General features: G+C 37.8%; 47 protein-coding genes (1 of these 47 running past the window's edge). 10 read left to right on the plus strand and 37 right to left on the minus strand.

Translation table 11 applies throughout. The annotated features are described in order from the left end of the window. The coding region (locus tag P20429_RS19490; protein WP_033026760.1) for a transcriptional regulator at positions 1-638 on the minus strand (638 nt) is incomplete at its 3' end. Positions 639-653: 15 nt separating this feature from the next. After that, entirely contained in the window at positions 654-1892 is a 1239-nt protein-coding gene (locus P20429_RS10205) for an AAA family ATPase (protein WP_007583176.1), read from the minus strand. Between the two features lie 773 nt (positions 1893-2665). Between P20429_RS10205 and P20429_RS10200 the strand changes: the two genes are divergently transcribed. Beyond that, positions 2666-3880, plus strand: a complete 1215-nt coding sequence (locus P20429_RS10200) for a hypothetical protein (protein WP_024591590.1) — start codon at positions 2666-2668, stop codon at positions 3878-3880. Positions 3881-3949: 69 nt separating this feature from the next. Here the strand turns inward: P20429_RS10200 and P20429_RS10195 are convergent, their stop codons facing one another. Then, a complete protein-coding gene (locus P20429_RS10195) occupies positions 3950-4825 on the minus strand; it encodes a DNA replication terminus site-binding protein (RefSeq protein WP_007583180.1) in 876 nt (291 codons plus the stop codon). A 999-nt stretch (positions 4826-5824) separates the two neighbouring features. On the opposite strand from P20429_RS10195, the gene P20429_RS10190 reads away from it, so the two are divergent. Then, positions 5825-7174 (plus strand): class II 3-deoxy-7-phosphoheptulonate synthase, encoded by a 1350-nt coding sequence (locus tag P20429_RS10190; protein WP_007583182.1) that lies wholly within the window; start codon positions 5825-5827, stop codon positions 7172-7174. A 60-nt stretch (positions 7175-7234) separates the two neighbouring features. Here the strand turns inward: P20429_RS10190 and P20429_RS10185 are convergent, their stop codons facing one another. Further along, a complete protein-coding gene (locus P20429_RS10185; RefSeq protein WP_007583184.1) occupies positions 7235-8044 on the minus strand; it encodes a pyruvate, water dikinase regulatory protein in 810 nt (269 codons plus the stop codon). 157 nt (positions 8045-8201) lie between these two features. Between P20429_RS10185 and ppsA the strand changes: the two genes are divergently transcribed. Then, a complete protein-coding gene (gene ppsA, locus P20429_RS10180) occupies positions 8202-10577 on the plus strand; it encodes a phosphoenolpyruvate synthase (RefSeq protein WP_007583187.1) in 2376 nt (791 codons plus the stop codon). Positions 10578-10705: 128 nt separating this feature from the next. On the opposite strand, the gene P20429_RS10175 is transcribed toward ppsA, so the two are convergent. Continuing rightward, positions 10706-10915 carry a PGPGW domain-containing protein gene (locus P20429_RS10175; protein ID WP_007583189.1) on the minus strand — a complete coding sequence of 70 codons (210 nt, stop codon included), beginning with the start codon at positions 10913-10915 and terminating at the stop codon, positions 10706-10708. A gap of 145 nt (positions 10916-11060) precedes the next feature. Between P20429_RS10175 and P20429_RS10170 the strand changes: the two genes are divergently transcribed. After that, entirely contained in the window at positions 11061-14108 is a 3048-nt protein-coding gene (locus P20429_RS10170; protein WP_007583191.1) for an FAD-binding and (Fe-S)-binding domain-containing protein, read from the plus strand. A gap of 185 nt (positions 14109-14293) precedes the next feature. On the opposite strand, the gene P20429_RS10165 is transcribed toward P20429_RS10170, so the two are convergent. Both P20429_RS10165 and P20429_RS10160 read right to left on the minus strand, forming a co-directional pair. Next, positions 14294-15487: a sodium:proton antiporter gene (locus P20429_RS10165; RefSeq protein ID WP_007583193.1), complete on the minus strand. Its 1194-nt coding sequence runs from the start codon at positions 15485-15487 to the stop codon at positions 14294-14296. Then, positions 15487-16698 carry a tyrosine-type recombinase/integrase gene (locus P20429_RS10160; protein ID WP_007583195.1) on the minus strand — a complete coding sequence of 404 codons (1212 nt, stop codon included), beginning with the start codon at positions 16696-16698 and terminating at the stop codon, positions 15487-15489. Before P20429_RS10160 ends, P20429_RS10165 begins: the two co-directional genes overlap by 1 nt. Before the next feature lie 149 nt (positions 16699-16847). Here P20429_RS10160 and P20429_RS10155 point away from each other — a divergent pair, with 149 nt between their 5' ends. Further along, the gene (locus P20429_RS10155) at positions 16848-17411 is read left to right on the plus strand and encodes a YSC84-related protein (RefSeq protein ID WP_007583197.1); all 564 of its coding nucleotides are present in this window, start codon (positions 16848-16850) and stop codon (positions 17409-17411) included. Between the two features lie 318 nt (positions 17412-17729). Here P20429_RS10155 and P20429_RS10150 read toward each other — a convergent pair whose 3' ends face one another. The 6 genes from P20429_RS10150 to P20429_RS10125 form a co-directional block, all read right to left on the minus strand. Continuing rightward, positions 17730-18533, minus strand: coding sequence for a TIR domain-containing protein (locus P20429_RS10150; protein ID WP_007583199.1), 804 nt, complete (start codon positions 18531-18533; stop codon positions 17730-17732). Between the two features lie 52 nt (positions 18534-18585). Beyond that, positions 18586-19617, minus strand: coding sequence for a patatin-like phospholipase family protein (locus P20429_RS10145; RefSeq protein ID WP_007583202.1), 1032 nt, complete (start codon positions 19615-19617; stop codon positions 18586-18588). Positions 19618-19756: 139 nt separating this feature from the next. Beyond that, entirely contained in the window at positions 19757-21163 is a 1407-nt protein-coding gene (locus P20429_RS10140; protein ID WP_007583204.1) for a sodium:alanine symporter family protein, read from the minus strand. A gap of 419 nt (positions 21164-21582) precedes the next feature. Next, complete coding sequence (locus P20429_RS10135) at positions 21583-22596, minus strand: patatin family protein (RefSeq protein ID WP_007583206.1); 1014 nt, start codon at positions 22594-22596, stop codon at positions 21583-21585. Positions 22597-22878: 282 nt separating this feature from the next. Next, the gene (locus P20429_RS10130) at positions 22879-23868 is read right to left on the minus strand and encodes an LLM class flavin-dependent oxidoreductase (protein ID WP_007583209.1); all 990 of its coding nucleotides are present in this window, start codon (positions 23866-23868) and stop codon (positions 22879-22881) included. A gap of 141 nt (positions 23869-24009) precedes the next feature. Beyond that, positions 24010-24753, minus strand: a complete 744-nt coding sequence (locus tag P20429_RS10125; protein WP_007583211.1) for a siderophore-interacting protein — start codon at positions 24751-24753, stop codon at positions 24010-24012. A gap of 296 nt (positions 24754-25049) precedes the next feature. On the opposite strand from P20429_RS10125, the gene P20429_RS10120 reads away from it, so the two are divergent. From P20429_RS10120 to P20429_RS10110, 3 genes are all read left to right on the plus strand, one after another. Then, entirely contained in the window at positions 25050-25469 is a 420-nt protein-coding gene (locus P20429_RS10120) for a MarR family winged helix-turn-helix transcriptional regulator (protein WP_007583213.1), read from the plus strand. An 81-nt stretch (positions 25470-25550) separates the two neighbouring features. Continuing rightward, positions 25551-25964, plus strand: a complete 414-nt coding sequence (locus P20429_RS10115; RefSeq protein ID WP_007583215.1) for a S24 family peptidase — start codon at positions 25551-25553, stop codon at positions 25962-25964. After that, a complete protein-coding gene (locus P20429_RS10110) occupies positions 25952-27211 on the plus strand; it encodes a Y-family DNA polymerase (RefSeq protein ID WP_007583218.1) in 1260 nt (419 codons plus the stop codon). The genes P20429_RS10115 and P20429_RS10110 overlap by 13 nt, the downstream gene beginning before the upstream one ends. A 20-nt stretch (positions 27212-27231) precedes the next feature. Here the strand turns inward: P20429_RS10110 and P20429_RS10105 are convergent, their stop codons facing one another. The 5 genes from P20429_RS10105 to P20429_RS10085 all read right to left on the minus strand — a co-directional run bounded on the left by P20429_RS10105 (position 27232) and on the right by P20429_RS10085 (position 29428). Then, positions 27232-27693, minus strand: coding sequence for a hypothetical protein (locus P20429_RS10105; RefSeq protein ID WP_004334802.1), 462 nt, complete (start codon positions 27691-27693; stop codon positions 27232-27234). 447 nt (positions 27694-28140) lie between these two features. Beyond that, on the minus strand, positions 28141-28659 hold the full coding sequence (locus P20429_RS10100) for a DUF4240 domain-containing protein (protein ID WP_007583221.1): 519 nt from the start codon (positions 28657-28659) through the stop codon (positions 28141-28143). Next, complete coding sequence (locus tag P20429_RS10095; protein WP_007583223.1) at positions 28659-28850, minus strand: YwbE family protein; 192 nt, start codon at positions 28848-28850, stop codon at positions 28659-28661. Before P20429_RS10095 ends, P20429_RS10100 begins: the two co-directional genes overlap by 1 nt. A 68-nt stretch (positions 28851-28918) precedes the next feature. Further along, the gene (locus tag P20429_RS10090; RefSeq protein WP_007583225.1) at positions 28919-29200 is read right to left on the minus strand and encodes a hypothetical protein; all 282 of its coding nucleotides are present in this window, start codon (positions 29198-29200) and stop codon (positions 28919-28921) included. A gap of 15 nt (positions 29201-29215) precedes the next feature. Beyond that, a complete protein-coding gene (locus P20429_RS10085) occupies positions 29216-29428 on the minus strand; it encodes a hypothetical protein (RefSeq protein ID WP_007583226.1) in 213 nt (70 codons plus the stop codon). A 100-nt stretch (positions 29429-29528) separates the two neighbouring features. Between P20429_RS10085 and P20429_RS10080 the strand changes: the two genes are divergently transcribed. Then, the gene (locus P20429_RS10080) at positions 29529-30338 is read left to right on the plus strand and encodes an ion transporter (RefSeq protein ID WP_007583228.1); all 810 of its coding nucleotides are present in this window, start codon (positions 29529-29531) and stop codon (positions 30336-30338) included. 88 nt (positions 30339-30426) lie between these two features. Here P20429_RS10080 and P20429_RS10075 read toward each other — a convergent pair whose 3' ends face one another. The 19 genes from P20429_RS10075 to P20429_RS09985 all read right to left on the minus strand — a co-directional run bounded on the left by P20429_RS10075 (position 30427) and on the right by P20429_RS09985 (position 57158). After that, positions 30427-31551, minus strand: coding sequence for a DUF748 domain-containing protein (locus P20429_RS10075; protein WP_007583229.1), 1125 nt, complete (start codon positions 31549-31551; stop codon positions 30427-30429). Between the two features lie 351 nt (positions 31552-31902). Next, positions 31903-33792, minus strand: coding sequence for a bifunctional diguanylate cyclase/phosphodiesterase (locus tag P20429_RS10070; protein ID WP_139047185.1), 1890 nt, complete (start codon positions 33790-33792; stop codon positions 31903-31905). A 339-nt stretch (positions 33793-34131) separates the two neighbouring features. Further along, positions 34132-35271 carry an aspartate-semialdehyde dehydrogenase gene (asd, locus tag P20429_RS10065; RefSeq protein WP_007583233.1) on the minus strand — a complete coding sequence of 380 codons (1140 nt, stop codon included), beginning with the start codon at positions 35269-35271 and terminating at the stop codon, positions 34132-34134. Between the two features lie 221 nt (positions 35272-35492). Next, positions 35493-38195, minus strand: coding sequence for a TonB-dependent receptor domain-containing protein (locus P20429_RS10060; protein WP_007583235.1), 2703 nt, complete (start codon positions 38193-38195; stop codon positions 35493-35495). Between the two features lie 64 nt (positions 38196-38259). Next, the gene (locus P20429_RS10055) at positions 38260-42348 is read right to left on the minus strand and encodes a hypothetical protein (protein WP_007583237.1); all 4089 of its coding nucleotides are present in this window, start codon (positions 42346-42348) and stop codon (positions 38260-38262) included. 284 nt (positions 42349-42632) lie between these two features. Beyond that, positions 42633-43961 (minus strand): lipopolysaccharide assembly protein LapB, encoded by a 1329-nt coding sequence (locus P20429_RS10050; RefSeq protein WP_033026768.1) that lies wholly within the window; start codon positions 43959-43961, stop codon positions 42633-42635. A 69-nt stretch (positions 43962-44030) separates the two neighbouring features. Further along, positions 44031-44636, minus strand: coding sequence for an energy transducer TonB (locus tag P20429_RS10045; RefSeq protein WP_193371817.1), 606 nt, complete (start codon positions 44634-44636; stop codon positions 44031-44033). A 12-nt stretch (positions 44637-44648) separates the two neighbouring features. Further along, positions 44649-45062: a biopolymer transporter ExbD gene (locus P20429_RS10040; protein ID WP_004334764.1), complete on the minus strand. Its 414-nt coding sequence runs from the start codon at positions 45060-45062 to the stop codon at positions 44649-44651. Positions 45063-45115: 53 nt separating this feature from the next. Beyond that, entirely contained in the window at positions 45116-45643 is a 528-nt protein-coding gene (locus tag P20429_RS10035; protein ID WP_033026765.1) for a MotA/TolQ/ExbB proton channel family protein, read from the minus strand. A gap of 3 nt (positions 45644-45646) precedes the next feature. After that, positions 45647-47014 (minus strand): MotA/TolQ/ExbB proton channel family protein, encoded by a 1368-nt coding sequence (locus tag P20429_RS10030; RefSeq protein ID WP_007583244.1) that lies wholly within the window; start codon positions 47012-47014, stop codon positions 45647-45649. A gap of 10 nt (positions 47015-47024) precedes the next feature. After that, the gene (locus tag P20429_RS10025; RefSeq protein WP_007583247.1) at positions 47025-47777 is read right to left on the minus strand and encodes a DUF3450 domain-containing protein; all 753 of its coding nucleotides are present in this window, start codon (positions 47775-47777) and stop codon (positions 47025-47027) included. Positions 47778-48018: 241 nt separating this feature from the next. Further along, the gene (locus P20429_RS10020) at positions 48019-48633 is read right to left on the minus strand and encodes a DsbA family protein (protein WP_007583248.1); all 615 of its coding nucleotides are present in this window, start codon (positions 48631-48633) and stop codon (positions 48019-48021) included. A 13-nt stretch (positions 48634-48646) separates the two neighbouring features. Next, positions 48647-49729 carry a GGDEF domain-containing protein gene (locus tag P20429_RS10015; RefSeq protein WP_007583250.1) on the minus strand — a complete coding sequence of 361 codons (1083 nt, stop codon included), beginning with the start codon at positions 49727-49729 and terminating at the stop codon, positions 48647-48649. A 5-nt stretch (positions 49730-49734) separates the two neighbouring features. Next, positions 49735-51624 carry a methyl-accepting chemotaxis protein gene (locus tag P20429_RS10010; RefSeq protein WP_007583252.1) on the minus strand — a complete coding sequence of 630 codons (1890 nt, stop codon included), beginning with the start codon at positions 51622-51624 and terminating at the stop codon, positions 49735-49737. A 257-nt stretch (positions 51625-51881) separates the two neighbouring features. Next, positions 51882-53138 carry a sugar MFS transporter gene (locus P20429_RS10005; protein ID WP_007583255.1) on the minus strand — a complete coding sequence of 419 codons (1257 nt, stop codon included), beginning with the start codon at positions 53136-53138 and terminating at the stop codon, positions 51882-51884. A gap of 85 nt (positions 53139-53223) precedes the next feature. Next, positions 53224-54117: an ABC transporter substrate-binding protein gene (locus P20429_RS10000; protein WP_007583257.1), complete on the minus strand. Its 894-nt coding sequence runs from the start codon at positions 54115-54117 to the stop codon at positions 53224-53226. 77 nt (positions 54118-54194) lie between these two features. Further along, entirely contained in the window at positions 54195-54707 is a 513-nt protein-coding gene (locus tag P20429_RS09995; protein WP_007583259.1) for an RNA methyltransferase, read from the minus strand. Continuing rightward, positions 54707-55219, minus strand: a complete 513-nt coding sequence (locus tag P20429_RS09990) for a YcgN family cysteine cluster protein (protein WP_007583262.1) — start codon at positions 55217-55219, stop codon at positions 54707-54709. Before P20429_RS09990 ends, P20429_RS09995 begins: the two co-directional genes overlap by 1 nt. Before the next feature lie 97 nt (positions 55220-55316). After that, positions 55317-57158 carry a DUF885 family protein gene (locus P20429_RS09985; protein WP_007583264.1) on the minus strand — a complete coding sequence of 614 codons (1842 nt, stop codon included), beginning with the start codon at positions 57156-57158 and terminating at the stop codon, positions 55317-55319. A 154-nt stretch (positions 57159-57312) separates the two neighbouring features. Here P20429_RS09985 and P20429_RS09980 point away from each other — a divergent pair, with 154 nt between their 5' ends. Beyond that, positions 57313-57671, plus strand: the start of a protein-coding gene (locus P20429_RS09980) for an amidohydrolase family protein (RefSeq protein WP_007583265.1). The gene runs 919 nt beyond the window's last position; 359 of the gene's 1278 nt are visible here — the first part of the coding sequence; it begins with the start codon at positions 57313-57315; its stop codon lies beyond the right edge, outside the window.

Consider the following 57671-nt stretch of genomic DNA (forward strand, 5'->3'; position numbering starts at 1 on the left):
GCAGTCGGGTAAAGTGCAATGACATCAGCAGGAATTTGCTCATAAGCTTTAATTGCATCTGCAATTGCAGTATGCGATACACCTTCTATCGCGGCAATCTCTCTATAAGATCCTTTTTTACCTTGCTCAATAAGTTCATTTTTAGTTTGTTGGTATGCTTGGCCAAGCTCCCATAAACTCGGAGCAATGTATTGATCTGAAGATACCGCTAAAATTTTTGCATCTTGATCAGTAAAATCGCTTGAACTAAGTACTAAATAATCTGCGTTACCTAAAATACAGGCCATACGACGACGTGAACCTGCCAGAACTAAACTTTTGTCACCTTGATCCCAAAGTAGCGCAGGATGTTGATTTCGGCCATCTTCACGAATTGCAGGAAGAATGTCTGATACTGACTTTTCGTTTAGAAGTGCCTGTACACGACGATTTTTGCCATATACACCAGTGGTAGATTCAATATCAGCATGTGCGATCACTTTACAAACAAGCGTAATTTGACGAGCAGGGTCGCTCGGTGCAGGCATTCTAATTACATCGCCAGCATTCGCTTGTTCTAGTAATGCATCAAGACTACTGCTGCCTACAGCAGTTGCAAATGGATCTAAGCGGGTGTCATTTTTACGTTTTTTAGCCATTTTTATTTAACATCCTTACTTAGGGGTATTGAGTGTTGATTGAGTTGACTGCCAATTTGAACGAATAAGCATTTCTAGCTCATCGACCACATCTTTAATATTTTCTTGAGCACGCATTAATGACTCACGACTTGCTAAGCTGTCTGATGCTTTTTGATCAAAAATAGTGTTGAAAGACGATGAACTAGCGGTAATCGCGGAGCTGTGATTGATTGGGTAGCTCATTACTTGGCGACCAAATGCACTACGAACATCTTTAACGATATCGCGCTGTGAGTGATTACCTTTCACATAGTTGGTCACTAAAAATTGCATAAAGTCCCAGCCCTCATGGCCAAGTGCTGCAACTGTATGGTAAATCTCACCTAGTCGTTTTAAATATTTGTTATTGGCATCAAAATCTACAGCTTCCGGATGAACAGGAATAAGCATCGCAGTAGAGGCCATTAATGCATTATAAAACATAAAGTTAAGGGTAGGTGCTGTGTCAATTAAGATAATATCAAACTCGTCTTTAACGGGGTCAATTACTTTCTCAAGTAACTTGTGGTAATGGCGAGTTTGCTCATAATTTGAGGTATCTTTGAGCAATGTTGCCGTTTCGTGCTCAAAGTAAAAGTCATCCATACCCGATGGTAATACACGAATATTTGGGATATGCGTTGGTAAAAATGAGTTAGACACAAATTCAGGCCATGTTTCACCCTCGTCTAAATCTATGCAATCGCGCATTAAATCACCAACAGTAATCGGGTCGTGCTCACTTGAAGGAAAAAAGCTTGAAGAAGAGCCTTGTGGGTCTAAATCTATAATACCAATGCGATAACGTTTAATATTTGTAGTTGCAAGCGCTGCCGCTATATTAACCATACTGGTAGTTTTACCGCAGCCACCTTTGAGAGAATTAATTACAATAACTTGCAGTTTGTCATCACCAGTACGATGATCTGGTTTAATGTCCATAATATCGGCCATAGCAAAAATATTTACTAATGTGTAAGCATAGTGACCGTTAGCACCGCGTTTTATATTTAAATCATCGAAGTCGCCATTATCATGACGTCTTTTTAAAGTACGATTATTACAACCTAATAAATCAGCTGCTGCTTTTTGTGTATACGTTCTTAATTCTTTTTCTTCTGATTTAAGATGGGCACGGTAGTGCTGAATACGTCCTTCTAATGATTTTTCAGCAACTTCAGCTGTGGCTTTCAAAAGCCGATAGGTACTTAATGCGTTATTGTTGATAGACATACTTTCTTCCTCAAAGTTAGGCAGTTAGTATAATGTCCATTCAAATAGCTGTAAACAACTATTTAAGACGACATGCATTTTAAAAACAAGACATTTAAAAATATTTTTACACCTTTAATATTGCTTAGTATAAATAAAGAAGTTTAAAGGTGGTTAAATATATAAGGTAATAAAGGTTAAGGGTGTAAAAACAGCACATAACATTATGATTTATATGAATAATGTTTAAAAAAGCAGATCAGGTTTATACTTGGTTAAGATCAGATCTTTATCTACCTGCGGATCAGCTTTTTACTAAGGTCTATTTTAAATATAGAGTTATGCACAGGTTACGCATGAAGTTATGAACAAAAAGAGCCCTGCAGATCAGTTTTTTACTAAGTAAATTATAAAGTTATGCACTAGTCGCAACATAAAAATACGCTTTTAATTAGTATAGATCTGATCTGTACTTGGTACAGATCAGATCTATTCTAACTCGGTAAGGCTTTATCCACAGGGGAATATATTTTTTGGTGTATTTGTCGTGCTTAATTTTAAAATTAAGCCATTGTAATGGACAAAATAACAGCTGAGTTAGTAAAAATTAGATTTGTGATAGTCCAGTTAGTATAAATATGATCTGAAATCGTAAGTAATGTACATCACTTAGTATAATAGTGATCCAAACGTTTTATTTAAAGTCAGATCACTTTTATACTAACTTAAACATTTAACTTTTGTTGCTTAATGTGTTGTTATTAGCTGTCGCAATAAAAATGGAAATAAGAACAATGAGCCGAAAGGTCAACATCTCGGTAGATAACTTGCCCGATACACTTAGGGGCCAAATCCACGGGGTGGAAAGTGCAATAGATAACGAAAGTTTAGCACTATTTACAGACAACAAAGACGTGCGAATTTCTATTGAAAATGCAGCACATGGATTACGTGCATATTCAAACACGTTTAATCACTATGATTTGTGGGGACGCTTTGTTCGCTCGGGCTATAAAAAATTGCCACTTGAAGAAGCGCCTAAAAAAACAATTATTACGCGTAAAATATCTGAAAAAGTAGATGGTATTTTGTACGATGGCGAAATAAAAATAACGCCAGCTGTTGTAAGTACACGCAAAGATGGCGAAGATGTTGAATACCTTGTTTGGCCATCAGATAGAGAAGAAAAAGTAGAGCGAGCACTTATTCGTTTAGCTTCTAAAGGCAAAATAGTTAAAATTAATTTTAAATCCGGTATTCAATACGCGGTTGTTTTTTCTATGAACGAATTAGCACAAGAACTCAAAGCGGTAGGGCAGTCAATGCCATATCCTGCAATAAAAGAGTCACTTGAAGCATTGCAAGGTTCTAAACTTTCATTTAAATATTCGGCAACAGATACTAAAAATTCTGATATAGATGATTCGTTTTACGAGTCAAACATGAACTTTTTATCGTCACTGCATTTTAGTGGCAAAAAAGGTCAGGGTGGCAATGTAAAATGCGTCGCCTGTTTAAATGCATTTGTTCATAACATGATTGATAACCTTGAATACAAAGGGTATTACTTTAATAGCGCACAAGAATTAAAACGTGGATTATCGCGTTGGATGATGCTTCGTTTGTATCACCTTTGGCGTTATGCAGCACCAGGTAAAACGTACCATTTTAGATTACTTTCTATTATGGAAAAATACGGATCTATTTATTCAACTGATGATATTACCGAAAATAAATTAAAAGCACTTCGTCGTGATATGACCACCACAATGAAAGATTTGATTGAAAAAGGTGCAATATCAGAATACAGCATTACAAACGTTAAAGATGACAAAACCGGTAACATTATCGATTACACATACGAAATGCACCCGTCTGATCAGTTTTGCGATGAAATACTTACATTGAACAAACACAATAAACGCATTGAAATCCAAGGCGGTAAACGCATTGTTGAAAATGCCGTGCTGATTGATGAAGATAAAATTGAAGAAATAGTAGAAAAATAATAACCGTTATTTTAAATACTGTACGGATAACTAAAAAGGCCACACTATGTGGCCTTTTTAACATAATGACTACCGCTCAACCTGTTCTAAATATAACCTATCAACCAAAAAATCATACTCGCGCTTACGAGGGTGAGTTTCGGGTTTTTGATAATCAGGTAATATACCTAATTTTACGTCTGGTTCTGGATTAATCAGAATAAAGGGTAATGCAGCACTCACATGATAGCGATTTTGCGCTGTGTATCTCACATTAACCTGTGGACTCACTCGAGTAGGGCGGCGAATTCTAAGTTTTTCCTTTTCGCCTAAACTAGCAACTCGTAATTGTTCTTGAGCTACAAGTGATTGCCATTTTTGTTGATCTATCATTCTTGGATTTCGATAACTGGCCGATTTGTCGAGCATTTCGAGAGCCATTTTTTTAGTAAGCGTTTTAGTTGCGTGTTTGTGCATCCAAGTAAACCTAACCGAAAATGGCGATTCGCTTTCACTATGAATTTTACGATATGCAGCAAGCGTTATTAAATTTGGTATAGCATTGTGAACTGCTTCAAATCGAGCATCGTTGCTATCAATAGCTAAAATACATTCTTTAAACGTAGTTTTAGCTTTATTTACTTGAGCTATACGATTATTTAAAGCGTGTTTATCTGCATTTTTAATGACGAGCAAACCAGGGTGTCTTTTTAAAACACGACTGCTTAATCCTGATTTTTTATACATGTCTGAAAAAGAGTTTAGGATTGCTTTTTGAGCAGGTACTCCAGTGATTTTAGAAACAAGTATAGATTCTGGAACTTTACTCTCATCGAGACTACTTACATCTGGTAATTGATAATATTCCGCTTTGGAGAATTCACACTCTTTTAGTTCTTCAATCAACCTCAAAGTTAATTCGTCCATTAAATCAAACTGACTTCTAATTTGTACCTTAGTAACCATTACACACCTCAAAGAACACATCTTACTAGCCTTATATTATTACATGCACTTTGCTTTGTCTAAATAAATAATAAATAGTACTCGGGGCTTATACTTATATAATAAGTAAACTAAGTATGATGTGTTCTTTAGGAGGGATACATAAATGAAGAAAGATTGAAACTCCTTACTAATTCATATGACATTGGAGTATTTACTTTGTCGTATACAAAAAGGCTTAACGCCAAGTGCTAGATTATCTAAGTAGTAGGTGGTAAAACTAAGTTTAGAAAAATGAGTTAAGCGGAGTTATATAATTTCATATATTTATCTAACCGTCTTAGCATTCATTATTATTTATAATTACTGACTCATATTACACCGTGTTGGCAGTATGGTGACAGGCTAAAGGTTACAATGACTACAAATGCTTTTTGATATCAGTTCCTCTTTAAAGATACTTCTAGCAGTGGGGGCTTTAATCATGGTGAACTGTTAAGTAACACTATCACTTTGAAGAGAAAACTTAATGGCCTACCACACCTTTGAGTTGTAGCACTTGTGAATATAGTCCAGCATACGAGTGCTATACAAGACTATGCCTCTAGGTTTTAAAGCGCAGATAAATGATCACCACAAACGCTCATATCATACATTAAGGTCTGCACATAGCATTTGATAGCTTTTAATTAATTACCCGCGTAAAGTTAAGATTACAGAAGCAACCATTTAAGTATGATGTGTTCCTAGCTAAATTATGTATAACATCCCCTTATGTACTATTTATTCTCAATGCGTTAAAATTGTAAATAGTTAGCTCTAAGCTCATGTATTTAAACACTTTAGTTTCTTCGAAATAAAACTAAAGTGTATGTTATATAACCACCTAGGTTAAGTAAGATTACTATTATACTTAACTCATAACTAAATAATTGGAAAATAGTGAATTTAGTCCTTGAACATAGGGGCCTGCATACGTTAATTTCTTCTTATCAGGTAATGTAGGAATGAGGAAAAATTATGCAATCGTGGAACCCAAATAGCTGGAGAGAGCTGCCAATACTGCAGCAGCCACAGTACCCAGATCAAGAAATACTTAAATCAGTAGAAAGCCAATTAAAAACGGCACCACCTTTAGTTTTTGCTGAAGAAACAAGAAGCCTATTCAAACAACTTGAAGATGTGTGCGAAGGGCGTGCTTTTTTACTTCAAGGTGGTGACTGTGCAGAATCATTTAGCGATTTTAATGCCGCTAACATTCGCGATACATTCAAAACAATCTTACAGATGGCTGTTGTATTAACTTACGGCGGTAAATGCCCTGTAGTTAAAATAGCGCGCATGGCTGGTCAATACGCTAAACCTCGTTCAGCAGACTTAGAAACAATTAATGGCGTGTCTTTACCATCTTACCGTGGCGACATTATTAATAATATCGAGTTTACAGAAGAAGCACGTATACCCGATCCACAACGCTTAATGACTGCATACCATCATAGTGCCGCTACGTTAAACTTATTACGTGCTTTTGCACAAGGTGGCCTTGCCGATCTTCACCAGGTAAACCGTTGGAACATGGGCTTTGTTGCTGCAAATCCACTTAAAGAAAAATACCAACAACTTGCTGATAAAATTCAAGACGCACTAGAGTTTATGGAAGTGTGCGGAATTAACTCTACAATTGCGCCAAGCTTAAAAGAAACCGATTTATACACTTCTCACGAAGCGTTACTACTTGGTTACGAAGAGGCGCTTACTCGTCGCGACCACTTATCTGGTGATTGGTACGATTGTTCTGCTCACTTTGTTTGGATTGGTGAACGTACTCGTCAACTAGACCATGCACATATTGAGTTTTTTAAAGGCATTAAAAACCCAATTGGTGTTAAAGTTGGCCCAGGTATGGACCCAGATGACCTAATTCGTTTAATTGATGCATTAAACCCAGATAACATTCCTGGTCGTTTAACGCTAATTACGCGTATGGGTGCAGATATACTTCCTGAAAAACTTCCAGCATTAGTAAGAAGAGTTCAACAAGAAGGCTGCAAAGTAATTTGGAGCTCAGATCCAATGCACGGTAACACTGAAAAAGCGACATCAGGTTACAAAACACGTAACTTCGACAATATTATGCGCGAGATCAGTCAGTTCTTCGCTGTACACAAAGCTGAAGGTTCATACGCAGGTGGTGTTCACCTAGAAATGACAGGCCAGCACGTTACAGAGTGTACAGGCGGTGCTTACGGTTTATCTGACGATGACCTAGCGCAGCGTTACAAAACACAGTGTGATCCACGCCTTAACGCCGACCAAGTATTAGAGTTAGGCTTTTTAGTAGCTGATTTACTAAAAGACGCACGTAAATAATATTTGTTAATACTAAAAAACCGCTTAGTTGCGGTTTTTTTTTTTAATTTTATTAGTAAGTTAGTACTTACGTCGCTCCAAGTCTGTTTCTATCAATATTTTTGCAGATATTTCTTCAACAGAATGATGCGTAGAATTAAAGTAAGCAATTTTATGACGCTTATACAACATTTCCACTTCGCGAACCTCAATACGACACTGTTTAATTGAAGCATACTTAGAGTTCGCCATACGTCGATGCCTAATAGCCGCAAGTCTCTCAGGGTCAATCGTAAGTCCAAATAACTTATGTTTATAAGGGACTAAACATTTAGGCAAACCTTCATTGTCTAAATCTTCTTCTGTAATAGGGTAGTTAGCCGCTTTAATGCCGTACTGCAGTGCCAAGTATAAGCTTGTGGGTGTTTTACCACTTCTACTAACGCCAATTAAAATGATGTCTGCTTCAGAAAAGTTTTTAATATTTCCGCCATCATCATTCATAAGAGCATAATTAACGGCATCAATTCTAAAATCATAACTTTTTTCGTGGATAGAATGCGTACGATGCATTTTAGGAACTGGGGCTACATTGAGTTCTTTTTCTATTTTTTCGCTATATGTAGTTAAAAAGTCATACGTGACTGCATCAGCCGATTTTATAATTTCACTTAAATTGTGATTAACAAAAGTAAAAAAAACAAATGGCTTTTCGCCTGTTTTTGCAGCGGTTGCATTAATTAATGCTTTAATTTCGTGCGCTTTTTCTTCAGTTTCTACAAATGGAATTGTTTTATGATTAAAATCGATAGGAAACAACGACAAAGTCGCATGCCCAAACACCTCTGAAGTAATAGCTGTTCCATCTGATATATAAAAAGCAGTTCTCATAATTAACCTTTTTATTGCGTTTAAATCCCTAAAATGGGTTTCTCACGGTTTACGTGAGGACTATTGCCAGTGTAGAATGATGATGACCTTTATAAAAGGTTTTCTTTCTTAACTCTCACAGTTAGACCTACAATTTGTTTTTTTTGGAGAAAGATCCGTGCAAGAATACGTTCTCTGGTATCAAGAGCTTGGTATGCAAGATGTTCCTCGAGTTGGCGGTAAAAACGCTTCACTTGGCGAAATGATTTCAAACCTAGCAAACGCTGGTGTACAAGTACCGGGTGGTTTCGCAACTACCGCAGATGCTTTTAATGAGTTTTTAGATCAATCAGGACTCACAGCAAAGATTCACAACATCCTAGATACACTTGATGTTGATGATGTAAATACACTCGCTAAAGTCGGTGCCGATATCCGCCAATGGATAATCGACACACCATTCCAACCAAACCTAGATCAAGCCATTCGCGACGCATATAGCCAACTTCATGGCGATACTGCAGCAGATGTATCATTCGCAGTACGTTCATCAGCTACCGCTGAAGATATGCCAGATGCATCATTCGCAGGCCAGCAAGAAACTTTCCTTAACGTTGTTGGTATCGATTCAGTCATGGTCGCTATTAAACACGTATTTGCTTCATTATTTAACGACCGTGCAATCTCGTATCGTGTTCACCAAGGTTACGATCACCGTGGTGTGGCCCTATCAGCAGGTATTCAGCGCATGGTACGTTCAGATAAATCAGCATCTGGCGTAATGTTTAGCATTGATACAGAGTCTGGTTTTGAAGACGTTGTATTTATTACATCAAGCTACGGCTTAGGTGAAATGGTTGTACAGGGCGCAGTTAACCCTGATGAGTTTTATGTTCATAAACCAACACTCCTTAAAAATAAACCTTCAGTAGTACGTCGTAACATTGGTTCTAAAGCCATTCAAATGATTTACTCAGAAGATAAAGCACACGGTAAGCAAGTAGACATCGTTGATGTTGCCCCTGAGCTTTCAAATAAATTTTCGATTACAGATGAAGAAGTGCAAGAACTTGCCAAGCAAGCTGTAATCATCGAAAAACATTACGGTCGTCCTATGGACATCGAATGGGCAAAAGACGGTAACGACGGCAAACTATATATAGTTCAAGCACGTCCAGAAACTGTACGCTCAAACGAAGACTCTAACGTAATGGAACGCTTTCAATTAAATGGTACAAGCAACGTTGTTGTTGAAGGCCGTGCAATTGGTCATAAAATTGGTAGCGGTGTTGTTCGTGTTCTTGATTCAATCAAAGAAATGGATCAGGTACAAGTAGGCGACATTTTAGTAACCGATATGACCGACCCTGATTGGGAACCAATCATGAAACGTGCAGCAGCGATTGTTACAAATCGTGGTGGACGTACGTGTCACGCGGCAATCATTGCACGCGAACTTGGTATTCCAGCTGTTGTAGGGTGTGGTAACGCAACTGATTTAATTAAAGCGGGACAAGAAGTAACAGTATCGTGCGCCGAAGGCGATACCGGCTTTATTTACGAAGGTATTTTAGATTTTGAAATACTAACGTCACGCGTTGATAAAATGCCAGAACTACCAATGAAAGTTATGATGAACGTGGGTAACCCCGATCGTGCATTTGACTTTGCACGCTTACCGCATGCAGGTGTTGGCCTTGCGCGAGTTGAATTTATTATCAACCGTATGATTGGCGTTCATCCTAAAGCGTTATTAAATTTTGATGCTCAAACAGATGCATTAAAAGCAGAAATTACTGACATGATTGCCGGTTACGAATCACCAGTAGAATTTTACATAACAAAACTGGTTGAAGGTATTTCTACTCTAGGGTGTGCATTTGCACCAGAGCGTGTAATTGTTCGTATGTCTGATTTTAAATCAAACGAATACGCAAACCTAGTTGGCGGTCAGCAATACGAGCCAGAAGAAGAAAACCCAATGATTGGTTTTCGTGGTGCAGCCCGTTATATCTCTGAAGACTTCCGCGATTGTTTTGCACTAGAATGTGAAGCTATAAAACGCGTAAGAAACGACATGGATATGGCTAACATAGAAATCATGATCCCATTCGTACGTACCCTTGAAGAAGGCAAACGCGTAATTGAATTACTAGAAGAACATGGCCTTAAACGCGGCGATAATGGTCTTAAAGTAATCATGATGTGTGAGCTACCTTCAAATGCATTACTTGCAGATGAATTTTTAGAAATGTTTGATGGTTTTTCTATCGGCTCTAACGATTTAACACAGTTAACGCTTGGTCTTGATCGTGATTCAGGTTTAATCGCACATTTATTTGATGAGCGTGACCCTGCAATTAAAAAGCTACTTTCTATGGCAATTAAAACAGCTAAAGCAAAAGGAAAGTACGTAGGTATTTGTGGCCAAGGTCCTTCAGATCACGAAGATTTTGCTGCATGGTTAGTAGAGCAGGGTATTGACTCTGTTTCACTAAATCCAGATACAGTAATAGAAACATGGTTATACCTAGCTAAAAAATTAGCAAAGTAATAAATATGTAAGCTATAAATAGGTAAGCTATAAATAGGTAAGCTATAAATAGGTAAGCTATAAATAGGTAAGCTATAAAATGCCAGCAATAAATTGCTGGCATTTTTTTATACTCAATTAAAAGTAAATTAACGGGCTAATTTTTTATCTAAATAGGCACATGATTTAGTTAACGCCTTTTGACAAAATGATAAGTAATGTCGCGCCTTAGGATAGTAAAACGAAAAACACAATAAACCCGCCATAAAAAATATAAGCGATGGGCCAGGGACGATCGCAAAAAATAATCCTAGCAAAATAAATAACACGCCACTGATCTGTAATAGTAATTTTTTCATATAAAACACCTCATTACTTGTTAGTATGAGTATAATTTAAGCTGCATTAAAATCGACTAAAAGAGTGTTACAAACTGTAAAATCTTCAATTTCTATTCGCCATCACCATGATATAATTAGTCAAATGCCCTAAAATATCGCCGTCATGATAGCAACAATTACACAGCAAGATGCCGCGACAGAACTTGTCGCAAACTACCTAAATACCATTGCAAACCAAGGTTTTACCGGAGATACCGACGCAAGTTATGCAACGCGTATTACCGCTTCAACCGATAACAGTGTGTATCAGCAAATACCGCAAGGTGTTATTTTTCCAAAAAGTGAAAAAGATATTCAGCTCGCATTGCAAACAGCATCTCGCGACCCGTTTTTATCATTAACTTTTGGTCCTCGTGGCGGTGGAACAGGCACTAACGGACAATCGTTAACACCTGGTATTGTTGTAGATTTGTCTCGCTATATGCGCGAAATCCTCGAAATAAATGTAGAAGAAGGCTGGGTACGCGTTCAAACCGGCGTAATAAAAGATCAACTTAATGACTTCTTAAAACCTTATGGCTTTTTCTTCTCACCCGATTTATCTACCAGTAACAGGGCAACTATTGGTGGCATGATAAGTACTGACGCATCGGGGCAAGGCTCGTTAGTTTACGGTAAAACGAGCGATCATGTTTTAGGGCTAACAACTTATTTAGTTGATGGCACACCTATGTGTACCTCCCCAATAGACATCGACAAAGCACAAATTATAGCTAATCAAGACTCATTAATTGGCAGTTTATATAAAACAGTTTTAGATATTTCAATTAATGAACGCGCTGCTATTTTAGCTAAGTTTCCACGGTTAAATCGTTTTTTAACCGGCTACGACCTAGAGCATGTGCTAAGTGATGACTTACTTACCTTTGACATGAGCCGACTAATAACGGGTTCAGAAGGCTCATTAGGTATAGTAACTGAAGCAAAATTAAACCTAACGCCTATTGCCGAATTCAAAACGCTTATTAATATTAAGTATGATAGTTTTGACTCAGCACTTCGTCATTCACCATTTTTAGTCGATGCACGTGCAACATCGGTAGAAACCGTTGATAGCAAAGTTTTAAACTTAGCGCGTGAAGATATCATTTGGAATTTAGTATCGGACTTAATAACCGACGTACCAAATAAAGATATGCAAGGCCTTAACATGGTCGAGTTTAATGCAGTATCAAACGATGATATAAAAGACAAAGTAGACACGCTTTGTAAGCTTCTAGATGAATGCGTAAAAAATCAAACTAATGGCGTTATTGGTTATCAGTTAACCAGTGATAAAAGCGATATACTAAAAATTTACGCAATGCGTAAAAAGTCAGTGGGTTTATTAGGTAATGTAAAAGGCAGCCAAAAACCTCTCGCCTTTGCAGAAGACACCGCTGTACCGCCTGAAAATTTAGCAGATTATATTGTCGAATTTAGAGCATTACTCGACAGTCATAATTTACAGTATGGTATGTTTGGCCATGTTGATGCGGGCGTTTTACACGTACGCCCAGCACTTGATATGTGCGACCCAGAACAAGAAAAACTACTTAGAACTATTTCAGATCAGGTCGTAAAACTAACCGCTAAGTACGGCGGTTTAATGTGGGGCGAGCACGGTAAAGGTTACCGTAGTGAATATAGCCCTGAGTTTTTTGGTGAGCATTTATATACGCAACTTCGAAAAATAAAAACAGCTTTCGATCCTAACAATCGCATTAACCCCGGTAAAATATGTACTCCTATCGATAGTGAAGACTCACTAGTTAGTGTAGATGGACAAAAGAGATCGCACTTCGATAAGCAAATATCAATAGAAGTTAAAACCAGTTTTAACAATGCAATGACCTGTAATGGTAATGGCATATGCTTTAATTACGATGAAAATTCACCTATGTGTCCATCGTATAAAGTAACTGGCGATCGCCGTAATTCACCAAAAGGACGCGCAAGTTTAATGCGTGAATGGCTTCGTCTGCAAGAGTCAAAAAATGTAGATTTGCTCGAAGTAGAAAAGCAACTTAACAAAGGTGAAGTCATTACCTGGTGGGAACGTTTTGTTCATAGCCGCGAAAAACGAAAAGGTATTTACGACTTTTCTCACGAAGTAAAAGCGTCAATGGATGAATGTTTAGCGTGTAAGGCATGTACAACTGCATGCCCAATTAAAGTAGATGTACCCACTTTTCGTTCGCGCTTTTTAAATTATTATCATAGTTATTATGCACGCCCGCTAAAAGATTACCTTGTTGGTAACATAGAAAATAGCGCGCCATTAATGGCAAAGTTCGCTAAAGTTATAAATCCAATTGTTAAAACATCATTAGTTAGTAATGTTATTAAAAAAACGGTTGGCTATGTTGATACACCACAGTTAAGTATTCCTGCGCTTTCGAAGCGTATTACTAAAGCACAAAAATTTGATTTTGATTTATTAAATAAATTAAATGCAGAGCAACAAAGTGAATATGTATTAATAGTACAAGACCCATTTACGAGCTTTTACGAAGCGGAATTAGTAGAAAGTTTTATTACTTTAATAACCCAACTTGGCAAAAAACCAATGCTATTACCTTTTAAACCAAATGGTAAACCGCAACACGTAAAAGGTTTTTTGCATGAATTTAAAGTTACAGCTAAAAATGCAGCCGAGCTTTTAAATAAATTAAATGATATTAATGCACCGTTAGTCGGTTTAGATGCGTCACTCGTTATGTGTTATCGCGATGAATATAATACAATTTTAGAAAATAACCGTGGCGAATTTAATGTGCAGCTTGCTCATGAATGGCTAGAAACACAATCGTTTAAATCACTAAGCGCAAAGCAAAATACAGATACCGAATTTACATTACTGAGTCATTGTACTGAAACAACTGCGCTGCCAAAAGCAGCAAATGTATGGCAAACAATTTTTAATGATATTGGTTTAACATTAAAAACAACAAATACAGGTTGTTGTGGAATGGCGGGAACTTATGGCCACGAAGCACAAAATCAAGATAACTCACGTGCGCTTTACGAAATGAGCTGGAAACCAATCGTTGATAAAAATAAACCTGAGCAACTTTTATCAACTGGATTTTCATGTCGTAGCCAAGTAAAACGTTATGAACAATTTAAACCAAAACACCCAATTGAATTACTAGCACAGGTTCTTAAATAACTTTATAAAATAAGATCACTTAAATAATAGTACTTAAATAAGAGTACTTAAATAGTTTTATCTAAATACAAATTTAGTAAATTATTTATTAAATACAAAAAGGCGCAACGATTAATTTCATCAGTGATGAAAATAACCGTTACGCCTTTTTTAATACGTATTCTTAATTTACCTAGTTTAAATAATTATTTTTTAACAAAACTATCAGCAATAGGTTTAGTGCTAATACCGTGTATAAATACACTAAACAGAATAGTCGTCATTGCTATTGTCGCTATTTGATATTTGTTTTCTATTTGCGTATCTATCACCATCAATGTAAAAACAATTGATGCCAGTCCTCTTGGTCCAAACCACGCAAATGTAAAACGCTCTTTAATACTCAGTGCCGTAAACTGCAGAGACAGCATAACTGGAATTATTCTAATCAATGTTGTACTTAACAATGCGTAAATTATAATTTCAGTATTTAACTTAGGAATAACTAAGTAAGCACAAACAAACCCGAACAAGCACCAAATCATTAACGATGTGAAATCTGCGATATGCTCTGAGTCTTCAATTAATTCTGTTCTAACTTCTTCGGTCGAAAATTTATCAAATAATAAGCCTGCAATAAACACCGCAATAAAACCACTGCCATGAAAATACTGAGTTATAGAAAACACAGCCATAGCAAAACCAAGTAATAAAAACGGACTGGTATTTTGTGCAAAGTAATGACGTTTCATTGCAAAGTTTAAACTCGGTATAAAAACAGCAATACTTGTAATAGCTATTAATAAAGCCAAGCCAAGCTCTCGTCCAAACACACTTAATGTTTGTGTTGCGGTAATAGCTGAATCAGGATTTTTAGCGAGTAATATAAATATTAAAAATATGGGTACGCATAATCCATCGTTCAAACCACTTTCAGTATTTATTCCTTCGCGTATTTTTTCAGGCACTTGTGTACTTGCTAGTAACCCTTTACTTAATGCCGCATCGGTAGGTGTTAAAATAATAGCGAGCAACGCTGCTTGAATAAGTGAAAGCTCAGCAAAGAAAAATAAAGCAACAGCAATACCAAGTAACAAAGTTAAGGGTAGGGCAACAAACAACAGTAAACTAGGATACTGAAAACTATGCCTTAATACACTCAACTTTGATTTAGCTGCATCAGAAAATAAAAAAATACTTAGCGTAAGCTCTATAAATGGTAATAAAAGATCAACGCCTTCTTTTATTTTATGCCCTTCGTTGGGTAGCATTAAAGCTAAACATATTCCGCCAACAACAAAAAACATAGGGCCTGTTACTTCTGTTTTTTCTAACTGGCGAAGTGTTAAAGAATAAATTAAAAATAATCCGCCTATAAATGCTATTACTAAATACTCCATTAAATTTTCCTTTTAAGTCCTGACTTTGCTCGCTCTTTAATATTTGTTTGAATATAAATTTGATCGGTAGTCGCAATTTTAGAATGACCTAAATCTTCTGACAAATGTTTAAGCGGTCTGGTTTGCGCATCATGTGTGGCACCAGTATGACGAAGCCAATGTGCAGTTGCAGCGCCAAGTTGTTCAGCATCATCTTTAAAACCATCATCAAGTAATGATTGCTGTGCATAATCAAAACTTTGTTGAACTAAACGCCTAATTTGCCTTACGGTCATACCACCTTGCCCGCGAATTTTATGAACCAAAGGATCTGATTCATCAACACGGGGAAGGGCAGGTAAACCTCTGTATAGTCTATAACGTTTTAAATATTCAACAAAATCATCGCTTAAGGTTACATCTCGTAATTTATTACCTTTTCCCATTATACGTAAAAACCAAAAACCATCATTATCTTGCCAAAAATGAGACATCACCGGCGACCATTGTGGGCGCTCAGATAATTCTGAAATTCGTAAATAAAGACCTTTTAAGCAGGCAAGCGTAAATAAGTTTCGCTCTAAATCAGGGTTATGTTCGCATAAATCACGCGTTACACCAAAAACGTATTCCCATTGAATATCGCTTAATGTGTCTGGAATTTGAATTTGTGATTGAACAACTAAGTACGGACTATTTTTTTTAACAACAGGGACAAAGTTAGCAAATGTTTTTTCTTCTAGTAAGGCAAACTTATAAAACACATTTAATGCTGTAAACATAGACGATAAAGTTTGCTGACTAGCAATGGATTCTTTAAGCATAAAAGGGCGCCAATTTTGGTTTAATCGACGAATTCCTTGTTCATCTTTATAACGCCATTGCACTGAAGTTGCAGCCCATGCTTTATCGGGTTCGACCATAAAATCAACGTAAGCTTCAATATCTTCGCGTTTTAAATCGAATACTGATTTTTCTGCGATTAACCACGACCATAAATAAAAGCGTTCAAGCTCATTTCGAAAACGACTATAAGTGGCTTCTGACTTTCGGCCATAAACATATAAAAACTGATACAAGAATGTCAGATCAGCTTTTGATTCAGTTACAGTCAAGCCAATTTCCTGTATAAAGGATGCAAGTTCTGGGTATTCTGAATTGAGAGTACCGTCATCTAGATGGGCAATTTGATATCTTAATTGTTTTAACGTATCAACCAAAGCAACAAGCATAATGTATAAATATTCAATTAAATAATAGACTTACAGAATAACGTTAAAGTCCGATACTGTCTAGTATTGGACATAGTAAAGCTCTAATTATTTTAATACCGTGATTATTCTATGGTTGTTGGTTGCTATATCTTATTAAGGAAAACATTATGAAAAAACTAATTATACTAAGCGTACTTGCTTTAACAGTTGCATTAACTGGGTGTGCTACTACAGGTAGTGCATCACCAAGCGAAAAACGTTCACTTGTACAAAGTATGAAAGCAAACACATTAGATAAATTATACGCTGAAAAACCTGATGTTAAAAAACAAATAGCTAACTCTGCTGGTTATGCTGTATTCGATAACGCAAATGTAAATGTAGTGCTTGCTAGCTTTGGCGGTGGTTACGGTGTTGTTAGAAATAATCTCACAGGTAAATCGACTTACATGAATATGGGCGAAGCCGGTTTAGGACTTGGTTTAGGCGTTAAAGATTTTAACGTTGTAATGGTTTTTCATAACCAAGCTGCACTAAATAGATTTATTGAACATGGTTGGGCATTTGGCGGAAACGCTGATGCAGCAGCAAAATATGAAGATAAAGGCGGTGCACTAGTTGCCGAAGCGATTGCAGATCAAGTTACTGTATATTCTGTAACCGAAAATGGCCTTGCACTACAAGCTGTATTAAAGGGAACTAAGTTTTGGGTTGATTCAGAGCTTAATTAACCACAAAATTACTCTCCTAAAAGCGAGCTGGTTTGTATAATCACGCTCGCTTTATTAAAACCCAACCAATTTAACATAACGTAATTTATGAGTGATCTCTTATACCGCAAATGCGGGGGCACTATTTGACTGGTTAGAACAATGCCCGCAGCGCTAATCTTTTTAAAATATCCGTCCATATTTTACTTTCTTCTTTAGTTTTTGATTTCTCAATTGCTAAATTTAATAAAGCTTTTTTTGATTCGAATAAAAATTAACTATTTCAGAGTGTTCAATACATAGTTAAAGATAAGCTATGTATTTAACATTCAGATAAAATTATTGGTTCTCTGTTGTATTAAATTCATTTGAAATTATGAAAGGAATTTTTGAGTTAAAATACTCAACGTCATTTTCTTCAAAACCAAGTTCACTCAATTTATTTCTAATTTCACTACTTGGTATTCCAATTTTTTTCATATCTGAAATCAGCTTATAAATCGATTTTTGACTTGAACTTACTTCCTTCATGTTCTCATCTTTATATAATTTAGTATTTTTTTCTAAGTTATAAACTCGATTAGATAAATTCCGTGTATGTTTTAATATTTCACTTAAAATATCTTGTTCACTACGTGGAACTATCTCTTCCTCTAATGGGTTTTCTAATAAACATTTATCAAATTCAGAAATGAATTGTGGCCAGTAAGTATCGAACACTTTTTCTAATACATTTAATTCTAACGATTTCTCGTTTAAACAATCATTCACTGTACGAATTAAACTCCACACGCTATCTCTTTCTGGGAGAGTATGATTAAATTGCGCCAAAGGATCTTTAATATCTTGAGGCTGCAGATCTATTAAAAATGTGCAAACGCGACTAGTTTTAAGCCCTTTAGCTAAAGCTCCAGTTTCAAAAAGTATCCATGGATTATTCTTATTTTCACTAGTTAAGCAAATTATTCCAACAGAAATATCTTTTAGTTTTTCTGATATTTCTGTATACCAAAGCGCTCCACGGTCTATATCCCTTGTTGATATCCACGGGTCTGATGCTTGTAAAACACATTTAATCCAGTCGCTTAATATTTCAGCTACTGCTTTACTTCTATGACCAGACCAACTTATAAATATTTTCATATTTAATTCCCTTTAAGTTTTATTTAGATTATTTAATTACATAGATTGTATACTAAATTATTAATTCATTATTTAATTTTTTTTCAAACGCCTCAGCCAACTTTTCAGTTTCACTAAAAACGGTATTCCAATATTTAATACGCGTGTCTGCATCAAGATCGGTAAAGTCATTTCTATCTGGGATTTTTCCGTAAGGTAAGCTTGCTATAAATTCTTTTGATGGAGTGATCATCACCACATTATCGTAATTAAGTGGTGATACTTTACGTTTTAAATTTTTATCGAACCACCCTGCTTTTGGCTCGCTATTAAAATGCGGATATAAAATTAAGCCTGGATTATTAATTTTTAAATCAAAGTGGTAATCAATTATTCCGCCATCGCGATACATGCCTTGTGGCGAACCTGCAATATTTTTTATGCCTTGCATAACAAGTGGTATTGAGCCCGATGCAAGTAAGGCATCCTTTAAATTAGTTTGGCTAAGTGTTATGTTTTGGGTTTTAAAATTATAGCTATCTGTTATTGATAAGTTACTGTTTGGCGCGCCAAAAATAAATCGCTCGTACTGCAAGCCTAATAATTTTCGGTTAATACGGTTTAGCATATAACTTTTTGATAAACCCATTAGCTGTATTAATTTATTTTCGCTAGCAATAAAGCCATTTGATTTAGCCACTATAAAATGCGCTTTAAACACGTGGTTATTTATAATTTCAGTTACGCCGTTATCGCCAAAAACATCTTCAAGTAATGCGCGCGCTTTTATTGTAATTTCATTTGGTGTTGGTTTATTACTTGAGTATCGGGTTTGCGAATACGATTTTGCTAAGCGCTCAATTGCTGCAACGGGATCATTTTGTGCAAAACACGCAGAACGAAATGCCCCAGCAGATGAGCCGATTAAATTAAGTGGTTGGGTACGGTTTTTAAAAAATTCACCAAAAATATATTTATCTAAGCCAAATAATGTAAACCATTTAGGACCGCCGCTTGCACCTAAAAAAGAGGTGAAAAGTTCAGGTTTAAAGCCCTGTTCGTTAATAATTTTAGCCGCTGTTTTCCCTGCGTGAATCTCGATCATCTAAAAAATTGTGCCTTTTATTTTGGTTGCTTCAGTTATTTTCACAACACTGAAAGTGAATAATTATGCAAAATAAAAAGCGGTTTTATGTTGCCATAAAACCGCTTTAAAATTCTAAACTGATATTAAAATACGTGAACTAGTCCCAAATGCCGTCTTCGCATTTACCCTGTACTTTTACATCTTTTACTTTAAATTCGGGCTCTAAACCTTTGTCTCTTTGTGCGTGGTAATCGCTCGTAACAGACAAAATAGTCGGCGTTAACAGTATAATAGCGATAACGTTAACCACTGTCATTAACCCTAAGGCAATATCGGCTAAATCCCAGACTTCTTTTAAGGTCGCCGATGCGCCCCACAACATCATTGATAAATAAAGCAAAGTGTAAATGCCGCGCCCTACTTTGTTGTCGAGCTTAAATAAGTGCAAGTTGCTCTCTGCATAGGCGTAGTTTGCCACTACCGATGTAAAAGCAAATAAGGTAATAGCGGCTGCTACAAAATAAACACCACCTTGTGCTAAATGAGCGGTCATCGCGCTTTGTGTTAAACGAATGCCTTCCATTTCACCGCTTATGTCTATATCGGCTAATAAAATGATCACTGCGGTACAGCTACACAGTACTATTGTATCGAAAAATACGCCTAGCATTTGTATGTAACCTTGCGTTACTGGGTGATTAGGAATTGGGCTGGCACTTGCTGAAGCATGCGGAACACTACCTGCACCGGCCTCATTAGAATATAAACCACGTTGAATACCGTTTTTAATGGCTGCGCCCATTGCACCCGCTCCGGCTTCTTGTAAACCAAACGCCGATAAAAATATATCTTTAAGCATGGCAGGTACTTGCGTGAAATTTATAATCGTAATAATAACGGCGGCAAGTACAAACACAATGCCCATTATTGGCACAACACGCTCTGCAAATCGGGCAATTGCTTTAAAGCCACCGAGTATAATTGAGCCGGCTAGTACGGTAATAACCAGGCCTGAATAAAATGTAGGAATTTCAAACGCGTAATTAAGTGCGTCGGTAATTGTGTTAGTTTGCATTGCGCTAAACGTAAAGCCGTAACCTAAAAACAAACACGCGGCAAACACAATTGCAAACGCCCGACTACCCAAACCTTGTTGAATATAATACGCAGGGCCGCCTCTAAACTCGCCGCCACTATCGCGCACTTTATATACTTGCCCAAGTACGCTTTCAGCAAAGCCTGTAGCCATACCCAATATGGCTATTACCCACATCCAAAATATAGCTCCGCTGCCGCCAAGTGAAATTGCCACTGCCACACCGGCTAAATTACCGGTACCTACTCGTGCGCAAAGCCCTGTACACAACGCTTGGAATGATGAAATGTCGTCTTTTTTACATTTGCTACTGCCTTTTAAAAGGCTAAACATATGTTTAAATTTAAGTATTTGAATTGCTTTTAGTCGTACCGAAAACCATATACCTGTAAACAAAAGTATATAAATAAGTACCTGACCTTCTCCCCATAAAAGATTGTTTACACTTTTGACGACGGTATCGAACATTACTAATCCCTTTTTATTTTATACTTTTACTTTATGTTAGCACCGACTTTAAACTCTTCATGTAGCGCTACTCAACTTTAAAACTCCAGCAGCTCATTATGCGTTAAACATAATAGTGTTTAAGTTTGGCTTTACCCGATAGTGAAGTGTGTATTGGTGTTTAATAATCTGTAAGCAAGCACATCCAACATTGAATTTTATTTCTATAAATATGAATAATAAATCACACCTACACTTTATATTGATTAGTTAAAAAATCAATAATATCTTTTTAAGATTCAGTATTTTATTTTGCGCATAGGTGCGGGATGCAATAGTTTTTATTTTGATGCAGTAAGGTTTATATGAGGCGTAATGAGGATTAAGAATGGCAAAAAAATAGCGCATAAAGTTATGCGCTTTTTTGTAATTATATTTAATTAGTTATAGCTGTATTGTGTAGGTGCACTGTAATGGTTGTTGCTGTTAATCTGTAAATTTTGCATTGCTAAGTATGAGCGACCGGCATCTAAGCCTAATTTATGATCAAAACGTAAATCGTTATTTGAACTACCTAATAATTTGCTATGCAGTTTTTCGTCTGCAAAAATTTGTATTATTTCTACATCACTTGGTGGGTTTGCAATAAACTCAAGCTCATCTAAATACGCTTTCTCGTGCTGTATTAAGTAGTCCAATGTTTTTGGACAATAGCCTGATGCTATAGCAAATGATCTTAGCTTTTGTACCCATGCAGATTGCGCTTGAAAATTAGCGTCAACCGTTCTTATTACAATAATTTTACGAGCGCCTCGGTTGTAAGCTTCACGCACTGGTAATGGAGCGGCTAAACCGCCGTCTAGATAAAAATCGCTCTGTACTTGCTCTTCAGCAAGGTGTATTTCGTTAGCTGCTTTTGCGTTTAACCAAGGTGTTAATTTTACACCTTGTTTGTATAAAAACGGGAGTGCGCTAGAAGCCTTTAACAAATCACGCCATTGACCACTCTCACCTGTTGGCGATAAATAATAAGCTTTTCTGTCTCGTGCGTTTGTTGCTGTTATAAGTAGTTCACGCTCACCTAAACTCGTTTTCGCTGTTTTGAAATCTATAGCTCTGTTTACTTCAGTGGTTTTGTCAAAGTACCAATCTAAATCAACTATATGCTTACCCACTAATCCACGACCAAGCTGAAAAAAACGTTTGTTACGCGAAAGCCCTCTAATTAGGCGTTTGGCATAGCCTTTTTGACGCGCTAAGTAACTAGTTAAGTTTTGCGAACCTGCAGAGGTGCCAATGAATAAATCGAATGGGTCATATTCTTGCTCTAACCACGCATCAAGTACGCCAGCTGTGAAGATCCCTCGCTGCCCGCCACCTTCAGCAATCAGTGCAACTTTTGGTTGCGCTGTTTTGTTAACTGAATTAGCTGTTGCGCTATTTAGAGACTTCACGGTGAACCTACCTTTATTTAATGATGTTTGGTTTAATACATACATTATAAAAAATAAAAGTGATATCTTAAAATTGATTATTTAAATCAGTTCGATTGAAAAAACAGAACGGTATGTAAAGCAAAATATATACTAAAAATAGCAATCAAATTTACTTTGAATATTTAAATAACAAATACAGACATCACTTAAAGTTAATAAAATGAGTTAAAAAAGTTTAACTTTTGATGATGTCTGTATGTTAACAAGCCCAGAGTGTACGCTTGCTTAACTAACTATATTTTAGTGTTTTATTTCCATTAAAATTTCGAGTGCACGGTGGCGTTTTTCACTATCGAATACATCATTGGTAAATATAAACTCATCAACTTCTAGCTGTTTCGCTATCATCTCTAACTTGTGTTTAATACTTACATGTCCGCCTACTACGCTTAGACTTAAAAAGTTCTCTACATGAGCGCGTTCTTGTTCGCTCCACAACCCGTCCATGCTTTCAACAGGTGGTTTTAGCCACAGCTCGTTACCGCGTATGAGTTCGAGCACACGTTGCTTAGAAGTAGTCGACAAGTATTGCGCTTCATCGTCGGTGTCTGCTGCCACTAAAGGTAGTGCAAGCATGACGTATGGCTTATCAAGTACGCTTGATGCTTTAAATTCGCGCTTATACAACGCTATTGCGTCGTGCACGAAGCGCGGTGCAAAATGTCCTGCAAATACATACGGTAACCCTTTTTGCGCCGCTAGTTGCGCGCTAAATAAACTCGAGCCTAATAACCAAATAGGAACGTTTGTGTCCTCACCCGGTATAGCACGTATAGGGTGCGTACCGTTGTAAGGACCTAACAATGTTTGCAGCTCAGTTACTTCACCCGGGAAGTTTTCTGCACGGCTCATATCGTTGTTTAATGCACGACTCGTTACAGGGTCGCTGCCGGGGGCACGCCCTAGTCCTAAATCTATTCGCCCTGGATATAAGCTCTCTAACGTACCAAATTGTTCAGCAACAACTAATGGGGAGTGGTTTGGCAGCATAATACCGCCCGATCCAACGCGTATCTTTTTGGTATTACCTGCAATGTGTCCAACCAAAATAGAAGTGGCAGCACAAATTATTCCTGGCATATTATGATGCTCAGCAAGCCAAAAACGGTTAAAGCCAAGTTCATCTGCACGTTGGGCGTATTTAGTACTTTTATGAAGAGTGTTAGTAACGCTGTCCCCTTTGATCATGGGGGCAAGTTCTAATAACGAAAAAGGAATGGAATTTAACAAAATAGCAGCTCCTAAAAATGCATGCTAATAATGGATTACATCATTAGCATAAAACACTTAAATGGGTCTGCTATTAGGTCAATTCAAGTTACGCAGAGGTATTAAAGCAAAATAGGTATATGTTATTTTGCTCTAAGGTATTCAGGCAAGCTGTGCATCACGTTGGCGCTGCTTTTTATAGCCTTCTGAATCTACGCCTTTTTTCCAATAACCTGAGGAAACAATATTACTGCGCGGTATATTAAATTGCTCTGTTAGCAGTGTTTTTGCCCTACGTACAAGCCCAGCTTCCAATGCCATAAATACAATGGGAGGCTCTGCTGTAATGTGCAAATTTTGAAGCGCGCTAAGTAGCGCTTCGTCAGCGTTGTCGGTAACAAGCCAATTAACATCGCGGCTTGTTTCTAAATCAATAATGTCTTGCTCAGTGGGCGCATGTACAAAAGCATCAATTTTTGAAGTTAAAGGTAATTGCTGCGCATACCCTTTTATTGCATTTACCGATGTTAAATCGCCTAGTAATACATAATGCGAATGCTCATAATTATCTAGCTTTTTAGGGCCTGGTCCTGCAATACCTAGCTCGTCGCCTACTTTTGCAATTTTAGCCCAGTCAGTTGCAGGGCCTTGGTGCATATTTATAACAAAATCAAGCGTTAGCGCGCCTGTTTGTGCATCTACATGCCTTATTGTATATGACCGTATACAGGCTGTTTTTAAGTTAAAATCTACTTCACCATTTTTTGGAAATAGTACTTTTACATAGTTACCAATGTACTGTGAGGTTAAGCCTTTAAAATCATCAGAGCCTACAACAATACGCTGTAGGTGGGGTGTGATTTGCTGTGTACTTAATACGTTGGCTTTGCGAACTTGTTTACTCATGTATTACCTCGTTTTACAAAACTTAGACTTTAATACCAACCTGCATAAATCTTTGATCAATTTAACGAATTAAATTGCACTATAACGTTGTTAAAAATTTTTTATTTAGAACAACTAGATACAAAAATTTTAGCCTAGTTCTAGCGTGATTTTCTTAACGTTAAATAGACCCCATATATAAGCAGATTGGTATAATAATTGGCTGCTATAAAAAGCAGGTATTGCACAACGCCCCATTGGTTGATAAAATCAACTATAGCAAATTAATTGACTTTGTCAACTATATTGAGAGTTCTATGAATACACCTTTATCAAATACGCTGTTTGAACTAATGCAAAATTACCGTGTCACAATTCGTGAAGCAATTAACGCAGGCGAACTGGGTATTAATGCTATGCACGTACGCTGCATACATATTATCGCGAACGTAAATAACTGTACGGCTAACGATATAGTTACTAAAACGCAGCGCGACAAAGCGCAAATCGCACGTTTAATTAAAGATCTTATTGGCTTAAATTTAATTAATAAACAGGCGAGTGAGCACGATAAACGCTGCTTTATTTTGTCGCTCACAGAGCAAGGTAAAGTTCTTTTTGATAAGTTATTAGCATCAGAGCAGAAAATAAATAATCAAATGTGTAAAAACTTAAACCCTCAACAAATCAAAGACTTTTTAGATACCGCACAACAAATGATCAAAAACATGGATTGATCAGCCATACATTTCTTGGCATAACTTACACAAAACGCATATACTGTACACTTATACAGTATGTGCGTTTTAGGTTGTGTTATGTTTGTCATTCCCATTTATATAGAAGCAGGCGTGTGTGGTTTTGAATCCCCCGCAGCGCAGTACACCGAGCAAGGTGTAACCCTTGATGAGCTTTTAATAAAGCATCCAGATGCTACGTTTATTGGTATTGCATCGGGTAACTCTATGCAAGAAGTCGGAATTTTTGAAGGGGACTTATTAGTAATCGACCGTGCAGAGCCTGCAGAAAATGGTGACGTTATTGTTGCTAACTTAAATGGTCTTTTTGTATGCAAACTACTTGATAAAACCAATGCACGGCTGCTTTCAGCTTCTTCTTTACATAAGCCTGTACAACTAACCTCTGCAGACGAATTTCAGCTAGAAGGCGTAGTAACGCTATCAATAAGAATGCACAGGCAAAGCCCAGAGTTACTAAAATGTATGCCTTAGTTGATGCTGTGTCATTTTATGCCAGTGCCGAAAAAGTATTCGACCCTGCTATTCGCTCCAAACCCGTGGTTGTACTTACCAATAATGATGGCTGTGTATGCGCTATTTGCCCTATTGCTCGGCGCTTAAATATTCCTAAATTTGGCCCGTACTTTAAAGTTAAGCATTTACTTGAGCAAAACAACGTTGTTATTCGCTCTAGTAATTACGAGCTTTATGCTGATTTAAGCGACAAAATGATGAATATTATTGGCCGCTTTTGCGATACACAGCACATATACAGTATTGATGAATCGTTTTTGCACTTTGATGGCTACACATCATTAATTAAAGACTGGCATGAATACGGCCATACAATAAGGCGCACAGTATGGCGCGAAACAAAACTTCCTGTAGGTGTTGGTTTTGGCCCGACCCCTACTTTAGCAAAAGCCGCTAACCATGCCGCTAAAAAGCTCAGTGGTTTTAATGGTGTTGCAGTAATAAATAGCGAACAAACTCGCCAAGCTATTTTACAAAGAATGAGCTGCGAAGATGTGTGGGGAATAGGCCGGCGGCTAGCTAAAAAACTTAAAATAATGAATATACACACCGCCTGGGATCTTGCTCAGCAAAACCCTAGAGCAATGCGCCGTGCATTTAGTGTGGTTGTTGAACGCACAGTAAGCGAGCTTAACGGGATAACATGTTTAAACTGGGATGATGTACGACAAGACAAGCGGGAGATTTATTCAACCCGTAGTTTTGGAGAGCGCATATGTGAGCCAACAGCACTTAAAACAGCGCTAATTAACCATGTAACCACAGTGGCTAATAAATTAAGAGCGCAACACTCGCTCACTCACCAGCTTTATATTTTTGCAGCCAGTGGCGCGCACGAAAATAGATATTATAAAAAGTCTTTTGTGTATAAGTTCCCCTCACCCACTAACGACACCTGCGTGATGGCTAATGCTGTATCTGAGGTATTTAATAAGATTTACCAACCCGGTATACGGTTTTATAAATGTGGTGTAGGCGCGGTAGAGCTAATATCAGAACAGTTTCAGCAAAATGACTTATTTAATAAAAGCCCTGATAATCCAAAACTTATGCAATGCCTAGACACAATCAATAATCGATACGGAAAAGGAATGCTAAGCCTTGCAAGTAGTAAATTAAATGACCGGTGGCACATGAACCGTGATTTTTTATCGCCGCAGTACACTACGCGTTGGCGCGATATCCCTAAAATATACTGCGAATGATTTGCTACTTACTAGATGCTTTATTTACTTTCATCTGCTTTTTTAAATGTGCACTCTACATTGGGTTCGCTCAATGTGTATTTGAGTGTGTTATCGGCTAAAAACTTGATACTTTGACTGATTGTTTTTTCGTTTGCTGGGCTTTCACAACGGCTCATTCTTAAACCGTTTTCAAGGCCATCACTTTTATATTTAAGCGTGCTGGTTATAAAGCAAAAGTTTGGTTTTTTAATGGTTCGGGTACCATTGTGGAGCGATCCAAATACAATTTGCTCACCAAGTTTAAAACCCGCACTTAAATCACTTTCATCTGTCAAACTCAAATTGCTGTTAACGCATAACCCTGAGTTGCTCGACACAACTTCGTAGGCACCTAATTTTGACTTTAAAAGCGGTATAAATCGTGTTTTATTACTCGGCTCAGAAAAAGCATTTGCACTTGTAAAAGCGACAGTTAATAAAGCGAGTGTTAAATATTTCATTTCGTGGGTGTATCCTCGTGAGTCAGCGTGTTAAATAATAGCAAAATGCCTAATCACTTAGCTTTTATAACTTTTAACAACTATAACAGAGATTTACTATAAAAGGAGAGAAGTCGTATTACAGGAGCGAGCGCGTGAGTAGGACGCGGAAGCTTTGCTCGGTTTTTATTATTCTTACATGGATGTAAGCCATTAGAATAATGCAGGAGCAGTTGTCGAGCCCACTAGTTTACAAATGTCGCGCCGCGATTAAATCCTTCTTGGATTGAACAAATTCAACCACCAAAGGTAAACATGCCCTAGATACTCATTACAAACCATTTTGTTGTTAAGCACTTTATTTAATACGTACTTAAACAACAAAACGATTTATACCAATGCGCCTAATTGTAAGGGTCAATTGAACTCATTAGATTATTTAACTAGTTATACGAATTGGTATTTATTTTATTGCCAGTACTTTGCAAATAATAAAGGGTAGCTTTGCTTTAAAAACTTAGGTTTGTCTTTAAAACGTTTACCTTTGGGCTCATCACTGCCAGAAGGGATAAACGGCAATTCGTCTTCGTTACGTTCTTCAAATAATAAACCGGCTATTAAGTCGTACTCATCAATGTACGGATAAGGCTGCTCGTTTAAGTAATAAACAGGTGTACACTGCGCTATAGAATCAGCATTTTCTAAGGCGTTTTCGAATACAGTTTTACCGCGCGAAATTAACCAACATCTAAATTCGCTAAAGCCGTAATCGTCGTTACATCCAGCCATCACAAAAGCGGCACCAAATAAATCCCAGGTAAAACACTTGCGCATATGTATGCCAAAATGCTTATCAAAATCAATAAGGTGTTGATCGCTTAAATCATTAAGTTTAGTTTTTAGGTTATCGCTCACACTTTGCGGATCGAGCCCTAAATCAGGCGTTGTTACTAATTCCCAAAAAGCCTGTTCTGTTAACGCTGCCATTATAAAATCTCTTTTACTCGGCCAACTTGACCATCTTCTAAACGTACTTTAATGCCGTGTGGGTGATTTGGTGATTTTGTTAAAAGGCGCTCAACAACACCCTCAGTTAATGTGCCGCTGCGTTGATCTTCTTTTAATACAATATTTACTGTGGTACCTGGTGAAATTTGCGAACGCGTAGGAACAGCCATAATTTAAACCCTAAAAATAATTTATCTAATTATAACGTCCATGTGCTATCAAACCAACAAAAGCTCTGTTAATTGGCGGAAAATGAAATATGTGCTGGTTTTGCGTTCAACTTAATACTCGTAAGCTCTTTGAGTATTATATTTGTTAATTCGTTAAGTTGCGGTTTTGCACTTTCAAGGGCTATATCATCATTAAAATAACACTGTACTTTTAACGTATTGGCCTCGTTATTTAAATCAATGGTATGCGTTAGATAATCAAAACCAATTACGCTTTCTTTTATTGCCTCGCATGCATTAGTAAGTGCTAGTCGAATGTGCTTATCGCGCTGCTTTTGAGTTTTAGTCATAAATATAAAGGTTACTTATTTAGTTTCTGCTTGTTGCTGTTTTTTAAACTCTTCGTAGTTAGAGTCTTGTTTATCTAGGCATTCGTAATATTCTTTGTCGGCTTTATAGTTACATTCATCAAGGCGCGCCGATTGAACTTCATGAAAACGCGCGTCAGAGCTACAACCAGCTAAAACACATAATCCAACAATAAGTAATGCGCTACTTTTTAGTTTATTGATAAACATTAAATTTCCTTACACTTTCTATATCGAAAAAGCGTTAAATTATTACAATATTATTGTATATTAGCGCCATAAAATCTTAATCTCCAAAGGATCTATTTCTATGATGTCGCAGTTACAAAAGTTGTTTCAGCGTATAGACAAAAGCAAGATATTTCAATCATTTGTTATAGCTGTAATTATTGTTTCTGCCCTGACAGTCGGTGCGCACACTTACTCGCTACATCCTACCGTAGAGCTTGCTCTAAATTGGATGGACGTTGGCATTACCGCATTCTTTTTAATTGAACTAGTAATCCGCTTTATTGCAAGTAAAGGCATAAAACACTTTTTTTCTAAAGGATGGAATATATTCGACACCATCATAGTATTGGGCAGTTTATATCCTGCTGCTGGATCTACTATGTTAATTGCTCGTTTACTGCGCATATTTAGAGTGCTGCGATTGGTATCGATGATCCCAGAGCTGCGCTTATTAGTTAACTCATTGCTTAAAGCCATTCCGCAAATGGGTTATATAGCCCTATTAATGTTTGTTATTTTTTATATATACGCTGCAATGGGCAGCATGATGTTTGCTGAAATAAACCCCGTACTTTGGCAAGACGTCTCAATCTCAATGCTTACCTTATTTAGGGTGGCAACATTTGAAGATTGGACCGACATAATGTACGAAACAATGGCGGTGTACGAATTAAGCTGGATTTATTACCTTACGTTTATATTTTTAACCGCATTTGTATTTTTAAACATGATGGTAGGTGCCATTTTAGAAGTTATGAGTGAGGAGCACCGCAAAGCACGAGAAGAGCTCGCAGACGACAGCTCATTACCTGCAACGCAAGGGCAAGTAAACGAACTACAATCCCAAATTGCTGAGCTTAAAGAGCTATTGAGTAACCGCAAAAACTAATCTGATAAGAGTATTAAAGCACCCACTTAAAGTTTAAAAAGTGGGTGCAGCTTAGGCATTCAACTCAAACATGCATTCCCAAAGTGCTTTAATTCCCATTGTTATCAGGTTTGTTATCCGTATCTTCAAAAGAAATGACGTTATCTACCTTCATTTTAAACGCATCAAAAAAAGCATTTTTTAAAACCGAAGTAACTGCTTGGAAAGTCGAAACATCCGCATTGTCTAATTGCCCTTCTATAGGAATGCGTGCAGCAACAAGTTTAGACTCATTGTTTTCGAGGATAGAGCCCAGTAAATCAACACTGCCTTCAAATATGGCTGTAAATATGCCGTCGTCATCTTTTTCTATATCTTCGCGCCACGAAAAAACACGCAAGTTTTGAACGCCCGCTTTTACATAACCATTTAAGTTATTATCTTTAGCCACAAGTTCCATAGCACCATCAATGCCTCCCGCTTCAATATCAAACGGTGTATACACTTTAAATACAGTGTCTAAATTTTTAACTGAAAAGCGCTGTACCTCTGCGTTAAAATCAAAATTAGCCTGCTTGCTAAAAGGGTCTAATTTGCCATTAAGCTTTAATGCAGCCTCCCCCATTAATGCTCCCTCTACGTTTAGAGTAGTCACAAGTGTTTTTGATAGGTTTTGCGCATTCGTTATATTTTTAATTTCGGCATTGATATTTGATATAAAAGTGGGGTTTTCACCACTGTTAGTTGAATTAACTAAGGTTAACTTTCCTTGCTCAATTGCTAAGGTATCAATAGAAAACAGTACTAAGTTATTGGCGAGCCCTACCCAGGTAGTTTCATCTTTTACTTGTTGATTTTGCTCAGAAGCATTGGGGTCTTTATCGTAAATAACTATCTCAGGACGCGTAAAAGCCATATTTGTGACTAAATTCCCTTTTAAAAGGGCTGACCACGCGAGTGAAAAATCGAGAGTTTGAATACTCAGTAAAGGCTTAGGAGCTGAAGTTGCATCAACAGCGTAAATTTCAACGTTGTCAATCGCGTAGGCACCGCGATATAAAAACAAATCTACATCACCAACATGTCCCGTAACACCTTGCGTATGCTTTAACTGATAATTTACGTAATACTGAACGACATAAGGCGCGGCTATTCTGGCAATAATAAGGACTAATAAAGTAACCGCTAATGAGTTAAACCATTTGCTATGAAATAAATTAGAAACCGAGCTCATTGTAATTTCCTTTACTTAATACTTTCAAATGAGCATTTTAAACATGTAAGAATTACGCAAAATTGTAATAACACTACGTAGATCGCATTTAAAATACATCGTTGGTAGCCTCATTGTAGCTAAACAGGCTAATCTACGTATTAAGAGCAAAGGTTATACCACTTTAAGAGTGAACGATGAATATGAAGATTCAAAAGTACGAGTAGGGAAATATTCTAAGGTAGTAAAATGCAATATAGATTTTAAGTTTTTCTGAAAAAATGATGTAAATCCAGTATTTAAAATAAGACATTGCTGCAAAATGTAATTTATACAGCAATGCTTAATTGAATATAAAGCGAGTGTATCCCTTTAACTTATAAGTGAAAATGCTTGATCAAATCTAACTGGTTTACTGAATATAAAACCTTGATACTTATCAATTTGTAAGCTTTGTAATAACGTTAACTGAGCTGTATTTTCTACGCCTTCAGCTATTACCTGGCATCCAATCATATGCGACATGTTAGTTACCGCAGATACAATACTTTTATCTTTTGAGCATTCACAAATGTTATCAATATAAGATTTGTCTATTTTAATGTAATCAACTGACAGCTCTTTTAAAACCGATATAGAAGAAAACCCAGTACCAAAATCATCAATAGAGATACGCACACCGGTATTTTTTATGGCCGTAATCACTTTTGACAAATACGGTAAATTTTTAATCATCACTGTTTCTGTTATTTCTAAATGCACATTGTATGGTTTAACTGCGTATCTATTTAAAAGCGCAACTAAAAAATCTAAAAAATTATGGTTTTCTAGTTGCAACACCGACACATTAATCGACAATCCAATCTTACTATTCACAGCGTTTAACTTACTTAAACTCGCGATGGCTTGCTCTAGTACAAATTCGCCGAGTATATTAATTTTTCCATATCGCTCTGCAATATCTATAAATTCTGAAGGGGGAATAAATTCATCATTAAACTGCCAACGAAGTAGCACTTCAAACGTAGTTATTTCATTTGTACTTATATCAACAATAGGTTGATAACACAGATGAAAGTCACCTTTTTCTACGCACTCTTTAATTGAGCTACGAAGTATTTCTTCTCTTTTAAGCGATTCATGCATTCGCTCGTCAAATACTGATATTTCATTACGGCTTTTCTTACCTTCATACATAGCAACATCAGCGTATTTAATCGCGTCTTCAAGGTTAAAATTTTCACGCGTAAAATACAGCCCAACCTTAAAAGAAGGGTTTACTTGATAGCTATCCATGCTTACTGTTTTCGTTAAAGTTTTAACTAATCTAAAAACACAGTCAAAAAGTTCGTCTTCGGTGTTACTACGAGAATAAAAAATAAACTCATCCCCTCCCCAACGACAAGCAATAAAATCGCCCTGAGTTTGTGTTTCAACTAATCGTTTACCTGTTTGGGCCAGCACAAAATCACCAAAATCGTGACCGTATTTATCGTTGATGATTTTAAAGTCATCCATATCTAAAAATAAAACGGCTTTAATATCATCATTTTGATTGGCTAAATCAAGTTCAACATTAGAAACAAAGCTCCCCCTGTTAAACAATTTAGTTAAATTATCTTTTTGCTCTAAAAGGATTATTTGTTCGGTACGAAGTTGCACTTCGTTTTCTAAGTTTTCAATAAATTGATCTAACTTAAGTTCATTATTAATTGATGACTTTACATCTTTAGCAGAACGTACAGCGGTAACAAAACACAAAATAAACCATAAAACGAGCCCTAAAATACCTAGTACATTCTCATCTTCAATAGGCTGTAAAAGTAATAAAATACTAAAAGGAACCAGTAAACAGGTTATATACGACAAGGAGGAACGAATATCAGAAGCTAAAACATTTACACCGCCACCAGCAAGGGAGCTAAAAACAACGAGTGATACAAACTTCTCCTGCATTGCCATATTTTCATAAAACAAAATGGGGAAAGCAGCCCATGTTAAAGCCGTTAATAATAAACCTATAAAATACAGATGATATTTAAAAGCATGGGTGTTGTTAACAAATACATGGCTTGCTATTCGAAATAATGAAATAAATGATAACGTAAAAAGCCAGTAAAGTTTTTCTTGCGAGGCGCTGTGGTTAATACTGCTAAAAATAAGAAAACAAGAAACAACCGTGTTGATAGCAATTGCAGAACTAAAATAGGAGCTAACAAATGCTAATCGCTTATTGGCAAAGTTATTTGTATGAGAGGTCATTAATGTTACTTGAATAGGCTGTTGCACAATGTAAACAGTTTACTTAAGTTCAATAATAAACAAAAGTGAACATTCATAAAAAAGTATTGTTTTAGCCTCTTAAGCAGTTTTATAAGCCATTAAACTAAAAAGGGCTGGCAAATTGCCAACCCCTTTTGTTAATACTGATTATATATTATACCAATTCGCTTAATTAAGTGATCTATTTTGAGGGAAGAAGAATCGTGTCGATAACAAGGCAAAAATTTCGTTATATAGTTGCTCTATATCAGAAATATTTAACGTAGTTAGCGTCAGATTCACCCCCTCAAATTGATTAAGTATTATTGCGAATTGGTATTACTCACCATCAACAATTATGCGTAGCATACGACGAAGTGGCTCTGCCGCTCCCCATAAAAGCTGATCGCCTACTGTAAATGCGCTGATGTATTTTGGCCCCATCGCTAATTTACGAATACGGCCAACAGGAATGCTTAAAGTGCCTGTTACTTTAACGGGTGTTAAGTCTGTTGCGCTAATTTCACGCTCGTTAGGAATAACCTTAACCCACTCGTTATGAGACGCTAAAATTTCTTCAATTTTTTCTACGCTAATATCTTCACGTAATTTAATGGTCATCGCTTGTGAATGACAACGCATAGCGCCAATACGTACACATAAACCGTCAATAGGTACTGGTTGCTTAGAAGAACCTAAAATTTTGTTCGCTTCAACCTGTGCTTTCCATTCTTCTTTAGACTGACCGCTTGGCATAGGTACATCAATCCACGGGATTAAACTGCCCGCTAATGGCACACCAAATTGGTCTTGTGGTAAGTCTTTTGACGCCATTGTTTCACTTACTATTTTATCAATTTCTAAAATAGCAGAGCTTGGGTTATCTAGTTTATCTGCAACACTTGCATGAATAGCGCCCATTTGTGCAATAAGCTCTTTCATATTTCGTGCACCAGCGCCCGACGCCGCTTGGTAAGTCATTGGGCTTACCCATTCAATTAGGTCTTGCTCAAATAAACCACCTAATGCAAGTAGCATCAGCGATACAGTACAGTTACCGCCCACAAAGGTTTTAACGCCTTGCTCTAAGCCTTGTTCAATAACATCTTTGTTTACGGGATCAAGCACTATAATGCTGTCCTCACTCATACGCAGTGCTGAAGCTGCATCAATCCAGTAACCATCCCAACCCGACTCTCTAAGTTTTGGGTATACCGCATTGGTGTAATCACCGCCTTGGCAAGTAACAATAATATCCATTTTAGCAAGTTCGTTAATGTCACTTGCATCTAGTAATGGTTTTGCGTCGCCCGCAATATCAGGGCCGAGTTGCCCCGCTTGTGAGGTGGTGAAAAAGGTGGTGTCGATATGGGCAAAATCACTTTGCTGCTGCATACGTTCTAATAACACAGAGCCAACCATGCCACGCCAACCGACTAATCCTACTTTTTTCATTGTTTGTTCCACTGTTTGATTCATAAAAGATGCCTTAATACATTAAAAATTAAATTCATTGCGTGAGATTTAATTTTCATTAACGCTAAACTAACACTGGCTGAAAGCTAAAACTAGCGAATAAAACAGAACTTAAATATTTTTCATACTGAGCATAAACACAAAAAAGCTCTGTATTAAAAATACAGAGCTAATAGATAGTGAAGGTTACTATTTCATTCCTTGAGTTTTATTTTAAATAAAGCTTAAAACTCATAGCTATAACTTAAACTAAACTCAGTGCCGGTGTCTTGTCCCCAAAGGGTAAGACCTTCTTGTTCAATTTCTTTTTCTTGGCCAAGCATATTTTTAACCTTAAAATTAACTTTAGAGTTAAAGCTAGGGAAGTAAGAATAAACTAAATCAACTGAGTGAAACGACTTTTCTTCGGCATCTTCATTACCACGTGTACCAGGTACAATTATACGAGGACCAAACACATTATAAATTAGTGAAGTAGAATGAAATCCATCATCCGAGTCATAGCCCATTTGTAAGTTTGCAACCCACTCAGAATGACCAACTAAACGACGCTCATTGTTAGTTACAATATTCGATACCGTATCGGCCTCAAGGGCTTCTTTAAGCTGTGTTTCAAACAGTGAGTCAACACCGTCTGAATCATTAATCCCCAAATTAACACTTGAGTCAGATAGCGTAACGTTGCCTGACAAGAATGCTGAGGACCAATCTTTATTTATAAAGCCAAAGTCAGTTAAAAAATCAACTTCAATACCCGACAATTTACCCGACTGAGCATTAGCTGTTAATAACTGTGGAGATGCTCCCCCTACGCCCGCAAGCTCAACCATTTCAATTGGGTTTTCAATGTCTTTATAAAACAATGCAACAGAAAGGTTATTACCTGATGGCATATACCATTCAAACCTAAAATCAACATTTTTTAAATTAGAACTTTGTAAACTAGGAGAGCCTCTCACCAGAAACTCAGTTAACGGGTCAACAAAGAAAGAAGAGCTTACATCACGTAGATCAGGGCGAATGGTTGTTTCACTTAAATTTAAGCGAAATTGCATTTCTTCATCCATGATGTACGTAACAGCTAAAGAAGGAAAAAAGTTATCTTCATTAATAGCTACATCTTGGATTTCTTGTAGCGTATTTTCAAAGAAATTAGTATGCGCTTCATAACCGACTGATACTTGAGAAAAATCTTCCCATCGAACGCCACCAGTAAAACGCCAAGTGTTTTGATAGAAGTAATCGGCCATAAAATAATAAGAATCTAATTTATGCGCTGCACTGTACTTATCACCATCAGTGGTCCCGTCATCAAAAATACCTGAGCCAGTTAAACTTGCATAAAAAGCGTCATTCGCCGTGTTTTCATCAGCAAAAATATCGCTTACGTTAGAACCGAACGAGTACTCATCGCTTATACCACGGTGCGTAATGCCAAACTTCACGTTACTTGCATCACGTTTTTTCTCTGAAAAATCGCCGCCTATTTTTAACTCAAGCTCATAGCCGTCACCATAAAAAGGCATACCCATATTCCAACCAAATGTTTCAACATCGTCGTGTAATACTTGATACTCACGGGTGATATTTGTTGCAGCTACATCTTGTAATTGTTCAGATTCAAGCACGCCATCAACTAAATTTTGCTGATAAACAACATCTAAACCACCTGGTGCATTACGGTTTGCTCGACTTAAACCGCCATACCAATCAAAAAATAAATTATTTAGCTCTGGAAAGTTGTGCGTCCCCTTAAGCTGAGTCGAAAACATTTCGCGCTCTTCGTACGTAATATCTACTCGGCGTAATTCGGTGACACCTTCTTCGGTTTCATTTGCATCAAAGTAATCGCGGTTACGTACGCGGTCACTCATGTCATGAAGTGCAATATTAGTAAGCTCAAACTTATGGTTTGAATTTAACTCATATCCTAAATTTAATGTGCCGCTCCAACGTACATTTTGCTCAGTCGATGTACCATCGTAATACTGGGCAAAACATTTGTCTTCACAGCCTAAACTACCAAGGCTTGAGCCGCTTTGCTCTTGAACTACTTCCCACTCGTTATCGTAAGATACGGCTGCAAGCACACCAAAAGTACCGGCCTCACTTTCAAATCTATCACCTAAGGCAATAGAGAAGTTCATGGCAGGGTCAACATCCTTTTCTGAAATACCTACATCCCAATCAAGCGATTGAATCAGGTTTTTACGCTCGGCTAACGTAGTGTTTATATTGCCCTCAAGACCAGCATCACTGGTAAGCGCAGTAGTAAACACATCCGATAATGCTCGCGAACCATCATCTCGACCCATCCAGTCATCATCACCGCCACTGTAAAAGTAACCGGTATCGCTATTAGAAGTATTGTACGATGTACCCACTTGTACTTTTAATAAAAAGTCAGAAGGAATTGATTTAGTGCGAATATTTACATTACCACCACCAAAATGCGCTGGCATATCCGGTGAAAATGACTTTTGTACACTCAAGCTTTCAATAATTTCAGATGGAAATAAATCCAAAGGAACCACTGAGCGAGTAGGATCAGGACTTGGTACATACATGCTATTTAGTTGAGTACTAGAATAGCGTTCACCTAAACCACGCACATAAATAAATTTGCCATCGACTAACGTTAAACCAGTAACACGACGAAGTGCAGAGGCGGCATCGCCATCACCAGTACGTGATATTTGGTCTGCACCCATAATATCAGCAACAAACGCTTGGTTTTGACGTTCTTGCAGTACAGCACCCGCACTGCCCTTTAATCGTTGCCCTACAGCAACAACTTCTTCTATTTCTTGCTCTTCTACTTGCTGCTCAGCAGCCGTGGCTGTATTTACTGATAAACCAAGTAACGCAGCCATTACAGCGTAGTTTAACTTTGATAAAGCAAGTGTAGAGGGTTTAAAAGATTTCATTTTTATACTCCGAAACAAAACAAGACATTAGCCGAGCTTTCGCTCGGCTATAATGTGATTTGGGTTAAAGGCCTACTTTTACCCAACCTGCTGTCCAGTCTGTTTGTGCATCCATCGCACCAATGTAATCTACAGAATCAAAGTAACTATCTAAGCTTGATGAATCAAAGCCATTACCAAGTAATAACGACTCAGCAGTTGGCATATAGCCATTATCTGCAAGCCCAAGGTCAGCGGCTACTTGAACTGAATTGCCTGTTTGTCCTAAGAACCAAGATTCAACATTACCTGTACCAATTGCTTGTGTACCAAAGTTGTTAGCGGTTTCACACGCAACGATTGAGTGAGTAACAGTTAATGTACCGTCCTCTGCTCGCGGCGCTGAATCAGAGCCTACTCGTAAACAGTTTGAATAGTCTGCACCACCTGTAACCACTACGTTTTTAAGCATACCCGCAGTACCTGCACGTAAGCGGATACCATTTACACCCACATTACCAATAATTGTTACATTAGAGATAGTTGGCATTGTTAGTGGCGTTGCACTTGAATCAAACTCAGAGTTATCAGCTTCAATTGCATTGTCGCCCTCAGAGTCTGATTGTTTAATCAGTACATATTGCGCTTTACCCGTCCAACCGAACGACCAATCAAGTGAATCATCGCCTATGCTTGTTAAAACAAGGTGACTAATATTTGCAGTACCACCAAAAAATTCAACACCATCGTCTAGATTTTCATGAACGTGAATGTAATCTAGTTCAGTCTGACGACCAACACCCGCAAGTGTAATACCGTTAAGTTCATCGCCATTACCCAGCGTTTTACCCGCTTGCTTAACTGCAACATACTTTAGCGTACCTGAATTATCTTCAGGGTCATTACCACCGAACTGGCCTGCATCGCCTTCTGCAGACACACCACAACTAGCAAGTTCTTCTGCTGTTGCTTCACCTTGTTGGTCGCCACATGAGTTAGCAGGTGCATTACCCAATAATACTAAACCGCCCCATTGACCAATCGTAGTTTCGCCGCCCGTCATATCCTGGATTGACGTCATAGTAATTGGTTGATTTACACTGCCTACCGCTTCAATTTTAGAACCACGGCGAACAACTAAGAAGTCATCACCCGACTCACCAATTAACGTTGTACCAAACTGAACATAAAGTGTTGTGTTGTCAGCGCGGTCATTACCAACGGCTGTACGTCCTTTTAAAATCCAATGCGCATCGTTAGTCAGTGTTACATCAGATGTAAATACAACATCAGAGGTTAATTGATATACAGGTTTGTCTGTAATTGTAGGGAAGCTAGCAGAAACATCTGTTGCAAGTCCTTGTGCTAATGCATTAGCAATATCGTCAGGAAAGCTTGGTGTAATAGCAACTGTCCAACCATCCATCCAATTATTATCGCCATCGAATGCGCCGATGTAATCTGTTTTGGTAAAGAACGAGTCAAGCTCAGATGAATCCCCACCAGCACCTAATAAAGGTGAACCCGATTTTGGTGTAAAGCCGTCTGTCGCTAAATTAAGTGCTGAAGCCGTAAGCGTTAAGTTACCCGTTTGACCTTCAAACCAAGACTGCACATTGCCACTACCAATTGCTTGTGAACCAAAGTTATTATCTTCACTACATGCAACAGCTGAGTTTTCGATAGACAACTCACCCGATTCTGCATTAGCAGCAGAGTCTGAGCCTACACGTAAACAGTTTGAGTAACCTTCAGGGCCCGTTATAACAACATTTCGTAGAACGCCCGCTGTACCTGCACGTAAACGAACACCGTTAGTACCATCAGCACCAACAATTGTTACGTTAGAAATAAGCGGTTTAGTCAATGGTGTCGCATTTGAATCGAATTCTGAGTTATCAGCTTCTATTGCGTTATCACCCTCAACTGAACTTTGTTGAATATAGATATTTTGTGCACGACCCGACCAACCAAATGACCAATCGAATGCATCGTCGCCAATATCAGTTAGTACAATGTTACGAACATTAACTGTGCCACCAAAAAACTCAACACCATCATCTAGGTTTTGGTGAATTTGAATGTATTCAACTTTCGTTTGTGAACCAACACCTGCAAATGAGATACCGTTAAGTTCATCGCCATTACCCAGCGTTTTACCTGCATGTTTAACAACAATATAACGAAGAACACCTGAGTTATCATCGCTAATATCACCACCAAACTGACCAGCGTCACCCTCAGCTGATACACCACAGTTAGCTAATTCTTCAGCTGTCGTTTCACCGGTTTGATCGCCACACGAGTTAGCGGGTGCATTACCTAATAATACCAAGCCGCCCCATTGACCAATCGTTGTTTCAGCGCCTGTTACATCTTGAATAGATGTCATTGTGATTGGCGCAGTTGCATTACCATTGGCATTAATTTGTGAACCACGACGTACAACTAAAAAGTCATCACCTGTTTCACCAATTAGCGTTGTACCCGCTTGAACATATAATATAGTTGCATCTGCACGGTCATTACCAACTGCAGTACGACCATTTAAAATCCAATGTGCATCGTTAGTAAGCGTTACATCTGCTGTGAACGTTGTATCTTCAGTTAAACGGTATACTGGTTTATCTGTAATTGCTGGAAATTCACTAGAAACATCTAATGCTAAGCCTTGTGCAAGCGCGTTATCAATATCAGTAGGGAAGCCGCCATTAATACCGACAGTCCAACCTTCCATCCAGTTAGTTGAACCATCAAAAGCACCAATTTGACCATTTGCGATAAGCGGTGAACCAGCAAGTGGCGTGTAACCGTCATCAGCAAGCATAAGCTCTGCAGGCGTAAGTACTTGGTTACCATCTTGTCCTTCAAACCAAGATTGTACGTCGCCACCGTTAATTACTTCACTACCAAAATTATTTGCCGTTGTTTGACACGCCACAATAGAGTTTACAATCGTTAGTGTGCCATCTTCAGCGCGAGGAACTGAATCAGACCCTACACGTAAACAGTTTTCGTAAGTAGCAGGACCCGTTACAAATACATTTTTAAGAGCGCCCGCAGTACCAGCGCGTAGACGAATACCATTATTACCTTCTGCACCGACGATTGTTACGTTAGATATAGTAGGCAGTGTTAATGGCGTGGCGCTTGAATCAAACTCAGAGTTATCAGCTTCAATAGCGTTATCGCCTACGTTAGCCGCTTGTTGAATGTAAACATTAGTAGCCGAACCCGTCCAACCAAAAGACCAATCAAGTGAATCATCACCAATGTTAGTCAGCACTACATTACTTACATTAACCGTACCACCAAAAAACTCGATACCGTCATCAAGGTTTTCATGAACCTGGATATAATCAACCGTAGTTGCAGAGCCAACACCGGCAAATGTAATACCATTTAACTCATCACCATTACCAAGCGTTTTACCTGCTTGCTTAACAAGTACATATTTTAGAGTACCTGAATTATCATCACTGATATTTCCACCGAACTGACCTGCATCACCTTCAGCTGACACGCCACAGTTAGCAAGTTCGTCTGCTGTTGCTTCACCTTGTTGGTCTCCACATGAGTTTGCAGGTGCATTACCAAGTAATACCAAACCACCCCATTGGCCAATTGCTGTCTCGCTACCCGTAACATCTTGAATTGATGTCATCGTAATTGGCTGGCTTGCAGTGCCGACTGATTCAATTTGTGAACCACGACGCACAACTAAAAAGTCATCCCCTGACTCACCAATAATCGTTGTACCTTGCTGAATATAAAGCGTTGTACTATCTGCGCGGTCATTACCCACAGCAGTACGACCACTCACAATCCAATGTGCATCATTAGTTAGTGAAACATCAGCAATCAATGTTGTATCAGCACTTAAGCGATACACTGGTTTATCTGTTATTGCTGGAAATTCACTTGAGACATCCGTTGCTAAGCCTTGAACAAGTGCATTGTCGATATCAGCAGGGAAACCCGTAGTTGCATTTTGAGAATCATCACGCGATGATGTTTCATCTACTGTACCACTGCCACCTTCAACAACATTAGTAACTGTGTCGCCTTCATTTATTGTTGTGTCGCCTTCAGATACTACTAAGTCACCACCACAACCCGCTAAAGATACTGCAGTTGCAATCAAACTAACTTTAAATAAGTCAGATAATTTCATTGTTCACTCCGTTAAAGTATTTAATTATTTTGTTAAGTGCTTTAAATAAACTCAAGTCACCTTAAAACATTAAGCAATGCTTTAAGGTCACTTGAGTTATCAGCAGCGCCTACCTTACGGTAGCTATATGACATTACAGTTACACTTTAATAAACATAAGATGACAAAGTTATTTACATAAAATTCAAGTAGTTAATTTATTAAAAACATAAAAAAACCACACTAAAAATAGTGTGGTTTGGATTTGCGATTATGAAATTATATTTAAACGTTATTACTAAAGCTTAAAGCAGTGCCGTTCTTAATGTTTCTGCATGCACTTTCTCGCGCTTTACATATTTAATCCATTGCTGCGCTAAACGCTGTGATTTTTTATGTTTTTCTGCTTGTTCAAACGCTAAAATTGATGCATCAAAATTTTGTAAGTTGTACTGAGCCATACCCAAGGCAACAAATGCATTTGATTCAAAATCAAGTGAGCCTTTATTAAGTGCTTTACGCGCTGCGTCGGCCGCTTCCTCGTATTGCTCAGTATTAACATATACTTCAGCTAAGCGTTGGTCATATTTACCAATGGGTGATAAATCGGCTGCTTTTACAAAGTATTTTATTGATTTTTCGTCTTCTTTTGCTTGGATCATCGCCTCAGCTACAAAGGCATAGTTTTTAGCGTTTTGCTCTGCAATCCCTTTTTCAATCGCATCACTCATAACGTCTGCGGCTTTAAATGCTAAGCCGTTATATAAATACACTTGCGCTAATTGACGTAAATCAGACTTAGAGGTTAAAAATCCTTGCTGATAAGCCGCTTCAATTACCGCCAACTGCTGCTTTTCTTGCCCTGTTTCACCATACATACCTGATAACTGTACCCAATACTCAGGCTTGTTATAAAGCTTTACCATACGCTCAAGTACTTCAACAACTTTGTCAGTTTGATTAAGTGAGTAGTACATGGCACGCTGTAGTACTAACCAGTTTTCCTTAGGGATTTTGCCTTCGCTGTCGCTTAAAGCAATCACTTGAGATATGTACTCAAGCCCTTTTTTATAATCCTTTAACTGATAGTATGTTTGAGCCCTTAACAAGTAATAGCCTTCTGTTTTAGGCTTAGTGTTAATAGTGTCCCAGTCATCTAAAAATGCGATAACTTTAGTGTAATCACTATTAGCCATAGCTAGTTGCGCTAAACTAAAGGTAGTACTTAAACGAAGCGACTCAGGAATGGCTTCCTCTGCTACGACCTTTTCAAACGAAGCTATCGCTTTTGGTAAATCGTTTTCGTTGTAATAAATAAACCCATAAAAATTATGCATCATCGCAATTTCGTACGAGTTCATGCTCGATGAACGCTCATTAATGCTATCAAGCGCTTCAAGGCCTGCTTTAACATCGCCATCATCAGCGAGTTTTTGTGCACGTGCGAGTTGGCTGTAGACCTTTTCACGAAGCGCTGGTACACGTTTTATTTTTTGCTCTTGCTCTGCATATGCCGTAGCTACACTTAGCCCTGGTATCAGGCTTAGAGCACTTGGTGTAACAATACTTGTACTGATCGCAGCGGTACAAAATAGTGTTAATTTAAAAAATTTAGCTGTAGGGCTTAATTTCATAACAGATTTAATAAATAGTTTCATAATCGCCTCGCATTACTGTCCGTATACTCGTGGTTAATTACTAAATTAACCGCTGATTTGGAAAGATATTTTGTTCTGAACACCCGCCACTTCAACGGCTTCACCGTTTACTACGCGGGGTTTATATTTAAATTTAAGGGCTGCATCCATCGCGGCTCTATCAAAGAGTGACTCAGGCTCTGCTTTAACCACTTGTGGGTCGCGTACAGTGCCTTGTTTAGTTACTATAAATTCAACAATAACGTAGCCTTCGATACCTCGCGATAATGCACGGCGCGGATAAACAGGTGCCACTTTTACAATCGGTAAATACTCACCATCACTTGTTTCAAGTGCTAACCCGCCGGCTAAATTTACATCCGCATCAACGTTTGCACCAAAGTCAAAGTTGTTAGCATTAGCTGTAGCATCACTATTTTGCATTTGCGGTGATTCCATTGGTGGTGGCGGCTCTTTTGGTGTTGGTGGCTTTTGTGGCTTACGCTCTTTTTTTTGTACGGTTTCTTCTTTTTTCAAGCGAACAAAATCAAGTACGTTACCCTTTACCGGATCCGTCATAGCGCCTTCACCGCCAGTGATCAGTGCCTGCATGCCTAAAAACAACATAAAGGTCACTACACCAGCTATCACTAATGCAACTAAATATCGCAACATAACTAGCCCTTAAGACGCATCTTGTGCGGCAATTGATACATCAAATGCGCCCGCCGCGCGCGAGGCATCCATCACCTTTATTAACATTTCGGTAGTGGCTTTTTTATCCGCTTGAATCACAACGCTACCTTGTGGATTTTCTGCTTTTAAACGCTCGATATTGGCTTGTACTGCGCGTACATCAATTTGACGTTTATTAATCCAAATTTCACCTGTATCTGAAATCGCCACAAGGATATTTGCACGCTCTTTTTTAACCGCTGTTGCGGCTTCTGGGCGGTTAACATCAATACCGGCTTCTTTAACAAAAGAGGCAGTTACAATAAAGAAAATAAGCATGATAAATACAACGTCTAGCATTGGGGTCATGTTTATTTCTTCAGCTTCATCTTCTTGAAATAGGTTTCCTAACGGGGCTCTCATTTTTATTCTCCTAGGATGAGCGACTTTATATAAGCCGCTTATCAAAATTTTGCTTAATGGTCTAAAACCATGCTGTCTTGTAGTAGTTCTACTTCGCGCTTAGCTTTTCGTTGTAAATACGTTGAGGCAAATACCCCAGATAACGCACCTACCATGCCTGCCATTGTCGGGATAGTTGCTTTAGATACCCCTGACGCCATTGAACGCGCACTCCCTGTGCCAGTAATTGCCATTACATCAAACACTTCTATCATGCCCGTTACAGTGCCTAACAAACCAAGTAGTGGGCACAAAGCAACCATCACATTAATCAAAGAAAGATTGGTGTTTAAGCGCATACCTGCTCGCGATATCATCGCTTCGCGTATTTGCTCTGCATTCCAGCTATCACGTTCTGTACGGTTAATCCAATTGGCTTTTAGAGCATGTTTATAGCTTCGAAAACCGTTGAAAAAGTAAATAAATCGCTCGAGTATCAATAACCACATCGCGAAGATTAACACCCCAATGACCAAGAGAACTTGGCCACCAGTGTCGAGAAAATCACGGATAGCATTGATTGAGTCAATCAATAGCACCATGGTTTATGCTCCCTTCTCGCTTCGCTCTGCAATAATACCGGCGCTCTGCTCTTGAATAGTTAACAAAATATTTTTAGCGCGCGTATTAAGTAAGGTGTATAAAAATACCGTTGGTATTGCTACCACTAAGCCTAGTACCGTTGTTACTAGTGCTTGAGAAATACCACCCGCCATTAATTTAGGGTCGCCGGTACCAAATAAGGTGATTGCTTGGAATGTATTGATCATGCCTGTTACCGTACCTAATAAACCTAACAGCGGGGCAACAACAGAGATGATTTTGATAAGTGTTAAATTACGCGTCACTTTTGGCATTTCACGTAAAATAGCTTCACTTAATTTAAGCTCAAGTGTGTCGTGTGAAACACTCGGAAATTGATCTTTTACTTTCATTACGCGTCCAAGCGGATTGTCATCGCGTGCAACTGAATCTTTAAGTTGACGACGAATTTTACCGCCCATAACCAATAATGAGAAAAAGCGCTCTAATGATATAAGAAGTGCAATAACACCCACGCCTAAAATCACATAACCAACAGTGCCACCTTGATGAACACGCTCTTGGGTATCGGGTGCTTGTACTAATAAACCAAGAATAGAGCCGCCTGTTGGGTCAAGTGCAAATTGCACCACACCGCTTTTAGTGCTTTGTAGCTCTTCTGCTGTTGCAGTAAAGCGCGATACAGGTTGGCGAGTTAATTCGCTCAAAGAATTAGTCGAGGAATTAAACTCTAAATACTTACCGTTTGATATAAGGTTAAATGCACCCACTCGCACAACTTCTTGCTGTGCTTTAGTACCGCCTTCAACAATGACACTTGCGTTAAAACGACTTACTTTGCCTTGCTCGGTCATTTCGCGCTGTAGTTCAAACCATACTTTTTCAATATCTTCTATTGAAGCAAGTTTTGAAGTTGAACCCATTTTTTGAGCTAGGTCATCCATAAACGTACTACGCCCAGCAATCTGGGAAGATATAATTGATGTCGCAAACTTATTACTAGAATCACCTGCTACTTGCTGTAACACGCCAAACAATTCTTTAAGGGAACCCATTCGTTTAGAAAGCGTGTCTGTTAAGTTAGCAAGTTTCACTTCGTTTTCTTCAAACTGCGTTTCTAAGCGCTCAGATTCCACCAGCATTTGATTACGCTTTGCTTGGGTATTTTTAAGCGTTTGTACTTGCTCGTTTTGACGAGCAGTAAACTCTTGTTCGCGCTGCTTATTTTGCTCGCTTTGAGCTGATTGACCATTTTCGAGCGTTTTAAGTAATGAATCTAAGTTCATTGGCTCTGCCGCTATACTTGCACCAGTAATGCTTAGGCTTGCAGCAAAAAGAGCTATTTTTGTCATTTGAGTAAACAATTTCATTTTTAACCTCTTATTCTGCTGCATGTACTGGCAGAGTTAACATATCTGGGGCAAGTTGCTTACGCGCAATACGTAAGCCTTTATTAATTTGGCTTATTGTAGAGTCTGGTAATGCTTCAAATGATTTTGTATCTGCATTCCAACTACCTGCTTTTTTACCATCGCGTGTTAAGTAAATAAGCTCTAAACGGCCAATGCGTAAAAAATCGACTTCACGCTCTTTGTCATCCACGTTTAAAAGTGCGGTATAGGCTTCAATAGTGCGCCCGTAGTCTACTTCTACTTGATAGGCTTCGAGTACACGGCGAAATTTTTCACTTGAATTGATATCTGCACGATTCATCATTTCATTTAAAGATGTAACACGCTTAGTGCGCTCATCAGCTAAAAATGGAATATCTAAAGATACAAACTGCTCAAGGCCTTCAATCATTCTAAGCATTAGCGGCGTAATTTGACGTTCAATAATAGAAACCTGATCCATAGACAGGTTTAAAGATTCCATCTCTTCTACTTGATTATTTAACTGTTTAGTTAGCTGAGCGTTGTAAACAGATAAACCGTCAATTTCTTTATTGAGGGTTTTAAATTGCTGTAAACGTCCTTGCATTGAATCTGCAATCTTGTCTATTTTTGTTTGTGATTGCGCAGCTGATTTATTAATTTCACTGCTTTTATCAATAACCTTATCTAAATCGTTTGCGTGTACTGCTGCACTTGCGGCCACAATACCAGCTAAGATTAATGGTTTAACGCCTTTCATCGCATACACCTTTACTCGTTAGTTAGCGGATTTGCTAGTTTGTTTTTTTAGGTCATAAACTTTGTTATATAAATAATTTATGACTTAATAATTTCAATGAGCAGGAGTTTATAGATGAAACATGACAAGGATGTTGCGCAAAAAAGTCGCTTTTATGACAGTGGTAATAATTAAGACTTACGAGGGGGTTTTTAAGATGATAAGAGCATTTGTTAACCAAATGCCCTATAAACAGGCTGGGTTATTTTAAAATTGAATTAATTTGATTAAGAGAATAGTGCCAATCAGTGTAATTTATTTCAATTGGGTATGCTTTATTACCTTTAATAAGCACTAGTGAGGGAAAACCTTGGATTGGTAGTGTACGAACAAAGGATAACTCAGCATTAAATTCATCATTAAGCTCGCTTGACGTTAGCTGCGCAGTAAACTCATTTTTATCTAAGCCAATCTTTTCAGCCAAACTAATTAATGTACTTTCATCTGACGGGTTTTGCGCATTTAGGTAATAAGCATTTTGAATTGCAGCCACCATTTGAGCTTCTTTATCCGCTTTACGCGCTATAAGTGCGGCTCTACATGCGGGATACGTTGAACGCCTTGGCTGGCAATCGCGCCAAAAGTTATAATTAAATTGCGTACCTAACTGCGCTGAAATTTTATGCCAAGTACCCTCAAGCATCTCTTTCATATTTTGCGGCATTGGGTCTTGACTATCAGGTGCTAATCCACCTACTTTATATTCAATTGCTACTTTACCAGCAAGCTCTGATTTTAGCTTAAGCCAGGTTGGTGAGTAACCCCAACACCAACTACACATTGGGTCATGAACATATATTAATTTACTTTGAGACATATTAATCCTTCAACTAGTTCGAGACGACACTATTACGACCAGCAGCCTTTGCACTATAAAGAGCTTCATCAGCTTGTTTTAACGAATCATCATAATCAGTTACTTTATTTACTTGGGAAATACCAATACTACAGGTGATTGAAATACGCTGCTTGTCATCAGTAAATATAACGTGCCCTGCAACAGCCTCTCGAAATTTGTTTGCTATTACAGTGGCTGTAGAAACAGTAACCTGCGGTAAAATAACAACAAACTCCTCACCGCCATAACGGGCCTTTAACGCAGTTGCCAAAAACTGAGATTCAAGGAGCTTGGTAAATTCAATCAATACCGTATCACCAAAATCGTGACCATGCGTATCGTTTAAAGACTTGAAGTTATCTAAATCAATTAACAAAATTGAAAAAGGTAAGTACTGCTCTGGGCGTGTTTGGGCAAGCTTTAAAAAATGAGAGGTAATAAAACGTCTGTTTGCTATACCAGTAAGGGGGTCGGTATAAGCATCTTGTTTTTGCTCGAGCGTAATATCGGCAATAGCCATGTGGCTTTTATGCCTAAAATACTCACCAATAAATGAGAATAAAAACACCATAGAAAAGGACGCTATAAATCGTGTTTTTTCTACGTCGCCATAGCTAACTTGACCAAAATCAGGGCTGTATAAAATAACAATACAAGAAAACAGTAAAGTAAAACCTAACCAAGCACCTAATCTGACCCCTAAAGATGCAAACGTCACTACAGGATAAAACATTAGCCAATATAGCGCGGTGTTGTCTTTACCACCGGTATAAACAAGTGCAACAAACATCATGCACACAATGCTCATACTTATTAATGCCACTACTTGAAGATTACCCGTTCTTATAAAGTAGATAGAACAGCTTATATTTGTAATGTTAACGATAATTAATGAAGCAGTGAGTATCGGTGAGTAAACCTTATAATTCAAAAACACTAATACAGCAATCACCACAATTGATATCCCAATCATGGTAAATAAAGAAAACGCTTTGCGTTGCATGTCTGAGCTATAAACACTGTCGATATTTATTAGACTGAGCCAATTTGGTTTATTCACATTTTTTTTAGTCATTAATTTTATACTTTAAACTTTTGAACCATATTTTCTAAGGCACTAAACTGCTGTTTTAGTTTGGTACATTCGTTAAGTGTGTCATTTAAGTTAGCCTTGCCTTGTATAGAAAGCGCACTAATTGTTTGAATATCAGTATCTAATAACTTAACGACTTGGTTTTGCTCATCTGTTGCACTGGCCACAGAATGATTTGCATCGTTAATTTGCTTAATAGCTTGTATAACATGACTCATTAAATTGCCGACGGCATCTGCTTGTTGTACGCTTTTTTCACTGTCTTGAAGGCTTGTTTTCATAAGCTCTACAGCAAGGTTTGAGCCTTTTTGTAACTGGCTCACCGTGTCTTCAATTTCTTGCGTTGATTGTTGAGTGCGGTGTGCTAATTGGCGTACTTCATCTGCTACAACGGCAAAACCGCGTCCTGCCTCTCCTGCTCTAGCGGCTTCTATTGCTGCATTTAGTGCCAATAGATTAGTTTGCTCGCTTACACCTTTAATAACTTCAAGCACTTGCCCAATACTGGCTGTATGCGTATTTAAACTGTTTATAGTTTGCTGAGCTTTCTCCATATTAGCTGAAAGCTGGTGGATGGTTGTAACACTGTGACTTAATGCTTCTTGGTTTTGTGTTGAGTGCTCATCTGCATTTTTAGCAAGCTGCGATGCACTCTCTGCATTATTTGAAATATCCATTGATGTAGCTGAAAACTGGTTAATAGCCGCTGCAACACTATCGGTTCGTTTACTTTGATCATCATACATAGACAGCGATGAATGTGTTTGTGATACCAAGCTCTCAATTGCTGTATCTAATTGCTCTGTGGACTCTTTTACTTGCTCTATTGAATGCTGAATTTTTTCGATAAAAATATTAAATGAATGGCTTAAGTCGCCAAACTCATCATCATTTTCAACGGTTAAGCGCCTTGTTAAATCGCCTTCGCCTTGTGCTATATCTTTAATGGCATCGTTTAAACGGTTCATAGGCTGCATTAAATAGCGTAATAAAAGCTGCATCATAATAATGATAGTAATGATCCCTATCACCATAAAAACAGCCGCAGTTTGGCCAAAGTTAGAAACGCTGACATACGCTTTATCTTTATCTATGACAACACCTAGGTACCAATCTACGTTTTCAATACCACTGATTTTTGTAAACGAAATAAGCTTAGACTCTCCGTTGATCTCGTATTGGGTAAACTCACTTTGCAAGGGCGTATTAGTACCAAAAATGTCTGATGTATTTTTTAAGTTTAACTTAGCATTAGGATGGCTTAACACTTGACCTTTGTTATCGAGTAAAAAACCATAACCGAGACCTAAAAAATCAATATCGTTAATAATTTTAGTCACGGTTTGCATATCAATATCGGCACCTGCAACGCCGCTAAACTGGCCATTTTGTAGCATGGGTACTACCGCTGAAATTGTAAGCTCGTTAGTTGTTACATCAATATAGGGAGTTGTAAAAGCGGTATTTGATTTGTTTTCGACTAATTTGTACCAAGGGCGAGAGGTCGCATCAAAATCAGCAGGTAAAACGACTGATTGATCTTTTAATATAAACGTGCCGCTGGATTTACCTATATACGTATTTTTAAAGCTTCCGGCAAGCTCTGCAGTATTTAATTGTGAAAGGGTGAGTGCTTTAGAATCATTAGCTTTATGGGTTTTAGCAATTGATATAACAATCGCCAACTTTGCATTTAACCAACTCGCTATATTTTGTGAAACAGATTCGGAATTTTGTTGTAATACTAGGCTTAACTGCTGCTCGGTTTGCTTGCGCATCGCAATGTAGTTATTAAAAGTAAATAACCCTAGCACCAAAACCAAAATTAAAGAGGCTGCAATCGTCACTTTGGAAGTAAATTTCAACGAGTTAAGCATATACATCCTTTTTATTATTTATCTTTATTATCCATACAGTTTTAGCAAAAATTTAGCTAAATGTCCTAATAAATAAGGCTTGTGACTAGGTTATTGTATAAAAATAAGGATAAAGGATTAAAAAACAAAAGGCTGTAGGGGATAACTGACTAATATTGAAATAAATTGTGACTCGTATTAATTACTTATGGAACGTTCCTATTAAATGTAGCTTTATAAGTGACTGAATACGTATTCAGTCACTCTTGTATAGTCTGTTATTTCCACTTATTTGCTAAGCGAACAACATTTAATCCATACCATGCAATAAATACATAACATAGCATTGGAACAAAAAAGCTTTGCTGTATATTTACTGTGTCAGCTATAAACCCTTGCAGTAATGGTACAAGTGCACCACCTACAATAGCTAAGCACAACCAACCAGAACCCTTACTGGTCAATGATCCTAGTCGCTCGATTGCAACTGAAAATATAGTCGGGAACATAATTGAGTTAAATAAACCAATTGCCAATACTGAATATAAAGCGACGTCACCTTGAGTAAAAATGGTGATCAGCAATAGCGCAATAATACTAAATGCATTAAATGCGATCGCCTTAGAAGGCGCTATTTTTTGTAATAATACAGAGCCAATAAAACGCCCTACCATTGCCCCGCCCCAGTAATAACTAATAAGTGCAGCCGCAGTATGCTCTTCAAGTCCTGCTATGTGCGCCTCACCAAAGTAGTTAACTAAAAAGCTGCCAATGGCAACCTCCCCACCTACATAACAAAATATAGCAAGTACACCCATAGTTAAGTGCGGTGCTTGAGTTAATGAACGAGATTCTACTGCAGCATTATTTTCCTCTTTATGGGCTTCAATTTCTGGAAGCTTTATAAAGGCAAATATAATAGCGATAAGTAATAAGGCACCAGCGAGCATTAAATAAGGCACTTTTACAGACTCAGCAGTTGCTGCAGAAGCAGCTAGACTACCTGCTGTACCAAAAAATAATAAACCACCTACATAAGGCCCAACGGTAGTACCAAGCGCATTAAGTGCTTGTGCCAAATTTAAACGAGAAGAAGCTGTTTTTTCGCTCCCAAGAGCAGCAACATAAGGATTGGCAGAAACCTGAAGCACCGTTACACCAGCGGCAAGTACAAATAAAGCGCTCAAAAATAGCCAATATTCATGTACTACAACAGCAGGATAAAACAACATGCACCCAATTGAAGCTACAATTAAACCAGTTAAAATCCCTTTTTTATAACCAAACTGCTTAACTAAAATCCCCGCAGGGATAGAAACAATAAAATAAGCACCAAAAAAGCAAAACTGTACTAGCATCGCTTCAAAAAAGCTTAAATCAAATACGCCTTTTAATCGTGGTATTAGTACATCGTTTAAAACAGTAATAAAACCCCATAAAAAAAATAGGGTCGTCATTGCAGTCAGTGGAAACAGATAATTTTTATTTGGCTGTTCGTTGACCGCGAATGATTGATTTGTATTTATTTCACTCACGTCATTTTCACTCCATTAACAAGTTGAAAACGATTCTACATGTTTATATATAAATTAGTCAGCGCAACAAAGGAACGTTCCAATTTTATGGCTTGCATTGAGTATTTGTCGTATTGATAATACGGTCTATCTCGCCACTATTATGAAACTGATAAAGCCCTTCATTTATATCCTCTAAGACTAAAAGCCATTTAGGTGTAAGCTTACTAATAGCAAAATATAAAGGGTTGTATTGCAGAGGAATGCTTTCTTGCTCAATAGAAGAAAGCAAAGATTGTTTTTCAGGTTTAGTTAAAGAAGAATAAGTTACAGAGAATTTAAGAACTTGAGGGTCGCCTATAATCAAATCAACACGTTTAGCAACCAGAAGCTGAACAAGCTGTAAATCATCAACAGAGGTAATAACTTCAAACTCAGCATTGTCCATCATAGCATCAAACTCAGGCGTATTTTGATACCCACGAACAACACCAATCTTTTGCCCTTTAAGCGATTTTAAGTTTCCAGTGAAACGGTCTGTATCGCCTTTCCTTTTTAAAAATGCAATTTCGCCACCTTTAAACGAATTAGATAAACCGAGTAATTCTCGACGTGTTTTACCATTAACATAATCGGAGGGGGCTGTATCTTCTATAAAATATTCAGGCATTAATATATCAGCTTTGCCTAGTTCTACATTTCGTACAGCTCTTGCCCAAGGCAAAAATTCAATATATACGCTGTAGCCCTTACTATTTAACAAGGCAATTGAAAATTGATAAACCCAGCCTTTATTACATAAATTATTACCAATATAAGGAGGCCAATCGAGTGTGGCTAAATGGAGTGTTTGTTTGGGTTTTTTCGCTTCATAGAGCACTCCTGATTTGTGATAATGTCCAGTTAAAACATGTTGAGTACCATTTTGATAATACTCAACTGATGTTTCAGCAAAACAATTACTACTTGTCAGTAATAATATAAAATAAAACCAGCGCATTTTAGTATCTATTTATGATTTATAATGTTTTAAGTTTAGCTAAAACTAACATTTTTGCACAAATAAACCTTAACTAATCAGCTTTTTTGCCACCTCATTTTATTGTTTGTATCACGAGAGCTAATAATAGTATCGTCACTACTCTCAACGCCGCCTAATTTAGCTAAGCGATCATACAAAACAACATTACAGGTAGCCGCCAAGTTCATACAGCCAATAGTTGGAATATATACCACTTCATCACACCACTTTAAAACGTCTTTTGGCACAGAGCCATCTTCAGGGCCAAAAACATAGAACGCATTTTCAGGATGCTTAAACTCAGGTAAAGGTGTTGCACCTTCAATAAGCTCAATAACAACAACGGTTGCGCCCTCAGGTTTTACCGCTTCTAAACTATTAGTTTCAGTTAAAGGGATACGCTCAAGTGCGTTCTTAGTATCGGTATGAAACTTTTTAGCGTTTAAGTAACGATTACCGGTAAAAAACACTTGTTTGGCGTCGTAACAACCTGCTGCACGCAATACACCGCCAACATTAGTCGGGCTTTTAGGATTGATTAAACCAATTACCGCTTGTTGTTTGCTCATTACTCAGCGTCCTTTGTTGGCCACTCTGCAATGTATAAATCAAAGTCGTCTAGCTTTACATCGCAATCTTTTACTGTTTTGTCTTTTACAGAAATACCTAGCTGATGCATCTTTGTTTTATCGCCACTGTTTAATAATGGGTGCCAAGAAGCCAAACCCCGGCCTTCATGTAAACGACGGTAGCTGCAGCTTTGTGGCATAAAAAAGATGTCTTTAAGGTTTTCTTTTGTAAGTTTTACACAAGAAGGAACAAGCGTTTGGCGGTTTTCGTACTCGCTACAACCACAGGTGTTGTTATCAAGATACTGACATACAATATTAGTAAATATTAATTGCTCACCTTCGCGTAACTGATCGGTGGCGGTAAATTCGTCTTCGTCTTCGCTATCAATAAACGTATTTAAACAACATTTTCCGCATCCATCACAAATGGCTTCCCATTCGTTTTGACTCATGTCGCTTAAGCTTTTTTTAAGCCAAAATTGTGTATTTGCTAATTGTTGATCAAACATAGTTTACTCGTGCCCCCTAAAGAGCGCGCATTCTACCGTATTGCTGTAAATGGCGCAAAGCCAATACCCTTTCAAAGTACAGGCTTTGCGCTACAAATTAGCTTTGAGATTTAACCCAACGCTTAATTTTTTCCTCAAGGATTGGCATTGGCAATGCGCCATCAATTAATATTTGCGTGTGGAACGCTTTAATATCAAATTTATTGCCGAGTTCTTTTTTAGAAAAATCACGTAATTCTTGAATTTTAAATTGCCCTAACTTGTAAGAAAGCGCTTGGCCTGGCCATGCTATATAGCGCTCTACTTCAGCAATTACATCACTTTTAGCCATAGACGAATTTGCAAGCATGTAGTCTATACCTTGTTGACGCGTCCACCCTTTTGCATGAAAACCAGTATCAAGCACTAAACGCATTGCGCGTAATTGCTCGTCTGATAAACGTCCGTACCACATATAAGGGTCGGTAAATAAACCTAGCTCTTTGCCTAAGCTTTCTGCATAAAGCGCCCAACCTTCTGCAAACACAGTGTAACCACCAAATTTGCGAAAATCAGGTAAGCCCTCTATTTCTTGCTGAAGTGCTATTTGAAAGTGATGGCCCGGGGCTGCTTCGTGAATCGATAAAGTTTCGAGTAAAAATTTAGGCTGCGCTTTTAAGTTGTAAGCATTGATATAAAAAATACCAGGGCGAGAGCCATCAGGCGCCGGAGATGCGTATGATGCACCTGCTGCAGACTGTGCTCTGTATGCTTCAACCGCTTTTACAACGTAAGGTGCTTTGGGTGCGATGTTAAAAAGCAGAGGCAAGCGCGCGTCTATTTTTTTCTTAACGTTTTCATATGCCGCAATTAACTCCTCGGGCGTGTCGTAGTAAAATTCATCTGAATCGCGTAAATGGTCAAAAAATTCAGATAACTCACCCTTAAAGCCTACGGTTTCTTTTACTTTTTTCATTTCGCTTAAAATACGCGACACTTCACTTAAACCAATGTCGTGAATTTCATCTGCAGATAAGCTAAGCGTCGTGTTTTTCTTAATTTGGTATTCGTACCATGCTTTACCGTTTGGTAAGTCACTATAACCAACGCTTTCTCGGCTATTTGCAATATACTGATTAGCTAGAAAGTCACTCATGCTTTTATAAGCAGGTACTAAGTGCTTCATAATCAATTGACGATACTGCGCTGTGATTTTTTGCTTTTGCTGTGCGCTAAACGATTCTGGTAATTTTTTAATTGGTCCCCAAAATAGTGAGTCTTCGGCATTTTTAACTACATGAGCTGCAAATTGTGGCTGCAGTTTTTCAGCAAGTGGTTTTGGTAACGTAATACCTAGTTTAATGCCTTGTGCCATTGAGCGCTCTACACTGGCAAGCCACTTTACAAAACCTTCGCTGCGCGACATAAAAGTCGTGTAATCTTCAACGCTATTAAACGGCTGAGCACTTTGACCTGAACCAAAACCTGCAAAGGTGTTATGCGCACCCGCCATTTGGTTAATTGGTAGTAAATAATCAGGAAACTGCATGCCTTCTAATTTAAGTGCAAGGTCGCGCTCTAATATTTCAAAACTTAAAAGCGACTGCCCTGTTAACTGTGCCTTATCTATAAAGTTTAAACGCTGTTGATATTTTTTATAAAAAGCCGCTTTTTTAGCTCTATTTTCTTTTGAAATTACAGGCGTGAATTGATCGTTAAACTCGTTACGACCATTGTACGTTGCGCTGATAGGGCTATATGTAAGCGATTCATCGTAATACTGTGCAACAAGTACATCGAGTTGTTGCTCTGCTGAAAGCTCTGAAACAATACTTGCCGATGCGTTAACGGTATTTAACTGCGAACTGGTATTAGTGTGTGTACTAAGCTCAGTATTCATACAGCCACTTAAAGCAAACATAACGCCACTGGCAACTAATGCTAATTTAATTGATTTCATGATAATCCTTTTTAATATCGTTTTTTGATTATGCGCATTAAGCCTTACTTAATAAAGTAATTACGATAGATTGCGTTCATCGTATTAAATTTGCACTTTTATCTGAGCTTGTTACATTTCTATTAATTCAAATATGATTTAAAAGAAAAATAAAATGAAAAAACAACTACTCAGCACCTCTATTGCCTTACTTTGTTTAACTACTTTTAATGCCCATGCCGTTACATACCTATCGGCTAAAGCCATGGTTAATGTGGAAGATGGCAAACTCATTAAATCGCCCTTGATTACTATTGATGATGGCGTAATTACAAACATTGAACAAAATAAAAAACCAACGCTGACTAAAGATGATAAACATATTCAACTACTTGATTTAACCCTTATGCCAGGTTTAATGGATATGCATGTGCATTTAACAAGCGATCCGACGGTTCCACGCAGTGAACGTTTAGGCCAGTCAGTTCCTAGAATGGCAATTAAAGCGGCTCATTTTGCTAAAAGAACCTTAGA

Origin of the sequence: Pseudoalteromonas sp. BSi20429, from assembly GCF_000238895.1 — a bacterium.
Taxonomy (GTDB): domain Bacteria; phylum Pseudomonadota; class Gammaproteobacteria; order Enterobacterales; family Alteromonadaceae; genus Pseudoalteromonas; species Pseudoalteromonas arctica.

Bases quoted from the DNA above. Each gene is read 5' to 3' on its own strand.
- P20429_RS10205 (WP_007583176.1), bottom strand. From the start codon at position 1,892: ATGTCTATCAACAATAACGCATTAAGTACCTATCGGCTTTTGAAAGCC.
- P20429_RS10200 (WP_024591590.1), top strand. From the start codon at position 2,666: ATGAGCCGAAAGGTCAACATCTCGGTAGATAACTTGCCCGATACACTT.
- P20429_RS10195 (WP_007583180.1), bottom strand. From the start codon at position 4,825: ATGGTTACTAAGGTACAAATTAGAAGTCAGTTTGATTTAATGGACGAA.
- P20429_RS10190 (WP_007583182.1), top strand. From the start codon at position 5,825: ATGCAATCGTGGAACCCAAATAGCTGGAGAGAGCTGCCAATACTGCAG.
- P20429_RS10185 (WP_007583184.1), bottom strand. From the start codon at position 8,044: ATGAGAACTGCTTTTTATATATCAGATGGAACAGCTATTACTTCAGAG.
- P20429_RS10175 (WP_007583189.1), bottom strand. From the start codon at position 10,915: ATGAAAAAATTACTATTACAGATCAGTGGCGTGTTATTTATTTTGCTA.
- P20429_RS10170 (WP_007583191.1), top strand. From the start codon at position 11,061: ATGATAGCAACAATTACACAGCAAGATGCCGCGACAGAACTTGTCGCA.
- P20429_RS10165 (WP_007583193.1), bottom strand. From the start codon at position 15,487: ATGGAGTATTTAGTAATAGCATTTATAGGCGGATTATTTTTAATTTAT.
- P20429_RS10160 (WP_007583195.1), bottom strand. From the start codon at position 16,698: ATGCTTGTTGCTTTGGTTGATACGTTAAAACAATTAAGATATCAAATT.
- P20429_RS10155 (WP_007583197.1), top strand. From the start codon at position 16,848: ATGAAAAAACTAATTATACTAAGCGTACTTGCTTTAACAGTTGCATTA.
- P20429_RS10150 (WP_007583199.1), bottom strand. From the start codon at position 18,533: ATGAAAATATTTATAAGTTGGTCTGGTCATAGAAGTAAAGCAGTAGCT.
- P20429_RS10145 (WP_007583202.1), bottom strand. From the start codon at position 19,617: ATGATCGAGATTCACGCAGGGAAAACAGCGGCTAAAATTATTAACGAA.
- P20429_RS10140 (WP_007583204.1), bottom strand. From the start codon at position 21,163: ATGTTCGATACCGTCGTCAAAAGTGTAAACAATCTTTTATGGGGAGAA.
- P20429_RS10125 (WP_007583211.1), bottom strand. From the start codon at position 24,753: ATGAGTAAACAAGTTCGCAAAGCCAACGTATTAAGTACACAGCAAATC.
- P20429_RS10120 (WP_007583213.1), top strand. From the start codon at position 25,050: ATGAATACACCTTTATCAAATACGCTGTTTGAACTAATGCAAAATTAC.
- P20429_RS10115 (WP_007583215.1), top strand. From the start codon at position 25,551: ATGTTTGTCATTCCCATTTATATAGAAGCAGGCGTGTGTGGTTTTGAA.
- P20429_RS10110 (WP_007583218.1), top strand. From the start codon at position 25,952: ATGTATGCCTTAGTTGATGCTGTGTCATTTTATGCCAGTGCCGAAAAA.
- P20429_RS10105 (WP_004334802.1), bottom strand. From the start codon at position 27,693: ATGAAATATTTAACACTCGCTTTATTAACTGTCGCTTTTACAAGTGCA.
- P20429_RS10100 (WP_007583221.1), bottom strand. From the start codon at position 28,659: ATGGCAGCGTTAACAGAACAGGCTTTTTGGGAATTAGTAACAACGCCT.
- P20429_RS10095 (WP_007583223.1), bottom strand. From the start codon at position 28,850: ATGGCTGTTCCTACGCGTTCGCAAATTTCACCAGGTACCACAGTAAAT.
- P20429_RS10090 (WP_007583225.1), bottom strand. From the start codon at position 29,200: ATGACTAAAACTCAAAAGCAGCGCGATAAGCACATTCGACTAGCACTT.
- P20429_RS10085 (WP_007583226.1), bottom strand. From the start codon at position 29,428: ATGTTTATCAATAAACTAAAAAGTAGCGCATTACTTATTGTTGGATTA.
- P20429_RS10080 (WP_007583228.1), top strand. From the start codon at position 29,529: ATGATGTCGCAGTTACAAAAGTTGTTTCAGCGTATAGACAAAAGCAAG.
- P20429_RS10075 (WP_007583229.1), bottom strand. From the start codon at position 31,551: ATGAGCTCGGTTTCTAATTTATTTCATAGCAAATGGTTTAACTCATTA.
- P20429_RS10070 (WP_139047185.1), bottom strand. From the start codon at position 33,792: ATGACCTCTCATACAAATAACTTTGCCAATAAGCGATTAGCATTTGTT.
- asd (WP_007583233.1), bottom strand. From the start codon at position 35,271: ATGAATCAAACAGTGGAACAAACAATGAAAAAAGTAGGATTAGTCGGT.
- P20429_RS10060 (WP_007583235.1), bottom strand. From the start codon at position 38,195: ATGAAATCTTTTAAACCCTCTACACTTGCTTTATCAAAGTTAAACTAC.
- P20429_RS10055 (WP_007583237.1), bottom strand. From the start codon at position 42,348: ATGAAATTATCTGACTTATTTAAAGTTAGTTTGATTGCAACTGCAGTA.
- P20429_RS10050 (WP_033026768.1), bottom strand. From the start codon at position 43,961: ATGAAATTAAGCCCTACAGCTAAATTTTTTAAATTAACACTATTTTGT.
- P20429_RS10040 (WP_004334764.1), bottom strand. From the start codon at position 45,062: ATGAGAGCCCCGTTAGGAAACCTATTTCAAGAAGATGAAGCTGAAGAA.
- P20429_RS10035 (WP_033026765.1), bottom strand. From the start codon at position 45,643: ATGGTGCTATTGATTGACTCAATCAATGCTATCCGTGATTTTCTCGAC.
- P20429_RS10030 (WP_007583244.1), bottom strand. From the start codon at position 47,014: ATGAAATTGTTTACTCAAATGACAAAAATAGCTCTTTTTGCTGCAAGC.
- P20429_RS10025 (WP_007583247.1), bottom strand. From the start codon at position 47,777: ATGAAAGGCGTTAAACCATTAATCTTAGCTGGTATTGTGGCCGCAAGT.
- P20429_RS10020 (WP_007583248.1), bottom strand. From the start codon at position 48,633: ATGTCTCAAAGTAAATTAATATATGTTCATGACCCAATGTGTAGTTGG.
- P20429_RS10015 (WP_007583250.1), bottom strand. From the start codon at position 49,729: ATGACTAAAAAAAATGTGAATAAACCAAATTGGCTCAGTCTAATAAAT.
- P20429_RS10010 (WP_007583252.1), bottom strand. From the start codon at position 51,624: ATGCTTAACTCGTTGAAATTTACTTCCAAAGTGACGATTGCAGCCTCT.
- P20429_RS10000 (WP_007583257.1), bottom strand. From the start codon at position 54,117: ATGCGCTGGTTTTATTTTATATTATTACTGACAAGTAGTAATTGTTTT.
- P20429_RS09995 (WP_007583259.1), bottom strand. From the start codon at position 54,707: ATGAGCAAACAACAAGCGGTAATTGGTTTAATCAATCCTAAAAGCCCG.
- P20429_RS09990 (WP_007583262.1), bottom strand. From the start codon at position 55,219: ATGTTTGATCAACAATTAGCAAATACACAATTTTGGCTTAAAAAAAGC.
- P20429_RS09985 (WP_007583264.1), bottom strand. From the start codon at position 57,158: ATGAAATCAATTAAATTAGCATTAGTTGCCAGTGGCGTTATGTTTGCT.